Origin of the sequence: Prevotella sp. tc2-28, assembly GCF_900107705.1 — a bacterium.
GTDB lineage: Bacteria > Bacteroidota > Bacteroidia > Bacteroidales > Bacteroidaceae > Prevotella.
The window spans coordinates 115344-173014 of sequence record NZ_FNRE01000006.1; the positions used below are offsets into that span (position 1 = coordinate 115344).

Annotated in this window: 51 protein-coding genes and 1 pseudogene (2 of these 52 cut by a window edge); 16 read left to right on the forward strand and 36 right to left on the reverse strand. The window is 52.0% G+C overall.

Annotation, left to right across the window (positions count from 1 at the left end):
• The 14 genes from BLU47_RS07150 to BLU47_RS07215 all read right to left on the reverse strand — a co-directional run.
• On the reverse strand, positions 1-840 hold the beginning of the coding sequence (locus BLU47_RS07150) for a SusC/RagA family TonB-linked outer membrane protein (RefSeq protein WP_091960606.1). It extends 2289 nt beyond the left edge of the window; only the first 840 of its 3129 coding nucleotides appear in the window; the start codon lies at positions 838-840; its stop codon lies off the left edge, out of view.
• Between the two features lie 159 nt (positions 841-999).
• Positions 1000-2520: an AraC family transcriptional regulator gene (locus BLU47_RS07155; protein WP_091960427.1), complete on the reverse strand. Its 1521-nt coding sequence runs from the start codon at positions 2518-2520 to the stop codon at positions 1000-1002.
• Positions 2521-2618: 98 nt separating this feature from the next.
• Entirely contained in the window at positions 2619-4169 is a 1551-nt protein-coding gene (locus BLU47_RS07160; RefSeq protein WP_091960430.1) for a glycoside hydrolase family 32 protein, read from the reverse strand.
• Positions 4170-4172: 3 nt separating this feature from the next.
• Positions 4173-5681: a DUF4960 domain-containing protein gene (locus BLU47_RS07165; protein ID WP_091960433.1), complete on the reverse strand. Its 1509-nt coding sequence runs from the start codon at positions 5679-5681 to the stop codon at positions 4173-4175.
• A 13-nt stretch (positions 5682-5694) separates the two neighbouring features.
• On the reverse strand, positions 5695-7500 hold the full coding sequence (locus BLU47_RS07170) for a RagB/SusD family nutrient uptake outer membrane protein (protein ID WP_091960609.1): 1806 nt from the start codon (positions 7498-7500) through the stop codon (positions 5695-5697).
• Between the two features lie 60 nt (positions 7501-7560).
• On the reverse strand, positions 7561-10668 hold the full coding sequence (locus BLU47_RS07175) for a SusC/RagA family TonB-linked outer membrane protein (RefSeq protein WP_091960437.1): 3108 nt from the start codon (positions 10666-10668) through the stop codon (positions 7561-7563).
• A 145-nt stretch (positions 10669-10813) separates the two neighbouring features.
• Positions 10814-12991, reverse strand: coding sequence for a hybrid sensor histidine kinase/response regulator transcription factor (locus BLU47_RS07180; RefSeq protein WP_091960440.1), 2178 nt, complete (start codon positions 12989-12991; stop codon positions 10814-10816).
• Between the two features lie 79 nt (positions 12992-13070).
• Positions 13071-13550, reverse strand: a complete 480-nt coding sequence (locus BLU47_RS07185; protein WP_091960443.1) for a DUF5675 family protein — start codon at positions 13548-13550, stop codon at positions 13071-13073.
• 79 nt (positions 13551-13629) lie between these two features.
• Positions 13630-15927, reverse strand: coding sequence for a DUF3987 domain-containing protein (locus BLU47_RS07190; RefSeq protein WP_143025496.1), 2298 nt, complete (start codon positions 15925-15927; stop codon positions 13630-13632).
• A 6-nt stretch (positions 15928-15933) separates the two neighbouring features.
• Positions 15934-16596 (reverse strand): Rha family transcriptional regulator, encoded by a 663-nt coding sequence (locus BLU47_RS07195; protein ID WP_091960446.1) that lies wholly within the window; start codon positions 16594-16596, stop codon positions 15934-15936.
• A 221-nt stretch (positions 16597-16817) separates the two neighbouring features.
• Entirely contained in the window at positions 16818-17225 is a 408-nt protein-coding gene (locus BLU47_RS07200; RefSeq protein WP_091960449.1) for a hypothetical protein, read from the reverse strand.
• Positions 17222-17482 (reverse strand): hypothetical protein, encoded by a 261-nt coding sequence (locus BLU47_RS07205; protein ID WP_091960452.1) that lies wholly within the window; start codon positions 17480-17482, stop codon positions 17222-17224. Before BLU47_RS07205 ends, BLU47_RS07200 begins: the two co-directional genes overlap by 4 nt.
• A 188-nt stretch (positions 17483-17670) precedes the next feature.
• On the reverse strand, positions 17671-18570 hold the full coding sequence (locus BLU47_RS07210; protein WP_091960455.1) for a helix-turn-helix transcriptional regulator: 900 nt from the start codon (positions 18568-18570) through the stop codon (positions 17671-17673).
• A 77-nt stretch (positions 18571-18647) separates the two neighbouring features.
• Entirely contained in the window at positions 18648-19439 is a 792-nt protein-coding gene (locus BLU47_RS07215; protein ID WP_143025497.1) for a four helix bundle suffix domain-containing protein, read from the reverse strand.
• Positions 19440-19608: 169 nt separating this feature from the next.
• On the opposite strand from BLU47_RS07215, the gene BLU47_RS07220 reads away from it, so the two are divergent.
• Positions 19609-20634, forward strand: coding sequence for a substrate-binding domain-containing protein (locus tag BLU47_RS07220; protein ID WP_176780488.1), 1026 nt, complete (start codon positions 19609-19611; stop codon positions 20632-20634).
• Positions 20635-20722: 88 nt separating this feature from the next.
• Here the strand turns inward: BLU47_RS07220 and BLU47_RS07225 are convergent, their stop codons facing one another.
• Entirely contained in the window at positions 20723-21883 is a 1161-nt protein-coding gene (locus tag BLU47_RS07225) for an ATP-binding protein (RefSeq protein WP_091960462.1), read from the reverse strand.
• 302 nt (positions 21884-22185) lie between these two features.
• Between BLU47_RS07225 and BLU47_RS07230 the strand changes: the two genes are divergently transcribed.
• The 5 genes from BLU47_RS07230 (at position 22186) to BLU47_RS14750 (ending at position 27459) form a co-directional block, all read left to right on the forward strand.
• A complete protein-coding gene (locus BLU47_RS07230) occupies positions 22186-22842 on the forward strand; it encodes an outer membrane beta-barrel protein (RefSeq protein WP_176780489.1) in 657 nt (218 codons plus the stop codon).
• Between the two features lie 91 nt (positions 22843-22933).
• Entirely contained in the window at positions 22934-24487 is a 1554-nt protein-coding gene (locus tag BLU47_RS07235) for a S41 family peptidase (protein ID WP_176780490.1), read from the forward strand.
• A gap of 40 nt (positions 24488-24527) precedes the next feature.
• Entirely contained in the window at positions 24528-26273 is a 1746-nt protein-coding gene (locus tag BLU47_RS07240) for a S28 family serine protease (protein WP_176780491.1), read from the forward strand.
• 414 nt (positions 26274-26687) lie between these two features.
• Positions 26688-27233 carry an HU family DNA-binding protein gene (locus BLU47_RS07245; RefSeq protein WP_091960474.1) on the forward strand — a complete coding sequence of 182 codons (546 nt, stop codon included), beginning with the start codon at positions 26688-26690 and terminating at the stop codon, positions 27231-27233.
• A 109-nt stretch (positions 27234-27342) separates the two neighbouring features.
• Positions 27343-27459, forward strand: coding sequence for a smalltalk protein (locus BLU47_RS14750; protein WP_176780492.1), 117 nt, complete (start codon positions 27343-27345; stop codon positions 27457-27459).
• A gap of 196 nt (positions 27460-27655) precedes the next feature.
• On the opposite strand, the gene BLU47_RS07250 is transcribed toward BLU47_RS14750, so the two are convergent.
• The 9 genes from BLU47_RS07250 to BLU47_RS07290 form a co-directional block, all read right to left on the reverse strand.
• Positions 27656-27952 carry a hypothetical protein gene (locus BLU47_RS07250; protein WP_091960476.1) on the reverse strand — a complete coding sequence of 99 codons (297 nt, stop codon included), beginning with the start codon at positions 27950-27952 and terminating at the stop codon, positions 27656-27658.
• On the reverse strand, positions 27942-28211 hold the full coding sequence (locus BLU47_RS07255) for a hypothetical protein (protein ID WP_091960478.1): 270 nt from the start codon (positions 28209-28211) through the stop codon (positions 27942-27944). The genes BLU47_RS07250 and BLU47_RS07255 overlap by 11 nt, the downstream gene beginning before the upstream one ends.
• Before the next feature lie 272 nt (positions 28212-28483).
• A complete protein-coding gene (locus BLU47_RS07260; RefSeq protein WP_176780493.1) occupies positions 28484-28816 on the reverse strand; it encodes a HigA family addiction module antitoxin in 333 nt (110 codons plus the stop codon).
• Between the two features lie 605 nt (positions 28817-29421).
• Positions 29422-30966, reverse strand: a complete 1545-nt coding sequence (locus BLU47_RS07265; protein ID WP_091960481.1) for an AraC family transcriptional regulator — start codon at positions 30964-30966, stop codon at positions 29422-29424.
• A gap of 36 nt (positions 30967-31002) precedes the next feature.
• On the reverse strand, positions 31003-32571 hold the full coding sequence (locus tag BLU47_RS07270) for a S41 family peptidase (protein WP_255402114.1): 1569 nt from the start codon (positions 32569-32571) through the stop codon (positions 31003-31005).
• Positions 32572-32600: 29 nt separating this feature from the next.
• Positions 32601-32969, reverse strand: coding sequence for an endonuclease domain-containing protein (locus tag BLU47_RS07275; protein ID WP_091960487.1), 369 nt, complete (start codon positions 32967-32969; stop codon positions 32601-32603).
• Between the two features lie 51 nt (positions 32970-33020).
• The gene (locus tag BLU47_RS07280; protein ID WP_255402115.1) at positions 33021-34988 is read right to left on the reverse strand and encodes a DNA topoisomerase IV subunit B; all 1968 of its coding nucleotides are present in this window, start codon (positions 34986-34988) and stop codon (positions 33021-33023) included.
• 40 nt (positions 34989-35028) lie between these two features.
• Complete coding sequence (locus tag BLU47_RS07285) at positions 35029-36186, reverse strand: N-acetyltransferase (protein ID WP_091960490.1); 1158 nt, start codon at positions 36184-36186, stop codon at positions 35029-35031.
• A 58-nt stretch (positions 36187-36244) separates the two neighbouring features.
• On the reverse strand, positions 36245-37429 hold the full coding sequence (locus tag BLU47_RS07290) for a class I SAM-dependent methyltransferase (protein WP_091960494.1): 1185 nt from the start codon (positions 37427-37429) through the stop codon (positions 36245-36247).
• A 98-nt stretch (positions 37430-37527) separates the two neighbouring features.
• Between BLU47_RS07290 and dapB the strand changes: the two genes are divergently transcribed.
• The 5 genes from dapB to BLU47_RS07315 are packed head-to-tail and all read left to right on the forward strand — an operon-like array spanning position 37528 to position 41418.
• Entirely contained in the window at positions 37528-38244 is a 717-nt protein-coding gene (gene dapB, locus BLU47_RS07295) for a 4-hydroxy-tetrahydrodipicolinate reductase (protein WP_091960497.1), read from the forward strand.
• A 48-nt stretch (positions 38245-38292) separates the two neighbouring features.
• Positions 38293-39720, forward strand: a complete 1428-nt coding sequence (locus tag BLU47_RS07300) for a S26 family signal peptidase (protein ID WP_091960499.1) — start codon at positions 38293-38295, stop codon at positions 39718-39720.
• Between the two features lie 6 nt (positions 39721-39726).
• Entirely contained in the window at positions 39727-40227 is a 501-nt protein-coding gene (gene lepB, locus BLU47_RS07305; RefSeq protein WP_091960501.1) for a signal peptidase I, read from the forward strand.
• Positions 40224-40832, forward strand: a complete 609-nt coding sequence (locus BLU47_RS07310) for a WbqC family protein (RefSeq protein WP_091960504.1) — start codon at positions 40224-40226, stop codon at positions 40830-40832. The genes lepB and BLU47_RS07310 overlap by 4 nt, the downstream gene beginning before the upstream one ends.
• Before the next feature lie 28 nt (positions 40833-40860).
• Positions 40861-41418 carry a DUF3332 domain-containing protein gene (locus tag BLU47_RS07315; RefSeq protein WP_091960507.1) on the forward strand — a complete coding sequence of 186 codons (558 nt, stop codon included), beginning with the start codon at positions 40861-40863 and terminating at the stop codon, positions 41416-41418.
• A gap of 71 nt (positions 41419-41489) precedes the next feature.
• On the opposite strand, the gene BLU47_RS07320 is transcribed toward BLU47_RS07315, so the two are convergent.
• Complete coding sequence (locus BLU47_RS07320) at positions 41490-42347, reverse strand: Cbp1 family collagen-binding glycoprotein adhesin (RefSeq protein WP_091960508.1); 858 nt, start codon at positions 42345-42347, stop codon at positions 41490-41492.
• Between the two features lie 111 nt (positions 42348-42458).
• Between BLU47_RS07320 and BLU47_RS07325 the strand changes: the two genes are divergently transcribed.
• Positions 42459-42977 (forward strand): DUF3237 domain-containing protein, encoded by a 519-nt coding sequence (locus tag BLU47_RS07325; protein ID WP_255402116.1) that lies wholly within the window; start codon positions 42459-42461, stop codon positions 42975-42977.
• Here the strand turns inward: BLU47_RS07325 and BLU47_RS07330 are convergent, their stop codons facing one another.
• The 5 genes from BLU47_RS07330 to BLU47_RS07350 form a co-directional block, all read right to left on the reverse strand.
• Positions 42978-44906 (reverse strand): HAMP domain-containing sensor histidine kinase, encoded by a 1929-nt coding sequence (locus BLU47_RS07330; RefSeq protein ID WP_091960513.1) that lies wholly within the window; start codon positions 44904-44906, stop codon positions 42978-42980.
• Entirely contained in the window at positions 44896-46386 is a 1491-nt protein-coding gene (locus tag BLU47_RS07335; protein ID WP_176780494.1) for a PDC sensor domain-containing protein, read from the reverse strand. The genes BLU47_RS07330 and BLU47_RS07335 overlap by 11 nt, the downstream gene beginning before the upstream one ends.
• Before the next feature lie 116 nt (positions 46387-46502).
• Complete coding sequence (locus BLU47_RS07340) at positions 46503-46898, reverse strand: DUF2147 domain-containing protein (protein WP_091960518.1); 396 nt, start codon at positions 46896-46898, stop codon at positions 46503-46505.
• A 7-nt stretch (positions 46899-46905) separates the two neighbouring features.
• Positions 46906-49233 (reverse strand): glycoside hydrolase family 31 protein, encoded by a 2328-nt coding sequence (locus tag BLU47_RS07345; RefSeq protein ID WP_091960616.1) that lies wholly within the window; start codon positions 49231-49233, stop codon positions 46906-46908.
• 32 nt (positions 49234-49265) lie between these two features.
• Positions 49266-49991: a DUF2461 domain-containing protein gene (locus BLU47_RS07350; protein ID WP_091960619.1), complete on the reverse strand. Its 726-nt coding sequence runs from the start codon at positions 49989-49991 to the stop codon at positions 49266-49268.
• Between the two features lie 157 nt (positions 49992-50148).
• Between BLU47_RS07350 and BLU47_RS07355 the strand changes: the two genes are divergently transcribed.
• Complete coding sequence (locus BLU47_RS07355) at positions 50149-50934, forward strand: Cof-type HAD-IIB family hydrolase (RefSeq protein ID WP_091960521.1); 786 nt, start codon at positions 50149-50151, stop codon at positions 50932-50934.
• Positions 50935-50959: 25 nt separating this feature from the next.
• Here the strand turns inward: BLU47_RS07355 and bcp are convergent, their stop codons facing one another.
• A complete protein-coding gene (gene bcp / locus BLU47_RS07360) occupies positions 50960-51412 on the reverse strand; it encodes a thioredoxin-dependent thiol peroxidase (RefSeq protein ID WP_091960523.1) in 453 nt (150 codons plus the stop codon).
• A 23-nt stretch (positions 51413-51435) separates the two neighbouring features.
• The gene (locus BLU47_RS07365) at positions 51436-51894 is read right to left on the reverse strand and encodes a hypothetical protein (RefSeq protein WP_091960526.1); all 459 of its coding nucleotides are present in this window, start codon (positions 51892-51894) and stop codon (positions 51436-51438) included.
• A 126-nt stretch (positions 51895-52020) separates the two neighbouring features.
• On the opposite strand from BLU47_RS07365, the pseudogene msrA reads away from it, so the two are divergent.
• Positions 52021-52467, forward strand: a pseudogene (gene msrA, locus BLU47_RS15145) (peptide-methionine (S)-S-oxide reductase MsrA); the annotation flags it as partial.
• A gap of 78 nt (positions 52468-52545) precedes the next feature.
• The gene (locus BLU47_RS07370; RefSeq protein ID WP_255402118.1) at positions 52546-53691 is read left to right on the forward strand and encodes an esterase; all 1146 of its coding nucleotides are present in this window, start codon (positions 52546-52548) and stop codon (positions 53689-53691) included.
• Between the two features lie 67 nt (positions 53692-53758).
• Here BLU47_RS07370 and BLU47_RS07375 read toward each other — a convergent pair whose 3' ends face one another.
• Together BLU47_RS07375 and BLU47_RS07380 are read right to left on the reverse strand one after the other, a co-directional pair.
• Entirely contained in the window at positions 53759-54097 is a 339-nt protein-coding gene (locus BLU47_RS07375; protein ID WP_091960531.1) for an MGMT family protein, read from the reverse strand.
• 419 nt (positions 54098-54516) lie between these two features.
• Complete coding sequence (locus BLU47_RS07380) at positions 54517-55095, reverse strand: leucine-rich repeat domain-containing protein (protein WP_143025498.1); 579 nt, start codon at positions 55093-55095, stop codon at positions 54517-54519.
• 468 nt (positions 55096-55563) lie between these two features.
• Here BLU47_RS07380 and BLU47_RS07390 point away from each other — a divergent pair, with 468 nt between their 5' ends.
• The gene (locus tag BLU47_RS07390; RefSeq protein WP_091960537.1) at positions 55564-56577 is read left to right on the forward strand and encodes a transposase; all 1014 of its coding nucleotides are present in this window, start codon (positions 55564-55566) and stop codon (positions 56575-56577) included.
• A 111-nt stretch (positions 56578-56688) separates the two neighbouring features.
• On the opposite strand, the gene BLU47_RS07395 is transcribed toward BLU47_RS07390, so the two are convergent.
• Positions 56689-57447 (reverse strand): succinate dehydrogenase/fumarate reductase iron-sulfur subunit, encoded by a 759-nt coding sequence (locus BLU47_RS07395; RefSeq protein WP_091960540.1) that lies wholly within the window; start codon positions 57445-57447, stop codon positions 56689-56691.
• 5 nt (positions 57448-57452) lie between these two features.
• Positions 57453-57671, reverse strand: the end of a protein-coding gene (locus tag BLU47_RS07400) for a fumarate reductase/succinate dehydrogenase flavoprotein subunit (protein WP_091960542.1). Its footprint extends 1761 nt past the window's final position; only the last 219 of its 1980 coding nucleotides appear in the window; its start codon lies beyond the right edge, outside the window; the stop codon is at positions 57453-57455.

The following is a 57671-nucleotide window of genomic DNA, read 5'->3' on the forward strand; positions in this document are numbered from 1 at the left end:
GTCGAAATGGTAACCCAGCGAATTGTTGTTGGGGTTCACACCGTCGTTGACATTGGCCTGCCAGAATGCGCGTCCCCACTCCTCGGCGTTCAGCACCTTCATGCGGTGGGCATACGTCGAGATGGCCAGACTGGCATCCAGATTCACCTTCACCTGTCCGCTCTTGCCACGCTTGGTGGTGATGATGATCACACCGTTGGCAGCGCGCGAACCGTAGATAGAGGCTGAGGCGGCATCCTTCAGTACCTGGATGCTCTCAATGTCGTTACCGTTCAACTCGTGCATACCTGATGTGGTAGGCACACCGTCGATGATGTACAGGGGGTCTACACCGGAGTTCAGCGTACCGACACCACGGATGCGGACGGTAGCAGCACCTGATGGTGAACCGTCTGCCGAGATGTTCATACCCGGTACACGACCTTGCAGGGCTTTCATCGGGTTGTTCTCGTTCTGCTTGGCCATCTCGTCTACGCTGACCGTTGAAATGGCACCGGTCAGGTCAGCCTTGCGCTGGGTGGTATAACCTGTCACCACCACTTCCTGCAACTGCTTGCTGTCCTCCTGCAGGGCTACCTGCATGCCGTTTTGTGCAGGCTGTTCTTGAGTCAGGTAACCCACATAGCTGAACACCAGGGTTGCGCCCTGCTTGACTTTCAGCTTGAAGTTACCGTCGAAATCGGTCACCGTACCATTGGAGGTACCTTTCTCCATCACAGTAGCACCGATGACTGGGCCGAAAGCGTCAGTCACCGTACCTGTCACTTCCTGTTGCGCGTACATTATAGTACACAGCAGCAATGACAGGAAACTGAGTAAGAATCTCTTTGCTTGTTTCATTTGCATGTTTGATTGGTTAGTAAAATATGAAATTTGTGCTGCAAAGATAACCAACCCTCGCGCATATAAGTATCAATTATCGTTCAGAGAGCACGAAAAATGATACATGAAACAAATGTTGATTAAAAAGGTGTATTCGTTGTATCCCGATGAAACGGCTCATTCCGACCGCAAGTCCATCGGCAACTTGCCATATTCTTCCTTGAAACACTTCGAGAAATATCCGGGGGTGTTAAATCCTACCTCATAGGCTATCTCCGCCACCGTCTTCGTCGTGGTGCCCAACAGTACGTAGGCCTCCTGCAAGCGCATCTTACGCAACAGTTCCACGGGTGTCACTCCGGTGATCGCCTTCACCTTGCGATACAGCTGCACGCGACCGAGTCCCATCTCCTCGCCCAACTCCTCCATTTTCAGGTTGGGGTTCGACATGTTTCTCCTGATGGCGTCGTTCAGCTGCTCGGCAAACAGGGTGTCTTGCTTCTTCGGGGTGGGCAGCTTCTCCTGCGGCGTGCTGAAGATCTCGGCAACCTTGCGGCGGTTGGCGTCGGTGTAGAAGAGGGTCTGCTCCTCGTTCAGCGACTGGCGCTGGCGGATGGTCTTCTTCGTCTGCCACCAGGCACGCCATGCGATGACGACCGAGATGACGAGCAGCAGGATGGTCACCAGACTGGCCACCAGCAGCTTCCGTTGTGTGTTATACAGTCCGAAGTAATCTTCCAGCTTGTCGTTGATGGTTATCATGTGGGCACTCTGCTCCATCAGCTCGCGCTCGTTCATGTCTACCAGGTCCACGTTCTCGGGGGTTACCATCATGCCGCGCAGGATGTTCTCGCGCTCGTAGGGCTTACCCGTCAGGATGTCCAGGGCCAGTCCGACTATCTTCTCGCCGTGGGTGGGATAGATGTAGGAACCTACCTGATGGCCCAGCTGCACATACTCAATGCCTTCACCGGGCAAGCCGTCGATGCCGATAATCTTCACCTTCCCTTCCAGACCTTGCTCGACAACGGCCTTGTAGACGCCGGTGGCCATGCCGTCGTTATGACAGAACACGATGTCGGGCACCTTCCCTGTCTTCACGCGTTCTTCCATGATACTGCATGCCTTGTCCGACGACCACTCGGCATCCTGCCAGACATAGTCCACCTCGGGGTGGGTCTCCATCACACCGGAAAAGCCCTCGTGGCGCTCCTGGGCGGGCGACGTGCGCATGCTGCCGGTAATCTCCAGCACCTGCTGTCCACCCAGTTCACTGACGTAGCTGCCCACGATGCGACCTGCCTCCACATTGCTGCCGCCGATGAAGGCGGTATAGTGGTCGTCGGTGGCCTTGCGGTCGAAGTAGATGACGGGGATGTCTTTCTCCTTGACCTTGGCAATGGCGTCGGCGATGGGTGCCGACTCGTTGGGAGCCACCACCAGCAGGTCGATGCCGCTGTCCACCAGCGAGTCTATCTGGGCTATCTGCCGCTGGGTGTCGTCATGGGCACAGGCTATGCTGACCTCCACGGACTGGTCGTACAGGTGCTGGGCGGCGAGCATCTCACTGTTCACCTTCTCGCGCCACTGTCCTGCGCCGCATTGCGACACACCAATCCGGTAGGTTTTCTCGTCGTTACAGGCGGTCAGCAGCAGCACGGCCAGCACTATATATAATAATAAGGTGGACTTTTTCATCGCTTGTTTTATTATTTTTTTCCACAGGCAAAGATAGAAAAAAACTGGAACACTACCAAATAATGTCCCAGTTTTTTGACGAAGAAATGAACAATTCACTATTTCCAGATGCGTTTCAGTGGACGTACCGAAGCGTCGCTGTCGGCACCATCGATGTCCAGGTGGTTATATATGGCACTGGGGAAAACGAGGTTGGTCATTGACAGCGTACCGTCGTCGGTGAATATCTCCACTGATGACTGGTCGACGAACACGTCGAGTGTCACCTTGTTATCCTCGGTAAAGAGCGGTGCGCGCATGGAGGGGATGGAGAAGGTACCGTTGAAGGCGGTCTTGCCGGATGCTGCCGTACGATGTGCTATCAAGGCGCGCTCCGTGGCACTTATCTCGAAGGAGAACTGTTCACCGGCTGCGTTCGACAGTGTGACCACCGAGCGTTTGTCAAGGCTGATGGTCAGGCGCAGTTGGTAGGCGTCCTTGACGTCAAGACCCGGACCGGCAGGCTGCCACTCGCCGGCAATGTCTTCAATCTCCTTCACGACGGTCTGCGTGAGCACGGGTTTGCCGTTGATGTTAACCAGCTGCAGTTCGCGGGGCAGCGTCATGGCTGAGCGCCATGGTGAGCAAGGCACGTCGCCGCTGTATGACCAGTTGTTCATCCATCCTATCATCAGCTTACGGTTGCCCGTGTTCGACCAAGTCACCCCGGCGTAGTTGTCCATGCCGTAGTCAAGCCACAAGGGATAGTCGAGGGCATCGGGGGTAAAGGTGGTGCCATCAAACTGACCCACGAAATACATCATGCCTGAACCAACCAGCGGTCCCTGTGGGTTAACACTGAGCAACAGCACCCACTTGTCGCCCATCTGCAAGAGGTCGGGACACTCCCACTGGAAACCAGGACGGTTGGGGAAGTCGTAGACGAACGTGCTGGCGTGCTCCCAGTTCTTCAGGTCGGCAGAGGTATAGAACTCACAGCCGCGCGCCCATCCCTTGGCGAGCACCATTACCCATTTGCTGGTAGCCTCGTGCCAGAACACCTTCGGGTCGCGCAGGTTGTCGTCGTTGTTGGCGATGACAGGATTGTTGGCATAGCGTGTGAACGTTTTGCCGCCGTCAGTGCTGTAGGCTACCGACTGCTGTTGCTTGCCTGCGACGTCGCCCGTCTCGCCTGCCGAGGTGTAAAGAGCCACCATGGCATTGGCACCGAAGCCCGCGGTGTTGTTCTTGTCGATGACACAAGAGCCGCTGAAGACGGCGCCCAGGGCGTCACGTGTCAGTGCGACGGGCTGTTCCTCCCAGTGTATCAAATCGGTAGAGGTGGCGTGTCCCCATGACATGTTACCCCATCCGTTTCCTTCGGGATTATACTGATAGAACATGTGGTAGGTGCCGTCGAGGAATACCAGACCGTTGGGGTCGTTGATCCAGTTCTTGGCGGGAGTATAGTGTATCTGCGGGCGATACAGCTCGTCGTAGTTGCTGGGACCCTGAGGTTCATCGGGCCCGGAGGGATCGGAGGGTTCCTCCTTCTGGGGGTCGTCAATGAGTGAATTGTACTGAAGGTCGGTATTTCCTTCGCTGCACCCTATGATGGTGGCCGTCATACAGGCGGCAACCATCGTTCGGATGATGTTCCTTGTCTTCATAACTTATCGGGTTTTAAGGTATTCCAGTGAATTTTTGGCCAAACGCAGCACGTTGTCCTGATAGATGTTGTTCTTGGGATAGGCACTCTTGTCGGGTGATCCGTCGCGGTTCTTCATGGAGAACTCGCAACCGCCGTTGCCGATGCAGAGCACCGTGCCCTTGAAGTCGGTCTCACCCTGCTGGGCCTCCCATACGTTGAACTGGCTTACCCAGTCAATCTGGCTGTCCCAAGTGCCGAGAGGATAGACACCGAAGCGCTGGGTGAGCTGCGTGTAGCAGGCCTCGTCCTGATTGCCCAGTCCGGTCCACAGTGAGGGCAGGTTGAAGAACAGACAGTTATGGTCTTCTGTAAAGCCCGGTCCCTTGAAAGCGATGAGCTTGGTGCGTCCGTCCCAGCTGTCGGTCACCTCAAGACCTTTGTAGATGGGGTGCGACGAGTGGTCTTTCTTGAATCGTGAGCCAGGATTCAGCTGTACCGCCATGCGCCAGGTGTCTTCGTTGATTCCACCCTTGCCCGTATTGATATTGCGGTCGTTAGACTTCAGCTCGTCGAGGCTGACGCGTCCCAGGTGTCCGATATAAACCGTAGCGTGGCTCCACAAGAGGATGTTGCCGCCAGCCTTGTACCATGCCTGGATGAATGGTGTGGCCGCCTGTACGTCGTCAGGCATGTTCCATACCTCACCTTCACCGACACCTTCGAGGTCGCGCAACCAGAACAGCACGCGGTAAGGTTCGATATCGGCTACCGACTTGATGGTGCTGAACGGCACGAACTTAGCCGATGCGTAGTTGTCGTGCAGCCAGAGCCATGCTGAAGCCTCGTCGTCGTCGCCATTGGCAATCAGTTCTTCGGGAGAAGCATAGACACTGAGGAATCCGATGGCCGTCTTACCGATGCGCAGCTGACTGGCAGTAGGCAGTGCGTCGCCGTCGCCATTAGTGGCTCGTACGGTGACATCCCAGGTGTCGCCGCTCTGTACGTCCTTGATTAAGAACATGGTAACCGTAGCGGGCACCTTTTCTGAAATGGTGCGCTGGCCGTTGGTAGCCGTCACGATGACCTCCGTAGCGTCCTCGGGGGTATTCCACTCCACCAGGGCATCGTAGCCGCCTTGTTTCTCCACTTGCGACATCTGAACGCCCGTGATGCGACTGGCACCCTTGCGGGTGTACTTCTTGACGACACCGTCGGAGAAGTTCTTGCCGTCGGTCCATTTGAACACATACTCGTAGTTCACATTGGTAGGCACGTCCTTGTGGACATAGCTGCTGCCGCTGACCGTGCTTTCTCCGGCAAATGTGCCGTTGCTGTAGAGGATGACGCGCATCTGCAGTCCACTGTTCGGTGCAGTCCACGTCCATGTATAGTCATCACCATTCTGTGCACCCTGTATCTGTGCTGCGTCAGGGGCAGCAAGCACCTTGGCTGCCTGGTCGATGTCGTTGTTCTGACAAGCGGTTATCATCAACGCCATCACAGACATCAATAGGATTGAAATCTTCTTCATAGTCGGTTTTTATTTAATAGTTCTTATTCTGTGTATAAAGACCCGGCACGTAGTAGAGCTGGTTGTAGGGGATGGGGAAATACTCGTTCTTGCCACTGGTGTAGTGGGCATCCTTATAGTACTTGCCATACTCCTGTGTTTCCTTCTTACCCTCATCGTTGGTACCGGTGAAGACTCCGTTCTGGGCGGTCTCGAAGAACTTGTTAAGTGTCTGCGAGGCAATACCCCAACGGCGCAGGTCGAAGTAGCGTGTGTGCTCCATAGCCATCTCCAGGCGGCGCTCCCACTGCAGTCTCAGACGAGCCTGCTCCTTGGTGGCGAAGTCGCTGGCGGGATAGAGTTCTATCTGGCATTGGTTCTTGGCATACTCGATGTGCTTGTCAATAGAGTTCTTGGCACGCTGGCGGATGTCATTGATAATCTGACGGGCTTCACCCAGTTGGTTCAGTTCTATCAAGGCCTCGGCACGCATCAGCATCACGTCAGTATAGCGGAATACGTAGTCGTTCATGGCAAAATGCTGCCAGGGGTTGTGGAAGGTCTCTCCCTTGGAGCGCTGTGGCACTTCCTTCAGCGAGGTGTAGTAGCCGTAGACAGCCGGTGTACGCGAGTTGTTCATGGTCATGGGCAACTTGACACTTTGTCCACCCACCGTCTTGTCGAGCAACTCGTATTTATACGGGAACGAGGGTATGCCGACGGTATGGAAGAGGCGCGGATCCCACTTCTGGGCGGTGGGGGCACCGTTCACGGGATAGTCTATCTTGTCGTTGTAGTTATCGAACATGGGCAGTCCGTCTTTTGTCTTGAAGGCGTTAACCAGATTCTGGGTGGGTTTGTGGAAGTCGTGTCCCATTGACCACACACCGGCACATCCGTTGAGCATGTTCGACCAGTTATTACGTCCATAGAGCGTATTGTCGTCGGTATAGTCAGAGTGCTGTACGGCGAAGACACTCTCCTTCGAGTTCTTGTACTCAGGGAGGAAGATGTCGCCGAAGTCTTCCAGATAGTCATAGCGTGAGGCTTTTACCACGTCGGTATATTCTACCACCTTTCTCATATAATCCTGGTTGATGTGGCTCACGCCGGTGTTGGCTTCGTAGCCGTCACCCCATGCCATGTAGAGGTAGCACTGAGCCAGATAGGCTGCTGCTGCAATCTTGTCGGCACGTCCGCCATCGGCCTGCTGTTCGGGCAGGTTGTCATAGGCAAACTTCAGGTCAGCAACGATTTTCTCCATCAGTTCCTCATGGGTGAAGACATCGTTGCGGGTCTGTTCCTCACTGTGGCTGCTGTATACTTCCTCGTCAATCCAGGGCACGCGATACCACAGCTGCACCAGCTTGAAGTAGAAATGGGCACGGAGGAAACGGGCCTCGGCTTCGCGGACAACACGCTGGGCGCCTAACTTGTCACCATTCTGTGCAATAGAGACGATGGCACGGTTACAACGGCTTACCGAGCAGTACAGCTGATACCACAGCTCGTCCAGGTGTCCGCCAGGGTTCAGGGCTGACAGGGTGGTCCATATTTCCAGATGGTGATACTCCGTGTCGCCGGTACCAGAACCGCCTTTCATGGCGTCGTCACTGGCTACGTCACCGTATGGCCACAGGTTAAACGGATAGGTGTACCAGTCGTCACCCAGTTTGGCGTATGCTGCCGTGAGCATCTTGTCGGGCTCGCTCATTGCCTCTCCGCCGCTGATGACACCACGAGGCTCCTCTTCAATGAATTTGTCGCAGCTGGTAAGCGTGACGGCAAAGCTGCAGCTTACGATACCTGCGCAGAATATTTTAAATATCTTGGTGTTCATAAACATGTAATTTACAATTTGACTATTTTCTTTTTTTCTGGTTGGTTTTGCCGTGTTACATTAGAATCCCACCTGTACACCAAACGATACGGAGGTGTTATGAGGATAGGCAAAGCCGGGGTTCTCCGGGTCTGAGCATGTCAGCGAACTGCTCTTGATGGTCAGCAGGTTCTGTCCTGACACATAGAGACGGGCAGAGCTCATGTGGAGCTTCGAGATGTATTTCTCGGGGATGCTGTAGCCCAACTGCAACTTGCGCAACTTACCATAGGAGCCGTTCTCCACGAAATAGGTGCTGGGGCGTCCTTCATTGGTTGAATAAGTGGTCAGCGCGGGGATGCTGGAACCGGTGTTGGCCGTTGTCCATGCGTCGAGCATGCGGTTACCCTTGTTGGAACCTGTGTCGGTGAGACTGAAGAAGTCCGTCTGGAACTTCTGGTCGTTATAGACGTCGACGCCGGCAACACCCTGCCAGAACATCGAGAAGTCGAAGTTCTTCCAAGCCAGTTCGATATTCAGACCCCATGAGAAATCGGGTATCGGATTGTAAATCCATGTCTGGTCGTCGTCGTTGATGATACCGTTGCCGTCGAGGTCGGCATACTTCAGACCACCCACGCGGGCGTTCTCCTGACCACTGGCCAGCACTTCCTCACGCGACTGGAAGAGTCCGTCGACGACATAGCCTACACGGGCGGTATATGGTTTGCCTGCCTGCACCAGATTCTCCTTGGTGGTGTGTGGATAGGAACCGGTAGCATATTCCGGCAACCAAGTCACCTTGCTGCGGAAGAAGTCCAGGTTACCGTTGATGTTGTAGCGCAGTCCGTAATGGGTGGTGTGGCGATAGCCGAGGGCGAACTCCATACCCCAGTTTTTCAGCGACGGACCATTGCTCCATGAAGCACCGCCCTCACCCATTGAACCGAGGTATGCGGGGTTGATCAGCATGTCCTTGATTTTCTTGATATAGGTATCGAACGTACCGTAGAGCGAGTTGCCGAAGAGCGTGAAGTCCAGACCGGCATTCCACTGCTCGGTGGTCTCCCACTTCAAGTCGTTGTTGGCTGCCTGGGTGGCACGGTATCCTGAGGGGAAGGTGCCCGACTTCTGCAGGCGCAGGTCATAGGCTGTCGACTCGTTGGTGCCGCCGCCATAGGTAGCTGCATAGAGCTCATAGCGTGCGTAGTTGGAGATGGCCTGGTTACCGGTCTGTCCCCAAGAGGCACGAATCTTCAGGTCGTCAATCCAGGGCTGCTTCAGGTGCTGTGACACACGGTAACCCAGGGTGACAGCGGGGAACGTACCGTAGCGGTTGTTCTCACCGAATCGGCTCGAACCGTCACGACGGATGGTGAATGAGGCCAGCACGAGGTCTCTGAAGTTATAGTCAATCTTACCGAACAGCGAGACGAGCTTGTAGCCTTCCTCGATACCTGAAGCGCGCTGGGTGCCCGTGGCTGCGTTGGGCCACATATAATTATAGGTCTCGAGGTCGAACATCTCGGCACTGGCACTGAAGTCTACGCGGTTCTGGCTGTAGAGTTCCAGACCAGCCAGCAGGTTGAAGGTGTGTTCTCCGTTCAGCACGAAGTTGTAGTTGGCGGTGTTCGTCCAAGTCCACTTGGTATCGTTGGCCTGTGACACGCTGGTGGCAGGGGTGTTGTTGCTCACCTTGTCCGAACGGAACGAATAGGTCACGTGGTGGATGTTGGCAGCGTCGAAGTCCAGACCGAAGCTGGAACGTACCGTCAGTCCCTTGATGGGGGTCAGGTCGACATAGGCATTACCGAAGATGCGCCATACTTTCAGGGCGTTGTCGCGGTTGTGGTATAACTCGCGCAACGGGTTCTGGCGGTCGCTCATACCACCCACAGGACCTGAGAAGGTGACGCCGTCCTCTTCGTATACGGGCAGTGTCGGTGCCATCTTCAATGCTCCTTCCATGGGGGCTACGTCCACCTGGTCGGTATAGGTCAGTGTCAGGTTCTCGCCGACGCTGACAATCTTGTTAATCTTATAAGTGGTATTGACACGGGCTGAGAAGTTCTCGAACTTGGTGTACTTCAGGATGCCCTGGTTCTTCTTGTAGCCTACGGAAGCCATCACGCTGGAACGCTCGGAGGCATTCGATACGGAGAGGTCGTAGCTCTGCAGGAAACCGGTTCGTGAGATGGCGTCCAGCCACTCGGTGTCGCTGTACCGCATGGTCTTCGATACGTTCATGTATCCGTTGTAGCGGCCGTTCACGGTGAAGTTCTCCATCTGACCAGTGGCAGGATTGTAGGCCGAAATGGGCGTACCCTGCGTGGCATGCAGCGTCAGTCCGTAGTTGTTGGCATAGACCTCGGGATCCAGTCCGTCGTTCATGGCGGCCTGTGCCATGGCGGTGGCATACTCGGCGGAGTTGGACAGCTTCATCATCGACTGCTTGTTATAGAACTGTGCCGTCAGGTTGGCAGAGAATTCCACCTTCACCTTGTCGCCTTTCTTTCCCTTGCGGGTGGTGATGATGATGACACCGTTGGCAGCGCGCGAACCGTAGATAGACGCCGAGGCAGCGTCCTTCAGTACCTGCATCGACTCGATATCGTTCATGTTCAGCGAGTTCAGCGTACTGGTGGTAGGCATTCCGTCGATGATGAACAGGGGGTCTTGCGACGAGTTGATAGAACCAATACCACGAATGCGGACGGTACCGGTGGAGATAGGCGAACCGTCTGAGGTAATCGTCATACCGGGTACCTTACCTTGCAGGGCTGACATGGGGTCAGTGCTGGCTGCTGTCTTCAGGTCTTTGGTTTGTACTACAGCCACAGAACCGGTGAGGTCGGCCTTACGCTGGGTCTGGTAACCCACGACGACCACTTCCGACAGTTCCTTGGCGTTCTCTTCCATCGTCACCTGCATGCCGTCCTTGGCGGGCAACTCTTGGTTCTTGTAACCGATGTAGGAGAAGACCAGTGTCTTGCCGGCCTGTACCTTGAGTTTGAAGTTACCATCGAAGTCGGTTACCGTACCATTCGAGGTACCCTTCTCCATCACGGTAGCACCGATGACCGGGCCCATGGCGTCAGTCACCGTACCTGTCACTTCCTGTTGCGCGTACATTATAGTACACGTCAGAAGCGTCAGGAAACTGAGTAAGAATCTCTTTGCTTGTTTCATTTGCTTTTACGTTTTTAGTTAATACTTTGCCTCATAAAACTGCTGCAAAAGTATGTATTAACCGCGCAAAAGCTTAGAAATTATCGTTCACGGATTAATAAAAATGTTTCATGTAACATTTCAAAGAGCATCTTTACGATTTGTATTAGACAGCACGGAAATCCATGGGGAGCTTGCCGTATTGCTTCTTGAAACAGGAGGTGAAATAGCTGGGGGTACCGAAGCCCACCTCATAGGCTATCTCTGCCACCGTCTTCGTCGTGGTGTTCAGCAGCACCTTGCCACGCTCCAGGCGCATCTGGCGCAACAGTTCGACGGGCGACAGGCCTGTCAGCACCTTCACCTTGCGGTACAGCTGCACGCGGCTGATGCCCAGCAGCTCGCCCAGCTCGTCCATTTTCAGGTTGGGGTTCGACATGCGTTCCCTGACGACTTCGCGCAATTGGTCTATGAAGAGCTTGTCCTGAGTGGTCATCTGCACCGATTGCTCGTCCTGCGGCTTACCGTTGAAGATGGTCTGCAACTGCTGGCGACTGCGCAACAGGTTGTCGATACGGCTCATCAGCAGGTCGGCGCGGAAGGGCTTGGTCAGATAGGCGTCGGCACCGTGCTCGTAGCCTTCCATCTGCTGCGCCTCGGTACTGCGGGCTGTCAGCAGGATGACGGGGATGTGGCTGGTGATGAAGTCTTCCTTCAGACTCTTGCAGAACGCCAGACCGTCCATCACGGGCATCATGACGTCGGAGATAATCAGGTCGGGCACTTTCTCGCGGGCCAGCTGCAGACCGCTCTGTCCGTCGGGGGCTTCCAGCACATAGTAGCGGGCGGCCAGCAGGGTGCGCAGGTATCGCCGCATGTCGGCATTGTCGTCGACAATCAGGATGTCGGGCAGTTCCTCGGTATCTTCCTGTGTCAGCATGTTCAGGTGCTCCTCCTTCACGATGTTGGCTGCCGACTCCTGCAGCTGTTCGACGGTGTCGTCGGCCACGGTGGTGATGGTGGTGTCCTTGCGGAAGTTCAGCACACCGGTGAGCACACCTTCCATCTGGGTGATGTTACGCTCGGTCATCTCCAGCAGTTCCAGGTTCTCGCCTGTCAGCACGCGGCGCTGCAGCAACTGGCGTACAGGGCCTGCTATGAGCGTCAACGGGGTCTTCAGCTGGTGACTGGCATTGGTGTAGAACAAGGTCTGTTCCTTGTTCCATCGCTTCATGCGGCGGTGCGCGCGACGCAGTTGCCGAACGGCCGTCCACGTCAGCACAACGGCTATGATGAGCAGCACGATAGCCAGTGCACCTGCCCAGATAATCTTCGTCTGCAGGTGGTTCAGTCCGAAATATTCTTCCAGCTTGTCCTGAATGGTCACCAGCTGACTGCCCTGCTCCACCAGTTCCTGACTGTACAGCGCCACCATCTCCACATTCTCGGGGGTGATCATCATGCCGCGCAGGTCGTTTTCGCGCTCGTAGGGCTTACCCGTCAGGATGTCCAGGGCCAGTCTGACTATTTTCTCGCCGTGGGTGGGATAGACACACGTACCGGCAAACCAGCCTTTCTGTACGGCCTCGATTCCTTCGTTGGGACCGGGCAGACCGTCAACACCGATAATCTTCACCTTGTCTTCCAGCTGCGCCTCGGCAACGGCTCGGTGGGCGCCCATCGCCATGAAGTCGCTATGGCAGAACACCACATCGGGCACACGGCCTTCCTTGATTTCCTTCAGCAGCGTGGCGCAGGTGTGGTTGTCGTCCCAGTCGCCGATAATGTAGCGGTAGTCCACCTCGGGGTGGTTACGCATCACTTGCTCAAAGCCGCGATGACGGTCGCGGGCGGGCGAGGTGCTCTGCAGGGCGGCTATCTCCAGTATCGAGCGGCGCTCGGTCTGCATGGCCAGCAGCAGCGCATAGTTGGCCGACTGCTCGCCCACTGCCACGTTGTTGCCTCCGATGAATGCGGTATAGTCGTCGGTCTCCGCCTTGCGGTCAAACAGGATGACGGGTATGCCCTTCTGCTTGGTGCGCTTCAGGGCGGGGGCTACCTCGGAATACTCGTTGGGGGCAACGACCAGCAGGTCGATACCGCTGTCGGCCAGCGAGTCTATCTGCCGGCACTGCACTTCTGAGATGTCATAGCAGTTGATGATTTCCACCTTCACGTCTTGCTGAAACATGTGCTGGGCGGCGAGCATCTCGTCGTTCACCTTGAATCGCCAGTTGCCTATCGAGCATTGCGACACGGCGATGTGGTAGGTTTTCTCGTCGTTACAGGCGGTCAGCAGCAGCACGGCCAGCACTACATATAATAATAAGGTGGACTTTTTCATCGCTAGTTTATTTTTTTCAGAGGCAAAGATAGGAAAAAACTGGAACATAACCAAATAATGTCCCAGTTTTTTGACAATTCTACCTGACGGTAAGCCAGACGCCCTCGCCGCGGTCTTTGGCTTCCACGATCTTCTGCTTCAGCTCGTAGAGCCACTTGCGCGACTCCAGCAGCTGGCCTACCAGTTGGTTGCGCCCGACGAGGATGCAGCCTTGGGTGTCGCTCACGGTGTTGCCCATGTGGATGCGGATGCCGTTGAAATGAGGCACTCCGAGCAACAGGGGCAGCCACATCTTGAACTTGGGTGAATGGGTGATGACCACGGCGTAGCGGCCTTCGGGGATGGCAAAGGGCTTCAGCGACTGCACCTTCGCCGGCGACCGCATCACGGCGGCTTTCGCCACGGTGGTCTTCATTTCCACCACGGGGGGTTCCAGGGTGTCGCAGAAATAGGTCTTCTGCGTGCCTGCCAGGTATTCATCGTCTATCCTTTCTGCCACGGAAAGCCTACCTATCGTGTAGGCCTCCCGTTTTGCTATTCGTTCTAATATCAGTTCCATTTTCTCTAAACTCTCAACTCTCAACTGTAAACTGTAAACTGTAAACTGTAAACTGTAAACTCTAAACTGTAAACTCTCCTTATTGTGACAAAGTGGCACTGTGGCACTTCGTCCAGTGTTTCGCGTCGGTTTTCTCTATCCAACCGTCGCGGTACCATCGGCTGATGATGTTTCTCAGCGCCGACTCGCCGCAGAAGCCTTGCTTCATGGCACGCAGGTCTTCCATGGTGAACGTGGGGGGCAGCTGGTCGAACACGGAGTGGTTGACGGTATACCGCTGTCCTTCGTCCTGTGCCTTGACATACTCATTGCGCAGTGCCTCGCCGAAGGTCTTGATTTGCTGGTACAGACAGTAGTCCGCCATCATCACGGCAAAGTCCAGACAGGGCTTCGTCTCGCGATCCTTGCCCGTCAGCAGGTGGAAGATGACGCCACAGCGGAAACCAATCACCGCCGCACGCTTGCGGTAGACGTCCTTCACGTGGTCTATGTCCTTGGCGGCTTCCACGCGCTTGTCCTCTACCCACGCTGCGATGACGTTACGCAGACGGGGCACATCGATGAGTCCACTGCATGCGCGCAGTCGCGTGACGGCCTCCTGGATGCTGGCCTCGTCGTCGGCAGAACGCTTGCGGAACTTGGGCATCTTGGCGAAGCTGGCGTCGGGCATCTCGGCAACGAGGATACGGCTGGAGAGTCCGTTCTCGATGTTGTCCTGACGGAAGCACTTGCGCATGGCACCATTGGTGCCCAGCATCGTCCAGTTGTAGGCTACCCTCACCACGCCCGACTCGGCGGCGTCTGAGTTGTAGTCTTGTCCCCACTCGCCTCGGTCGAAGCTCAGTCGGTAGATGTCGTACTTCGAGCTCCACGAGCCGGCTCCGTTGGTCTTGCGCAGCGTGTCCAGCTCTTCGCCAAACGAATAGATGGTGTGCCCCTGCGCGTTCTTGAATCGCTTCAACAGGGTGGAACAGGACACCGTCACGGGTACCACGCGAATCAGCACCTTGGGGTCTTCGGGGGCTTTCTCGTTGGCCTTGCGACCTTTCTTGCGCTCCTTCCACGCTTCCTCGCGCTGGCGCGCCAGCATGTCCTCGTCGTCGAACTGGCGTTTCCACACGTCAACGGCATTCTTCACCACACTCTTGTTCGAGGCCTGCTCACCGCGGATAATCGACATCAGTCCCAGGTGGTGCACGTTGCCGTCGCAATAGGTGGTCTCCACCTGGTCAGCATAGGCAGCAGCTATCGGCAGCACACCACACAGCACCGGCATGTGCATCGACTCCGGCACACCCACCAGACTCTCCCGAAGACCTATAGGCAGGTTCTTCGGCTGAAAGTGGAAAGCAGACAGCGAAGCATCACCATCACCCCCGTCAAGGCTAAGGTTAACGTTATCGTTAACGTTAAGGTTAGCGTTAAGGTTAAGGTTAGCGTTAACGTTCCCGTTCCCGTTAAAAAGATTCAGCGTATTTCGCAGTCTGACGGGGAATCCGTTGAATTCCGACGCCAGTGCATTTCGGATTTTCTCGCGCTTCTGCTCCAGCGGGAATCCGTCGTAGCAGGGGATCACCTGGTCGAGCCATTCGAAGTTACGGCCGCAGATGTGCCGCAGGTCGCACGCCAGCTGGTAGGTCAGCGTGTCGCGGTCGCCTTCGGTAGGTTCATAGCCGTTGTTGTTAACCTGCCAGTATTTCGCGATGATCTCCGCGAAGGGGATGCCGTGGTATTCCGCGGGGTATTGGCGGGTGCCGCCGCCGGATTCTCCGGATTTTCCGGATTTTCCGGAGATTCCGGAGATTCCGGAGATTCCGGGGTTTCCGGAGATTCCGGATATTCCGGTGCCGCCGCCCCCCTCAACCCTAAAAACCTCATCATCCAGGAAAAGCAGCTGCGCCTCCGTCGTGGTGAAGAACACCCGCGTGATGTCCTTCGCACCCGTGTCATACTCCACGCCCAGCAGGTCGCTCGCCCACTTCAGGTTTTGCTCCTGGCTCAGCGCCGCCTGTCGGCGGAACACCAGGTGGTAGCCTTTGCCGCGGGCACTCTCCTCCAGCATCAGCAGGCCTAGCTCGTCCTGCTTGCTGAGTATGCGCTGCTTCACGCTGGCCATCTCGTCGGGGGCGATGTGGTCGATGTCCATGCCCACCGTCGTACTCATGCGCTTCGAGCCTTTCAGCGTGCCGTCGTCGTTGGGCAGACAGGAGTAGTTCATCTGCACCAGACTGGTCTTCACCGCCTCGTCGCCCTGTCGGATTCTCGCCACGTTGTCTTGCTGGAAACCGCCGTTGCGCAAACTGATGTATTCGGCTCTCGTCAGAACGGGGCGCATCATCTTCACCCCGTTCTGCTTGTAAACGATATGTACACTCATGATAGATTAAAGATTAGGGTAACCCAGTTTTGCATTCAGGAATCGCAGGCCGTTCATGGTCCACGTCATATACGTGCGTACCTTCTTCTCACCCTTCAGCGAGTAGCTGACGTGCGTACGCTGGCGCACCAGGTCGCGGCCTACGAGGTCGTCGGAGATGTTCCAGCGTCCGTAGCGGCGGTACTGGATGCCCATGTCGCGCAGCACGCAGTTGAAGTCGTAGACCGTCATGTTGAACGTCTTGGCCACCTGCGTAGCCGTCAGCGTGTCCTCGGCACCGGCGTTCAGCAGGCGCAGTCCATCGCCGATGATCTCGTCGGCCAGTGCCAGAATCTTCTTCGGTTCCGGCAGACATCTCACATTAGCCATCTTCCTGCTTACCTCAGCCATCTCCAGTTCCTGCCAGCGCAGCACCAGCTTGGCACGTGCCTCGTCGTTGAACTTCGTGGCGATGTAGAGGCACTCGGTCTTGGTGAGTTGGTAGCAAGGGCGAAGTTGCCCGTTTGCATCCTTGTAAGCGCCCAATCGAAAATTCGATGCGGCTATCTTCTTCCATGCTGGCTCCATCTTGCGGATGGCTTCCATGACATGAAAATGTTGTTTACCTGTCAGCTCGGCAATTTCGAGCGACGTCATGGTTTGTTGTGTGTTTAATTCGATTGTTTTCATTGTTGTGTGTGTTTTAAATGATGAATAAATAATGTTATGTATGTATGTGTGTGTGTTTCATGTATCTCGCCGGGCCTACCCCGTGCGGATTGTTGTATCAATATGTCAAAGAGCACCGTCAATCAATTGTTGACGATGCAAAGGTACGGCGAATAAAACACAAAAAAACCCTACGCAGAGGGTACGCGTAGGGGGTACGGAATAATGTAAGTTGCTGATTATCAGCCTAAAATGTTTTTCAGCCTTTCTTGGAATTCCAACGACTTCATCTGGTTAAGGGCGGTGTTGTAGTCACCGCGCATGTTGTTGCGCAGCCACAGCGCCTCAAAGAACTTCCATTTGTTGGCAATATGCAACTTGGCGGCCAGCACGTTGGCCAGCAGGGCAGCCTCGGTGCGCGTACCCGTGGGCTGATTGTCGGCACCAATCAGTCCGGCTTCCTGCGCACGCTGCCATGGCGCACTCGTCGTCAGCGCCTCATACTGCTCCGGCAGTTCCTGCGGCGGTCGTTTGTGGGGTGCTGTCATGACGGGCTGCTGCGTCACCGTAGCCCCTGGCATGGCAAACACACACCCGGTGATGTCGCCGTTAAACACCTGGCAGTTCGAGCCTGCCTCATAATGATTCACAACGCTTTTTTCATGATTTTCTTCCATTTCAATTGCTCCTTTTTCTTTTTGTAATTTTTCTGTTTCCTGGTGAACTTACCCATCACCCTGTCGTTAAACACCTGCGAAGTGCTGCCCGCCTCGAAGTGGTTGTGTATCTCCATCGGTATCGACTCGGCTGCCAACTGCCGTTCACACAGATACTGCAACTGTCCGCGCAGTTCGGCAATCTCAGCATCCTTCTGGTAGCACCATTCTTCAATCATTCTGATATCCATTGCCTGCTCCCATTAGAATGTCACTTACCAGACTGCCAACACTCGCTGCTACCACGAAAAAAAAGAATAATCCTTCCATAATACTTATAGATTTTTAAGTTTAACTTTCGTTTTCGGTGGCAAATATACAAAAGGGGGTGTACGAGAATCCAGGTACATCCCTATTACATTTAACGTTATTTAAGAATTTAAGGCTTTCGGTATCTTTCCAGGCTATCTGCTATCATCTGCTTCATCTGCTGTCTAACCGTCTTAGGTTCAAGCACTTCGATTCGAGCACCGTGCGAAAGCAGCTGTCCCAGGAAGTCGGTGGTGGGTCGCAAGTCGTAGGCAAAGTCGGCATGGTCGGCGGTAGTGGCTATCTCGCGCTGCGAGTGATGCAGGGGCAATGTGCGCAGGTAGTTAGGGGTCGTGTCGTAGGCGCGGATGACGACGTGCGCCATCGGAATGGGCATGGTCAGCACCCCGAAGTATTCGGCAAAGTAGGCCTTCGGCGAGAAATCACGGGGCATGGTGAACGACTCGTTGGTCTGCTCCGCCTTCGTCATGCGGTCCAGGGCGTAGATGCGCATCTGGTCGTCGGCAGTGCGCGCCAGCAGGTACCAGCGCTGGTGAAAGAGCTTCAGCGCATACGGGCACACCACTTTCTCGTAGCCTTCCACGCCGAATTTCTGGTAGCCAATGAGTAGGCGGTGGTTGCTCTTGATGGCGCTCACGAGCAGCGACAGATACTCCATGCCGGCGGGCACATCCTCCAGTACCACGCGGTCTTTCACGGCGACGCTGTCAGCCAGCACGCCATGTACGGTCATGGTCGAGAACAGCCACGGTGTCAGTTCGTCGTCGGCCAGCACGCTGGGGTTGCTGATGTAATAGCGGTAGGTATTTCTTTCGCAGTCGATAACCACCCCGAAGAGGTCCTGGATGGCCTCGCGGTGGTGGTTGAACGTGCTACGCGCCAGCGGATTGCCGTCGGTCACGCAGTCGTCTATCCATTTCTGGTTCAGCTGGCTCAGCGTCATCTTGTCGTTGAGCCGTAGCGTGTTGATTATCCAAATGTACTGTCGGAATAATTTTACTTGTTTCATTGGGGTGGTGGGGTTTTCCCGGTTTTTCCGGATTCTCCGGATTTTCCGGATATTCCGGAGATTCCGGAGATTCCGCATTATCCGCGCTCCGCCAGCAGCGCGCGCAGCCGGGCGATCTCCTTGCGGAGGGCGGCTATTTCGGCGGCTTGGCGCTCGATGGTCTGGCGCTGGGTCTCGCGCTGGTTGAGCCTTGCTGCGGTCATGCGCTCGCGGATACCACCTTCGGTGGTGAACTCGCGGTCTTTGCGCTCGATGTATTTGGTCATGGCCTTGTCCACCTGGTGACAAAGGCATATCGCCATGTTGGCGAGTTCTTCGTCGTTCATGCGTTCCGTCAGCGGACGGTAGTCGTCCCAGCGGGTATGCTCCTGGCAGAACCGGTGCAGACGGTCGAAGCGGTCGTTCTTACCGAACCATTCAGTCATGCCTTTGCGCTTCAGGTAGTCCTGATAGTCCTCCAGCAGCTCCTGGTTGCTGCCGCGCGCAATGCCCAGCAGTTTCAGTTCCGTCTCGGTAGATGTCTGGCCGTCGGTGCTGCCCTCGGCAATGTTCTGCTTGGTGCTGCGCGCAGCCTGTACCATCTGGTCGACGGTGCGGTCGCCATAGCGGGGCAGATAGCGCTGACAGAAGACCTGCGTCAACTGATAGAGGACATCGCTGCGTTTATAGAAGCGCAGCTCGGTATAGACCACCACCTTGCGCATCACGCTGGCTGTGCCATCGGCATAATGCTGTATGTGCGGATGTTTCTCGTCGGGGGTAGGCGTCATTTTTTTTTGAGGTTTTATTGGTTTTCCGGATTTTCCGGATTTTCCGGAGTTTCCGGATTGTCCGGAGTTTCCGGAGTTTCCGGAGTTTCCGGATTCCATGCTGCAAAGATAATACAATCTTTGCGATTTTTTCCCATGATTCGTAGGAAAAAAAAATAAAAAATGCAGAAAGTGCGCTGCCGTCATGCAATTTTTTTTTTCCAAAAAGTTGTTAGAACCTGTTTTTTGCGTATATTTGCAGACACTAACACCACTTTATTTTATCATTATGAAAAACAATATCTTTGGAATGCTTGCCACCATCATGATGGGTGGAGCAGTAATGACAGGACTGACAGCATGCAGCAACACAGACAACAACGACGGTAATGATCAGCAAAAGCGAGTGGCACTGCTGCTGCCCGACAATTCGCGTATCGACCGTTGGGGCACTGACCTGAAAAACTTGGAGGACGCCATGGCTACATACGGCATCAAGACCACTTCCTACGTGGCTCCCGAGACCGCCGAGGGTGCCGCCGAGCAGGTAGAACAGCTGAAAAAGGCCATCAACGACGGCGTGAAATACATCGTGCTGACGACTGTCGACTACAAGAAAATCAACGAGTCCGGCCTGCTGGAGCAGCACCCCGATGTCAAGCTGGTATGCCACGACCGCTTTGTCTTTGACAACCCCCGCATCGCCTTTTTCTCTTCTACCAACACGAAGGACGTAGGCCACATGCTGGCGCAGTTCCTGATTGACAAATTCCAGGCTTCTGGAAAGGCTTCCATGACCCTCGAAATGCTGCAGGGACCATCCACCGACGGCAATTCCAAGGACTATTATGACGGAGCCATGGAACTGCTGCAGAAATTCATCGACGAAGGGAAACTGGTCGTCAAGAGTGGCAAGACGGCATTCGACGATGTGAAGGGTGACAGCTGGGATGTAGCAGACCAGAAGAAAGCCATGGCAGACCGTCTGAAGAGCTACGCCACGGGTGAGTGCCCCGACATGGTGCTGGCAGCCACCGACAATGCCGCACAGGGTGCCGTAGCAGCACTGGAGGAAGCTGGCATCACCAACATGCCCATCATCACCGGTCAGGACAACTCGCCCGCTTCGCAGGCTCTGATCAAGAGCGGCAAGCAGACCATGACCATCGACAAGAACCTGAAGGACATGGCTAACAACACCGCCATGATTGTCTACAACCTGATGATGAACCTGCCGATTACCGGCACCCAGACCGTTGCCGGCATCCCGACCGTATACTCTAAGATTACCGTCATCACGAAAGACGACCTTTAAGCGCACACGGTGACAAAGAAAAGAAAAACGGGAGCCACGCAGGCTTCCGTTTTTTCTATCGCACACGGGGGACAGACCCTGAAGTGTCTTAGATTATTTTCTTTGACCAAAGCCGAGAAAGGAATTGTTCTACCGGCCACACCTCAATTCCATTCAACATTCTTGGCCTTTCTTCCATCGACAACATAATAAGTTTTGCATCAGGGTGCTCCTCGCTAAAGGCTTTAAGCCCCTTTGTATCACTCGACACCACATGGTCGGCCGATTTCACCTCAATAGCCAATTCCACATGATTAGTCAAGGCATCGCATATCAAGACATCCACCTCATATTTGTTATCGAGCGTACGCCAATAGCTCATCGTTTTATCCTCACCATGGTTATATGATATAAATGCCCTCAACTCTTGGACAATAAAATGCTCAAGTGCATGCCCATATATGTCAGTACCTGGCTGGAGTGTCCTGCGATGCAGCAGATGATTAGGGATAGCTACATCAAAATAGTAGAACTTCGGTGATTGAATAAGCTTACGCTTCACTATTTTTGTATATGCAGGCAGATGGAAACCAAGCATGGTTTCTTCAAGGATGGCAAAATACTCTTTCACCGTTTTAGCAGACACACCGCAATCCTGAGCAATGTTGGTATAGTTAACAATCTCTGTATTGCTTAATGCCGCCACTTGCAAAAAACGGGTAAATGCATCCAACTGACGAACAATAGCCTCCTCAACTATCTCCTGTTGCAGATAGTCGCCAATGTACGATTGAATACGCTTCGACGGATCTGCCACCAGATAATGACGAGGCAACATGCCATTGTTTAATGCACGATACAGGTCAAAAACTGGTATCTCAGCACTTACAAGAGGGAATAGCGTAAACCTCAAAGCCCTACCCCCCAGGAGGTTTGCACCACTACGGCGAAGCTTACGGGCACTTGAACCACTCAGTATAAATCGTAGTCCGCGATTCTCTATCAGCCAATGTACCTCATCAAGTAATGCAGGAACCTTCTGCACCTCGTCAATGATAACTAATTCACCCTCATCCAACAACTCACATTCTTCACGTAGTAATGCAGGCCGAAGTTGAAATGCCATGCGAACATCCGTTTTAAGCAAATCATAAAGACGGACTTTAGGGAAAAGCGCCTTTAACAACGTACTTTTCCCTGTCTGACGACTACCCCACAGAAACAGGCTGTCATCTTCTATTTCTCGTAATTTCAGTATTCTTTCTAACATCACATTTTTATTTTGGGGGCAAATATAATAAAAATATGTCAACTACGCAAGAAAATAAGCAGAAAATCTGAAGTAACACTTCGGATATTCGTCGAAAATCCGAAGTAAGAGTATCGTTATTAAGCCTTTATGCTTATTTAATCTCACACGGGGACCCTCTGTGCACTGGAAATACTTTCGACACTCCGTAAACGTTTGCGCTTAAAAGATGTTAAGGAGTAATCGAAAGTTTGTGTTAAAATCTGGGGCTGGTGAAGAAAAAAAGTAGTACCTTTGCAGCCGGTTATTGAACAATAATGGAAATGAAGAAAACATTCACAATGCTTGCGCTCATGCTGCCGATGCTGGCTTTTGCCCAATGGCGCGTGGGTGTCAACGGTGGTGCAGACCTGAACCACTTTATCATTGACAAACAGTACCAGAACGACTATCGTTTCAACGACCGCTGGGGCGTCACCATGGGTATCATGGGCCAATACGACGTGACCGACTGGGCCGGTGTGCGCGTCGAACTGGACTGGACGCAGAAGAACTACCGCCAGGACCGTAGGAATTTGAAAATCTGTGACTACCAGTATGTCAACAACTACCTGCAGTTGCCCGTGATGGGTACGTTCAGCTTTGGCGGTCAGCAGGTTCGCGGCTTCGTCAACCTCGGTGTCTACGGCGGCTACTGGCTGAACAGCCGCCGCAAGGGTTTTGACTCGAGCAACCTGAACGGCAGGACGTATGAATTCACCGAGAAGGTAGACTTCTATGACAATCGCGACCAGCGCTGGGACTTCGGTTTCGTAGGCGGTGGCGGTGTGGAGTATCGCTTTGCCCGCCATTGGGCTGCGCAGGTGGAGCTGCGCTACTACTACAGCACGGTGAGCACCGTCAAGGTGCTTGACGTGGTGAAGGACTATCGCTATCATTCCACACTGGCTTTGCAAGCCGGAGTTTGGTATTGCTTTTAAGGATTGAAGAATTGAAGAATTGAAGAATTGAAGAATTGAAGTATTGAAGGATTGAAGAATTGAAGGATTGAAGAATTGAAGAATTGAAATGGTGAAACATAAGATCATGATATTAGGGGCGCTGATGCTGATGATGAGTGTCACATCGTGCCACAAAGAGAGCGACGGTATGCTGAGCTATGTCTACAACGACGACATGGCCTTCGCTGGCGCCAAGAAGAGTTATGCCGAGGAGTTCAAGGTGTTCTGGAATGCCATGAACAGCACCTACTCGCTGTGGGACTATGAGGAGGCGTGCGGCCTGGACTGGGACGAGCACTACCGTGTGATGCTGCCTAAGTTCGAGGCACTCGACACCACAACGAGCAAGGTGAGCGACGAACAACTGAAGAAACTGATGGAAGAGATGGTTGCGCCATTGCACGACGGCCACATGAAGGTATCCTTCATGAACCATGCCACGGGGAATTACGTGAAAACCGGGCCGGGCATCATCCGCAACGAGGAACGTCCGGACTTCATGCTAACCTATTTCGTACCTGACCTGCAACCCTACTACGATCGACAGGAACTGGTGGAACTGAAAGAGGTCAACACCGATGCGGAAGAGCAGTACAAACGCATCATGAATGCCGACGGTATCGGACTGAGCTGGGCACAAGACAAACAGAAAGAACTGATTAACAAGGAGCTGCCTACGGGGGCTGAAGCCACCACGCTATACCATCTGGACCGCCTGATCGCCAAGCTGGAGGAGCTGCAGAAGAAGTACTCCAAGGTGACCCAGAAAACCATTGAGGAATACAACGCGGTGGTTTCGCAGTACGCCTTCCTGAACGTGCCGTACCTGGAGCCTATCAACACGATATTCTGCGAAAACGGCATCGAGGTGAAGTACGCCCTGTTCAAGGACAACATCGCCTATTTCTACCTGAGCTCATTCAGCCTGACGCCCTACATGTCGGCAGAGTCGATCAATAAGAATTTCGGCACTGACAAGCAAACCATGGAACTTGCCAAACAGGTCAATCAGACCTATTCCGCATGGTTCCAAGCCGTACAGAGGCTGCACAAGGAGAAGAAGCTGAAGGGCGTCATCATCGACCTGCGCTCGAACCCGGGCGGCTTGGTCAGCGACTCCTATTACCTGCTGGGCAGCATGCTGCCCAAAGGTGGTTTCCAGATTGGCTATACGCGCTACAAGCGCGGTCCAGGCCGTTATGACTATTCGCCATTCATGCCTTCCACCATCTACACGATGGATACCGAACACGAGATAGTAGACGACGTGCCCATCACCCTCCTCGTCAACTGCTGGTCGGTCAGCATGTCGGAGGCGACGTCGCTGACTGCCAAGCAGATGCCCAACGCACGCCTGGTAGGCTCGCGCACATGGGGCGGCATCTGCGCACTGTCTGACGCGACCGACTTCAGCGCCAACTATGCCGGACACATCGGTGTGGAAAACACGACGCCGGTATACGTCTACTTGCCCATGGTTGCCGCCTTTGACATGAACAAGCAATCGCTGGAAGGCGTCGGCATCGAGCCCGACATCCCCGTTGAACTGGATGAAGATCAGCACAACAACGGTCACGACACGCAGCTGGAGCGGGCGCTTCAGTATATTAGAGGTGAGAGGTAAGAGGTAAGAGGTAAGAGGTATGTTTAAAAAAATGCGCATAATGAATCAAATCAGATATTACTTGTTGGCCGCAGTGGCCACGATGATGATCATCGGCTGTACGGATGACAGCATGAACCAGGTAGGGTTCGACAACAACAGTGAGGAACAGTCCGCAAGCACCGACGAGGTGAAGGCCATCCTGGAAGCTATTCCCGGCGTCATCAATGTCCAATTATTACCGGATAACAGTGCGGACGATGACAGTTATGACGACGCTGGCGGCAACGAGACCGGCGCCAAGCGGGCAGGTGACACCGCAGACGGCGACAGCAAGATAGTGCAAACGCGGTACTACTCGTTCTTCTTCATACAACCTGTCGACCACAAAAACCCCCAGAAGGGCACCTATTCGCAACAGTGCTGGCTCAAGTACCATGGCATGGACAAAAATGTCGTCCTCGTGTCACACGGCTATACGCTGAACAAGTATTCCCACGACCTGTCCACCCAGTTGGATGCCAATGAGCTGCACATCGAGCACCGCTACTTCGGAGAGTCACTGCCCGAGCCCTTCGACAACCTCAAAATGACCTACCTCCATGCCGACCAGCAGGCGAGCGACATCCACAACGTGGTCAGCGCACTGAAGCAACACCTCTTCAAGACCGGCAAGTGGGCCTGCACAGGCACCAGCAAAGACGGCATCACCACCGCGCTGCAGGCTTACTACAGCGAACAGAACGGATGGAAGGACTTCGACGTCTACGTGCCCTTCTGCGCACCGTTCATGGTGGGTACCACCTACAACGACGGCAGCTACAGCTGCAGCGACATCACCGCGGTAACCTACCTGAGAGACGTGTGCGGTTCGGGCTATCCTGTGGGTTCGAAAGAGGCTGTCGCAGGCGAGCGCCTGCGCAAGATCCCCTTGCTGATATGTACCAACGAGTATATCCGCCGTGCGGCCATCAAGGCATTCTACGAAGCCATACCCGAAGACTATACCAGGGTGATGGAACAGTATAATAGCAAAAGCGCGATGAGCACGGGCAACCAGACGAAAGACCTGGCGGCTTTTGCCATCAACAGCTACTACAACGCCCTGTTCGGGAAATACTCCTATATCCCCTTCAGGGTGTGGGCGCAGTACGTTCCCGACCTGACACGCCTGGAGAACAATACCGCGACGCAAGAAGAGTGGGATTTCTTCAAGAGCTTCATCACCTGGGACGACAAGAAACTGTTTGAATTCCTGAGAAATCGCCCCGCCGTCAAAAAGGAAGAAGGCACTACGCGCGCCGACAACGACGACAACGACGACAACATCGATCTCACCGAGGAGCAGTGGAATTTCCTCCTGTTCCGCCGCGCCGAACCTTCCGCACCCTACAAGATACAGGCCTTCATGGAGTTGGGACACTCGGAGAACGACTATGGCATCGTCAACGGCACGGGATACCTGACGGAGGAGGAATGTGAGCGCGTCAACGACATGTTCACCATCCAGTATGCCTACTCACAGGCAGGGGCTGCAGGCATCTACAAGCAAGACGGCGGAAAGCTCATGACCGACTTCCGCAACTGGGTGGAGACGGAGCGCACACAGCCCATCATCTTCGTCTATGCCTACAACGACCCCTGGACGGGTTCAGGCATCAGCGACGCCGCCGCCCAGGTCAACCCGATGATCGTAAAGGTGGTTGACGCCATTGCCACACACGATGACAGCTTCTTGCATCGCGACTTCTACACAACCGAGTCGAAGGACCTCATCGTCAACGCACTCAACAAATTCCTGAAATAAGGCTTAGTCCCTTTGTCTCTTTGCCACTTTGCCACAATAAGGTGGTGGCAAAGGGAGAAAGGTATTATTATAAATATATAATAATTATAATTATTATATATTCTTATATAACGTAGGTGTTCTTCGGTGGATGCTTACTGTGACAATGTGGCAATGTCACAAAATGGCGTTAACAAATTTTTGCACTCTGCGACCTTCCGGATTTGGAGGCACCATGAAAAATGCTTACCTTTGCAAAGTCAATCAATGAGGACGGCGAGCGAGCCGTTAACGAAAAAAATTGCGAAGATTAAATCTGGAAATTGCGCGCATTAACCATAGCAGATTTTTTCACTAAGCACGCGGCAGCGCCCTCAGCGAGCGACACAGAGAGTACTAACCAAAATTTATTACAACTAACTAATTATCAACAGTATGGCTATTAAGATTATTGCACAGCGCCGCGAGGTAAAGCTCGGTAAGAACCCCGGCAAGAAGTTCGTGATGCGTCCCGACCTCTACGTCCCCATCCAGGAGAAGAAGGTGTTCAGCGAGGCCAGCACCCACAGCGGCATCTCTGCTGGTGTCATCAAGGCGGCTTGGGACGCTGCCGGTGAGGTCATCCGCACCTGGGCTACCGAAGGTCACTCCATCCCCCTGCCCGGACTCGGCACCATGCGCTTCGGCGTCCGCTCCAAGGCCGTTGCCGACCTCGAGGACGTGAAGACCAGCCTCATCAGTGTGCGCCGCATCATCTTCACCCCCAACGTGGACCTGAAGGACGAGCTGAAGAACACCTCCATCCAAATCACCTGCCTCGACGAGGACGGCAACGTGCTCAAGCGCGTGACCTCCAGCGACAGCGGAGACGTGGAGGATGATTCTGACGCTAACCCTAACGGGAACGGGAACGATAACGGGAACGGGAACGACGACAGCGGCGACAACGGTAGCATCGTAGACGGCGTCGACGAAGGGTAATTTTTAGGCACGGATGGACACGGATGGACACTGTTTTTTAGCCCTTAATTTTAATTAAAAAAATTCCGTGGCCATCCGTGCCAAAAAAAAAGAATTTAATTTTTAATCTATGAAGAAAGAAACTTGGAAAACGATTCTGCAGTTCATTGTCAGCATTCTGACGGCTGCACTGACGGCATTCGGCACGACCTCGTGCATGGGCCACGGACCACTGGCACTGCTTTAGGCGCAAGGGTGGTGACAACAAAGAAATCCTCCCCGGGGCTTCACAGCTTGGGGGAGGATGTTGATATAGGAAAAGATCTATTACCAGTCCCCTTGATTGATGTTCCGTGTCCATCCGTGCCAAAAACCCGTGCCGACAAAGGAAGCGCCGAGGCATTTGGTGGATGTCTCGGCGGATATTATTTGGGGTGGGGGATTCAGTCGTGCATGTTCTGTGCATGGCAGGCATCGACTACTGTAATGGTGTCGCCCTCGATGGTGTAGGCGTAGTACCATTTGTCGGTGTTTGCCATGTAGAAGTCCGCCCATCGGCTGATGGTGGGACGACGGCGAGGTAGAGTGTGCTCTATGGCGTAGATGGCGAAGAAGGCATCGCGCACGTTGCGCTCCATGTCCTCGTAGGAGTAGGTGTGCTGGTACTTCTTGGCCACGTTGCTATAGAAACTTCTTATCTTGGCTGCCGTACGCTTGGTGTAGAAATACTTATACTGCATAATCCTTGTCGTAGATGGCCTTGATGTCCTTCATCGTCAGTTCGTAGGCCTCTTCGGGCGTATACAGTTCCTTGTCCATGTCGGGAAAGTCCTCCTCGAGTGGCATGTCAGGCAGCGTCCTAGTCTGTATGGGCTTTACACTATCAATGAGTATCGACACCAATTCCAGTTTCTGGCTGTCGTTCATGTCCTTCACCATGTCTATGTAGTAGCTCATAGGGTGCACCGTGCGCTGTTTCTTTGCTGTCGTTGCTTCCATATTCTCGTTGTTTTTTTACATTTATGAGGCAAAAGTAAGCAATTTCCGGGAGAATTCCAAGTTTTTCCCCCAAAAAAGATGAGAACGTTAAACAATAAAACTGCGCGACCTTATTATTAGGCACAGCATCTTGCATGGGCCACGGACCACTGGCACTGCTTTAGGCGCAAGGGTGGTGACGAACACAAAAAGAAACGGAAGTCAGCGCGACTTCCGTTTCTCTATTCTTATCTTTGGGGAACAGATCAATGACCTGTCACCGTGATCTCATTTCAAAATATGGCAGCGATTCTTGGAATCTCTTTCAATCTCTCCAAGAATGACTTGTCACGCTTGGCCGATAGCAGATTGTACTTCATTTGCAGCGCAAGCAATGGGGCTGCCTCTATATTTAGTGCCTGACCGATAAGCAGCGCTAGCTCTGCACTCAGAGGACGTTTAGTATTCAAGACCTCATTCAACTGACTCGCAGGCACGCCAATCAGCTTAGCCAGGCGTCGCTGACTGATGCCACGAAACTCCAGCTCATCCTTAATCACCTCTCCCGGATGTGTCAGATAGTGCGGTTCCAAGTTGTTAGCAACCATTCTGTCGTCTTTTCCCATAGAGCTCCCTGAGATAGTCTTCTTCGAATGTTACAATCATTTCTCATTCTCTATTTTGGGTGCAAAGATAATAGCAATATTCCATATTCACAAATTTGTGAACACTTTTTTGATGATTTTGCATTCTAGATACGAAGAAACGGAAGCCAACGCTGACTTCCGTTTCTCTATTCTAACGGATCAGAGTAATCGACGAAGTCGCTTGCCAAAGCAAGAAGGTTTAGCTCGACGACCCGCAGGGGGAAGTCAACCGTCCCCTGACCCAAGCTCTAGGCACTTTGCCACATCGCCACGTTGCCACTTTGTCACAATAAGGTGGTACGGAAGAAAAGGAAAATGGGACTGTCCTCTTGTCGGATGGTCCCATTTTCTTGCAGAAAAGACTTAATACCTAACAAAGCCTAACTAACTAAATCTTAATCCACTACTAACAACTACTAACACTAACTAAAACTTACTACTAACTAAACTTATTAATCTATTATGCTTATTTCTGGGTGCAAAGGTACACGGAAAAAGATAAAAGGAATGTAACTTATCGTTCAGAAATTAAGAAAAATCGTTCAATGCAACAAAATTTCAAGCATTGAACGATATTTCTTACATTATTTCCGGACGTCGCCAGGCAGCATACCGTAGGCCTCCTTGAAACATTTGGTGAAGTAGGAAGGGGCGGTGAAGCCTACCTGATAGGCTATCTCGCTGACACTATGGTCGGTGGTCATCAGCATCTGATAGGCACGGTTCAGGCGCGCGGTGCGGAGCAGTTCTACGGGGGTAGAGCCCGTGATGGACTTCACCTTGCGGTAGAGCTGCACGCGGCTCAGGTTCATATCGGCAGCCAGGTCTTCTACGCTCAGCTCGCTGTCGTCGAGTCGTGTTTCGACAACTTCCTTGAAATGGGTAAAGAACTGCGAGGTGGAGACGGTATCGGCCTGTTCGTCACTGTCCGGCACGGCAGCAGCATCGTCAGCGGGTGCGGTAGATGTCGATGAAATGGGCCCTTCTTCGGGTTTCATGTTCCACAGCGTACTGGCTACACGCTCCTTCTGCATGCTGATCTTGTTGACGTGATAGATGTAAAAGAGCACAAAACTGACTATCAGCAGGGCGATGACGATGATGGCGAGCATGGTGATGGTGCGCTGGCTGTCGAGCTGGTGCAGATAGTTGTCTGCGCGGTTGTGCAGGCGGTCGAGGTAGTCAGTCTGACGCAGAATCTCCTCGCTCTGCATCAGCAGCGAACTGGCATTCTCGCGCGTCACAAGGGCTGCCTGCAGGTGAGACTCCTTGGCGTAAGGCTTGCCTTCCAGGATGTCGACGGCCAGCTGCAGCACCTTATCGCCGTGGGTGGGATAGATATAGGAGGCGTCGAGGATGGAGTCGCGCACCTGACGGATGCCACCCTCCTCGCCAGGGAGTCCGTCGATACCACAGAACAGCGGCAGCCGACGGCCAGCCTCCAGGAAGGCTTTGCGCGCACCGATGGCGGTACGGTCGTTCATGCCGAACACCAGGTCGACAGGCGTGTCACGATGAGCGGTCAGCCACTGCTTCACGGTGGAATACGCACGGGGTTCTGTCCAGTCGCCCTGCAGACTGGCTACCACCTTGACGTCAGGCGCGTTTTTCAATGCGGTAATAAAGCCGTTATGGCGCTCGATGGCGGGTGAGGAGCCTGCCAGTCCCTTGATTTCAAGGACGCTACCGTGTCCTTTCAGGCGCGAGATGATGTATTGTCCCATCACACTGCCCATCTCATAGTTGTCGGCACTCATAAAGGCGGTGAACTTCTGTGAGTTTGTCTTTCGCTCGAAGACGATGACGGGGATGCCCTGGTCGAAGGCACGGTCGATGGCGGGTGAGATGGTGGCTATCTGGTTAGGAGCCACGATGAGCAGGTCGACGCCACTGGCCACGAGCGAGTCGATCTGTTCTATCTGCCGTTCGTCGCTGTCGTAGGCCGCCGCGAAGCGCAGTTCCACGTCGCCTTGCAGATAGGCACCCATGCGCAGTTCAGCATTCTGCTTCTCACGCCAGATGTCGGCGGAGCATTGCGACACACCTATTACATAATGGGGCTTCTTCTGGGTACAGCCCGTCATCAACATCAGTATGGACAAAGCCATACAGACCATTAGTTTCCGCATAGTAGTATCTTGTTAGTAGTTTTCAGTCGTTCCTTGCTACATCAGTTCCAGCGCCCGCTGCACGGTGTCGCTGAGCGTGTTGATGATGGCATAGTATTCGTCCATGTTCCACAAATCGCGCGCTATGAGTGCCTTGAGCTGGGTGCGCAGGTAGGGCAGCGTGGTCTGCAGCTCGGCATCATCCTTGGGCTTGATGTGCTGTTTCTCGCCCTCGGCAATGATGTGGTCTACAAGTGTCTGCGGAACCTCGAAGCGCAGGCGGAAGTCGTCGAAGTGCTGGTATTGCTTCTTCAACTGCTGGCGATGTTCGTCAACATAGCGGAGGTTCTGCGTGATGACAATCGACTTGGCTGCCAGCTGGCGATGATAGCGGGTATAGCGCAGCGTATCGAGGGGTACGAACTCGTCGGGCATGATGCCGCCACCACCATAGACCACGCGGTGTTTCTTCAGCGTGTAGTATTTCAGCGAGTCGGCAAAATGGACGCTGTCGGCAGACATCAGCTCACCGCTCTTCAGACGGTGCAGCATGTCCTCGGCATAGTCCTTCTGGTTGCCCTTCACATAAGGCTTCTGGATGCAACGTCCGGAGGGTGTGTAGTAATGGGCTACGGTCAGCCTGATCATGGAACCGTCGGGCATGTCGATGGGACGCTGGACGAGCCCCTTGCCGAAGGTGCGACGACCCACCACGATGCCACGGTCGTGGTCTTGGATGGCACCGGACACAATCTCGGCTGCCGACGCGGTATAGCTGTCGACGAGCACGATGACCTTACCCTTGGTAAACAGTCCGCCACCGTCGGCGGTATATTCTGAGCGCTGGGTGCGCCGTCCTTCCGTGTAGACAATGAGGTCGTTCTTCTGGAGGAACTCATCGGCTATCTTGACAGCGGCATGCAGGTAGCCGCCGCCGTTCTCCTGCAAGTCGAGGATGAGCGACTTCATGCCCTGCTGCTGCAGGCGTTTCATGCTCTCGCAGAACTCGTCGTGCGTGGTGGCACCGAAGCTGCCTATGCGGATGTAACCCACCTCGGGACGTATCATGTAGGTGGCGTCGATGGTCTTCAAGGGAATCTTGTCGCGGGTGACTACGAAACGTAGCGTGTCGGCAATGCCGCGGCGCACGATGCCGAGGTTGACCTTGGTACCCTTGGGACCGCGCAGACGGCGCATAATCTCTTTCTGAGCCATCTTCACACCGGCAATGGCGGTGTCGTTGACGCTGATGATGCGGTCGCCGGCAAGGATGCCCACACGTTCGGAGGGACCGTCGCTGACGGGCTGGATGACGAGCAGGGTGTCTTCCACCATGTTAAACTGCACGCCAATGCCTTCGAAGTTGCCCTGCAGGGGCTCGTTGGCTTCCTTGACCTCCTTGGCGGTGAGGTAGCTGCTGTGGGGGTCCAGTTTCTCTATCATGCCACGAATGCCGTCCTCGACGAGTTTCTGTTCGTTGACGGTGTCCACATACAGGTTGTTAATAGCCATTTCGGCTATCTGCAGCTTACGCAAGGGGGAATCGCCACCCAGGTTGATGCGCATCTGGGCAGAGAGAGAGAGACCCTCCCCATCCCTCCCTATAAAGGAGGGGGCTATTAGCATAAGTGCTACAAAAAATAGATATTTATTTTTCATTCAAAGAACCTTTCAATAGTCATTAATACATGGTCAATATTATTCAGGACCTCATCGTTAGAGAATCTCATAACCGTATAGCCTTGCTGTTCTAACCACTCGTCTCGTTCAGCATCGGAAACCATTTGTTGTGGCTCGGAGTGATAACCACCATCTACCTCTAAGATAAGTCCATCGTCTCTACATAAGAAATCAACAATAAAATCGCCTATGATATGTTGTCGTAAGAACTTGTGGCCATTCAAGCGACCCTTACGTAGCGCATCCCATAAGACAGACTCGGCAAGCGTCATCTGCTTACGATTCTCGCGTGCAAAGCCCCTTAGCATCTCATATCTATCTGGATAAGCCGTCTTGTATTCCATTCTTAGAGTAATTGCTCCTCGCCCTATAGGGAGAGGTTGGGAGAGGGTCTGTCATACTTCCTCTTCCTCTGGTCTGTCTTCCTCGATGACGAGGTTGTCGATGATGAAGTTCTGGCGCTCCATCGTGTTCTTACCCATGTAGTATTCCAGCAATTTCTGCACTTGGTCGTTCTTGTGGAGGGTGACCTGTTCCAGTCGGATGTCAGGACCGATGAAACCGGCAAATTCCTCGGGAGAGATCTCGCCAAGACCTTTGAATCGGGTGATCTCGGGGTCAGGGCCGAGGTCTTGGATAGCCTTCAAACGCTCCTCGTCGCTATAGCAATAGCGGGTAACGAAATCTCCCTTCTTGCCGTCCTCGCGCATCTCTTTGTTCTTGATCTTCGTGCGTTTGTTGCGCACACGGAACAAAGGTGTCTGCAGCACGTAGACATGTCCTTTCTTGATGAGCTCGGGGAAGAACTGCAGGAAGAAGGTGATGATGAGCAGTCGGATGTGCATGCCGTCGACATCGGCATCGGTAGCCACTATTACCTTATTATAACGCAGGGTGTCGAGGCCTTCCTCGATGTCGAGGGCTGCCTGCAACAGGTTGAACTCCTCGTTCTCGTAGACCACCTTCTTGGTGAGTCCGAAGCTGTTCAGGGGTTTGCCGCGCAGCGAGAAGACGGCCTGCGTGTTGACATCACGGCTCTTGGTGATGCTGCCGCTGGCGGAGTCGCCCTCGGTGATGAAGATGCACGATTCCTCCTTGCGCTCGTTCTTGACGTCGGAGTAATGGATGCGGCAGTCGCGCAACTTGCGGTTGTGCAGATTGGCTTTCTTGGCGCGCTCGCGGGCCAGTTTGGTGACACCCGCCATGGCCTTGCGCTCGCGCTCGCTCTCCTTGATCTTACCCTCGATGACCTCGGCGACGTCCTGATGGATGTGCAGGTAGTTGTCCACCTGCTGCTTGATGAAGTCACCCACGTACTTGTTGATGCTGTCGCCATCGGGAGCCATCTGGGTGGAGCCCAGCTTGATCTTTGTCTGACTCTCGAAGACGGGTTCTTCCACGTTGATGGCAATGGCGGCTACGATACCCGTGCGGATATCGCCATACTCGTACTTGCCGAAGAACTCCTTGATGGTACGGGCAATGTGCTCCTTGAAGGCGCTCTGGTGCGTACCGCCCTGCGTGGTGTGCTGACCGTTGACAAACGAGTAATACTCCTCGCCATACTGGTTGGCATGGGTGAAGGCTATCTCGATGTCGTCGCCCTGCAGGTGGATGATGGGATAGAGGGCATCGTTGGTCATGCGGTCTTTCAACAAGTCCTGCAGACCGTGGCGCGAGAGGATGCGCCTGCCGTTATACATGATGGTCAGTCCGATGTTCAGATAGGTATAGTTGCGAAGCATGTTCTCCACGATTTCATCATGGAAACGGTAGTTCTTGAACAAAGCCTCATCGGGTTCGAAGTAGATGTAGGTGCCGTTCTCGTCCTGCGACGGTTCGGTGACGTCGCTGACCAGCTTGCCGCACTCGAAGACGGCCTTGCGCACCTTGCCCTCGCGGTAACTGGCTACCTCGAAGTGCTTGCTCAGGGCATTGACGGCCTTCACACCCACGCCGTTCAGTCCGATAGACTTCTTGAAGGCCTTCGAATCGAACTTACCACTGGTGTTGAGGATGCTCACCGACTCGATGAGCTTGCCCTGCGGGATGCCGCGTCCGTAGTCGCGGACGGAGATGCGCAGGTTGTCGTCCACATTGACCTCAATGCGGTCGCCTGCCTTCATCTTGAATTCGTCGATACTGTTGTCGAACACTTCTTTCAGCAACACATAGATACCATCTTCCGACGACGAGCCGTCGCCCAGTCGGCCAATGTACATACCTGGACGCAGGCGGATGTGCTCCAGACCGGTCAGGGTGCGGATGTTGTCGTCATTATACGTGACGGTTTCTTCAAAGCCCCCTAAGTTAGGGGGTTGGGGGTCTGAGTCCACTCTCTTCTTGATATCTTTATCTTCCATAGTTCTTTGTATCAGGGCCTGTTCAGACCCCTGTGGCCCCCTAACTTAGGGGGCGAATGTAACATCTTCTTCTCTTGTGCTGGATATGCTCCAGATACTGCCACTGCGACTGTACTTTCTCGTTGGTCTCCATCTCCACGTTCGTCTCGCCCCACTTGAAGCCGTACTTCTGGTAGCGGGGGATGAGGTCGTAGAACAACAGGGCGTTGGCACCTTTCTGCTGGTATTCAGGCAGGAAGCCTACCAACATCAGGTCAAGGCACTCGGCCTTGTGGAACTTCAGGGCGCGCAGACAGTGCCACCAGCCGAAGGGCCACAGGCGGCCGTTCTTGCATTTCTGCAGGGCACGCGTCATATTGGTAATCGAGATGCCCACGCCGATGACCTTGTGGTCGGGGGTGTTCCAGTCCTCGATGATGCAGAGCATCTCCATGTCGAGCATGGGGAAATACATCCTCAGATACTCGTCAATCTGGCGCTCCGTCATCTGCGAATAGCCGTACAGATGGCCAAACGACTTGTTGACCACGTCGAGCACCTTGCGACCGTACTGCTCCTTGCCGAACACCTGACTGCGCTTGGGGTGGATGGCGTGCAGGTTATAGCGCTTCTGCACGAGCTCGGCCACCTTCTTGTATTTCTCAGGCATGTCACCGTCAGGCACAATCAGCTTATACTCCACGTAGTCATTGTCTTTCGTCCAGCCTCCCAGCTGCTCCATGTGCTGCGGATAGTACGGATAGTTGTAGATGGTGGCCATCGTGCCCAACTGGTCGAAGCCTTCAATGAGCATACCTTCCGGGTCCATATCGGTAAAGCCCAGCGGACCCACCATCTCGGTCATGCCCTTCTGGCGCCCCCACTCTTCTACGGCATCGAACAAAGCACGGCTCACTTCGATATCGTCGATAAAGTCAACCCATCCGAAGCGCACACTCTTGCGCTCCCACCGCTCATTAGCCCGATGGTTGATAATAGCGGCAATGCGCCCCACAACCTCCCCATCGCGGTAGGCCAGAAAATAGTCGGCCTCGCAGAATTCAAAGGCGGCATTCTTGTCTTTGCGCAGCGTGTGTAGTTCATCGCTGTACAAGTTAGGAGCATCGTACTCGTTGCCCCGATACAAGTCATAATGAAATTGGATGAAGGCATCAAGTTCCTTCCTGTTGGTGACTTTCCGAATCTCTATTGCTGACATCTTACATATCTTATTTATCCTTGCAAAGATACGGAAAAAGTGCGAAACACCCAAAAATTTAACCAATTTTACGGCAAATAAATAGCTGATGACCGCCATCAGCAGCCGTAGAAGCGAAGATATAGGTGTCGCCGCCATCCTTCAACTTCAGTTTCTGACGCAGTTGCTGAACGCTCAGGGGGAAGTTACGCACCGTGATATTGGCGCTGCTGATTGCTGCCAATGTGGCCTTCAGTTCACGCTTGTTCATCGATGAAATGGCTGAAATATGGAAGCCACGCCCAGGGAAATCACGGATTTCCACATCGCTGATGAACAGGTGGGAATTGGGAGCCAGCTGACGGACTGGGTAGCGTTGCATCAAGACATCGAAGCATCCGGCTTTCATGATGGAGGCATTGGGCTCGTAGAGGAATGTGGGATTGGCGGGTACGGCGGAAACGGACGCGGTAGGAGCCGTCGGCAGGGGGCCGTCGATTGCAAACACTTGCTGGTTGTTGACACAACAGAGGCGGAGATGGTCGGGAAACTGCTTGTCGAGTACCAGCACCAACTCCTTGCACTCGTTGTCAACACTCACGATGTGCACCTGGCTGACCTGTTTCAGGTCATCTACCGCCTTGCGCCAGTCGAGCATGGGCGATAGTTTCAGCACCACATGGTCCGTCTTCTCCCAAAGCTGCGGCAACAGTTCCAGCACGTTGGGCGAGCAGTCTGCAATGCCATAGGTGCGCCCTCCATGCTCATCACGGCGTGCAGGGTCCAGATAGACCACATCGGCAGACTCCATCTCCGCAAGGTATGCTGTCGTGTCACAGCAACGAACGGTACTACGAAGCCCCAACACTTCGAAGTTATGCTCAGCAAGGGCACAGAGGTCAGGGTTCTGTTCCACATAAACGCGCTCTTTGAAGACTTGCGACATCCAATAGAAATCCACTCCAAAGCCGCCTGTCAGGTCGACATAGCGCCCTTGAACGGATAGGCCGTTAACGATTTGAGCCTTGTAACGAGCCGTCTGCTCCGATGAGCACTGCTCCATGTTCAGGTGGGGCGGATAGACTACCCTATCCTCGCCTGCCCACGACGGCAACTTGCGGCGTGCCGTTTGCCGGCCTGCTATCTGCTGTAAGGCTTGTGCCAGGTCTACTTCCGCGTCCCTGACTCCCTGCAAGGCCAATCGCCGCACGTCATCCTGCTCGTGCTGACGGATAAAATCTCGTGTCTGCTCATTGATTAACATGTCTGCAAAGGTACGAATAATCTTTAAATAATAAGTGATGAATGATGGATTATAAATAAATTATTGTACCTTTGCACCGTATTAATACGTGTACACTTATGAAAATAGCTTTAATCGGCTACGGCAAGATGGGCAAGATGATAGAACAGATAGCCCTCAGCCGTGGACATGAAATTGTGAGTATTATCGACATTGACAATCAGGAAGACTTCGACAGCGAGGCCTTCAAGAGTGCTGATGTGGCGATAGAGTTTACGGCCCCTCAGGCAGCATACGGCAATTACCTGCGCGCATTCAAGCACCATGTGAAAGTGGTGAGTGGCAGCACGGGATGGATGAAGGAGCACGGCGACGACGTGAAACGTATGTGCTCAGAGGAAGGACAGACATTGTTCTGGGCCTCTAACTTCTCGATAGGCGTTGCCATCTTCTCGGCTGTCAACAAATACTTAGCCAAGATCATGAACCAGTTCCCGCAGTACGATGTGGAAATGGAGGAGACACACCATGTGCACAAACTGGATCACCCCTCAGGAACAGCCATCACACTGGCTGAGGGCATCTTGGAGAACATCGACCGCAAAGAGGCTTGGGCAGAGGATACCACCGACCCCAAACTGCTACGCATTGACCACATACGGCGCGGCGAGGTGGCTGGCATCCACACGGTGCGCTACGACTCCGAGGCAGACATCATCACCATCACCCACGATGCACATTCGCGTCAGGGCTTTGCACTGGGGGCCGTGCTGGCAGCAGAGTACACCAAGGATCATCAGGGACTGCTGACCATCAGCGATATGTTTAAATTCTAGATTATCTAGACAAGTCTAGACCATCTAGAAATAATAGAAATTAAAAAAATGGAAAAAAAGAAAAAGCTGAATATGAAAGTGCAGTGGGCTAAGTTCGTGTGTGTGCTCGTACTGTACCTGCTGTTCCTCTACTGGGTTAAGTCGTGGTGGGGACTGATTGTCATCCCATTCATCTACGACGTCTATATCACCAAGAAAATCAAGTGGCAGTGGTGGAAGGAGGCCGAAGGACCTACCAGGTTTATCATGTCATGGGTAGACGCATTGGTGTTTGCACTCGTTGCCGTCTACTTCATCAACCTGTTCTTCTTCCAGAACTACGTCATCCCATCAAGCTCGCTGGAGAAGTCCCTACTGACAGGCGACTACCTCTTCGTATCGAAGGTGAGCTATGGACCGCGCATCCCGGAGACTCCGCTCACGATGCCCCTGACACAGCATACACTACCCGTTTTCGAATGCAAGTCATACATCGAATGGCCTCATTGGGACTATCGTCGCGTGAAGGGATTGGGTAAGATACAACTCAACGACATCGTGGTGTTCAACTATCCTGCAGGCGACACCATCTGCAGCGATATGCGCCACCAGGCGGAGGACTTTTACCGCAACTGCTACGGCTATGGTTACGGACTTTGGGAGGTTCGCCCCAACCCCGACTCGCTGAGTGCCGAACAGCGCATCGCCTACTTCCAACAACTCTATCATGCTGGTCGTCAGTACATCGAGAACAACCGCATGGAGTTCGGCGAGATTCAGACACGTCCTACAGACAGACGCGAAAACTATGTGAAACGCTGTGTAGGACTGCCTGGTCAGACGCTGCAAATCAAGAACCGCATCATCTACCTAGATGGCAAGGCCAACAAAGAACCTGACAATGTGCAGTACACCTATCGCATCAAGCTGAACCAAAGACTGGAGGATGATGTGATGAAAGAACTGGGCATCACGATGGAAGACCTGATGAGCCTCAACACCCTGGGATACCTGCCGCTCACCAACCATGCTGTCAAGGAACTGAAACGCAGAGGTATCGCGGACTCCATAGAACTGAATACGGAGGAAGAGGAATGGGACATCTACCCGCTGAACGGCAACATGCACTGGACACGCGACAACTACGGTCCCATCTGGATTCCCGCAAAAGGACAAAGCATCGACCTGACACTGAAGAACCTGCCCATCTACGAGCGGCCTATCCGCACCTATGAGGGCAACAAGCTGGAAGTGAAGGACGGCAAGATATACATCAACGACCAGGTAGCCACGAAGTACACCTTCAAGATGGACTACTACTGGATGCAGGGTGATAACCGCCACAACTCGCTGGACTCACGCTATTGGGGCTTCGTTCCTGAGGACCATATCGTGGGCAAGCCTATCTTCATCTGGTGGAGCTCTGACCCTGACCGCCACGGATTCTCAGGCATCCGCTGGAGCCGTCTGTTCCGTTTCGTTGACAACATCAAATAAGCAGCTATGATGAAAGGACTAAAGTACGTGATTCCATTGGTGGCAGCATTCGCACTGATGCTGGCTGCGCGCACCTTAGTCCTTTCCGTGCATAGCATCAACGGTGACGGACTGGAACCCCTCTATAAGAACGGTGACCAGTTGCTTATCAACCGGTGCAGTTACGGGCTTCGCATTGAAGGCAACGGACTGCTGCCTTACAGCCGACTGATGAGAAAGCCCGTGAGGAAGGGTGACATCGTGGCGTTTGTCGCCTCTGCCGACTCCATCGAAGGACTCATGATTGCACGCTGCAAAGCCATTCCCGGCGATACCATCAGCACACAAAACGGACCTATCCTGGTTCCTGGACTCATTACTTGCGCCAAGACAGACTATTACTGGTTGGAAGCCATCAACCAACGGAACCCTGTTGATTCGCGCCACCTGGGACTCATCCCCGAGCGCAACATCATCGGAAGAGTAGTCTCCGTGCTCTATAACCGGAAAAACATCAGATTGCAATGAGCACTGCCATCCTTCAGACCACCTACTTCGGACCGATACAGTGGTATCAGAAACTACACCGCTTTGACCATTGCATGATAGAGCAATATGACTCCTACCAGAAGCAGACCTACCGCAACCGTTGTCTGATAGCAACGGCGAATGGGGTGCAAGCACTCACCGTTCCCGTTGAGCATAACGATGATAAGATGCTGGTAAAAGATCTACGCATCAGTGATCACAACCAATGGCGCCGCATTCATTGGAATGCCCTGCAGTCAGCCTACAGCGAGAGTCCCTTCTTCGAATACTACGCTGATGATATCCGCCCCTTCTTCGAGAAGCGATACGAGTTCCTGGTTGACTTTAACGAGGCTATCCGCCAGGTCATCTGCAGGCTGATAGATATTCAGCCCGAAGTAGCATATACCTCTGCCTACAACCGACAATGGCCGGAGCCTACCGATTATCGTGAGGTGATACACGCCAAACATCCACAGACTGACAGCGACTTCGAGCCTCGCCAATACTGGCAGGTCTTCCAGCATAAGCTGGGCTTCCTGCCAAATCTGAGCATCCTCGATCTCCTGTTCTGCATGGGACCCGAATCTATTTTTTTTCTATAACATTATAAACCATTAATCAATTAAAAGAATGAAAAGAATCAATTTGAAAGTGGCAGTTTGCCTTCTCGCAGGAAGTTTCCTGTTCAGTTCATGTTTCGTTGGTAAGTACGGACTTTGGAACAAGTACATCAGCTGGCAGAACAATATGACTAATAATAAGTATGTCAACGCTATCGTTGGACTCATCCTCGTTCCCATCGTGGGTTCTATCTGTACACTGGTTGACATCCTGGTGCTGAACAGCATCGAGTTCTGGTCAGGTACCAATCCTATGGCTGCCAACAACATCGGCAAGACGCAACAGGTGATGGGTCAGGACGGCCGCTACTATGCTGTTACCACCCTGAAGAACGGTTATGAGGTAAAGGCTCCTACTGGTGAGATTACCTATTTCATCCACAACGATGAGAATGACTCATGGTCTATGGAACAGAACGGTGTACAGAAGGAAATCTTCCGCTTCGACGAAAAGGGTAACATCCAGGCTAACATCAATGGTGAGACAAAGGCTTTCACCCTCAACGAGACTGGTGTTTATCAGGCACGCATGATTGCCGGTGACGGAGTGTTCTTCGCTATGAACTAATCCCTAGCCAACCCACAAAAAAAAGCGCCCCGTCTGAAAAGACGAGGCGTTTTTTATGATACTTACCTAAATTAGTACTTAATAATCAGGTATTTCGAAACGCTCCAGAAACGGTCAGGATTGGTAATGGTAAGCACGGAAGCATCATTACCAGTCTTGGTAATCTTGTAAGAGTCTGCAGGCATCTGCGAAAGCACCTCAGCCTTATCGTCAGGAATCTGGAAGGTGGTAATCTCACGGATATCAATCTTCTGGAACAACTTCTTGTCAATATTGGAAGCATCCAGCTTCAGCTTCTTGAACAGCGAACCACCCTGAGCCAGACCGGCTGCCTTCAATGCGCTCTTGTCGCCAATGAAGACGTAAGCCTCATTCATCTGGTTGGTCTTCTCGTTAATCTCCTGCTCTTTGGCTTTGGTATCCTCCTCCAACCCAGCAACCTGCGTGTTGAGCTGGTTCACATTCTCCTTCAGCTCGCCAATCTCGAAGTTTCTCATCTCCAGTTCCTCAGACAACTTGGCAATAGCCTCATCCTTCTCCTCCAGCTGCTTCTTCAAAGCGGCAATAGTCTTCTGCATCTTTCCAGAATAGGCATTGCTGTCCTTCAGCTTCTTCTCGAGGATGTCCAAGCGCTCGCGCTGCTGTTTAAGAATGAGTTTATAAGCCTCCATATTTTGCTTAATCTGCTCCTTGCGAGACAACGAACTTTCACCGCTTGTACGAAGGACCGAACCTTCCATGTCAACCACACTGTCCATGCTGATGTTCACGGCATCCAAGAAGAGGTTCATCTCGTCCATCTCCTCCATTTGAGCTCTCAACTCTGTACGCAGAGAGTCTGCCTCAGGGTTGCTCTCTGTCTTACCACCACAGGCTGCCATCATGCATACCAATGCGAACAGCCCAGCAAATACTCCAAATTTTTTCATAATCGTTTACGTTAAAAATACATACTTACTGGGTGCAAAGATACAACTTTATTCTTATAATTGCAATAATTATTGTAACTTTGTCTCCAAATTATCCATTAACGACAGAATATGATGAAAAGATTAGCAGCTTACATGGTGGCTTTGCTGATGACCACACCTGTTTTCTCACAGACGTATCCGCCTAAGAATACGCCCACACTGGAGTTTGCCATGCAACTGAAAGTGACACTGGGCGAGACGTATAGCATCGAACAGACTCAGCACGGGCGACGCACGGTGATTCCCATCACTGGCGGCACCTTCGAGGGTCCTAACCTGAAAGGGACCATCCTCAACGGTGGAGCCGACTACCAACTGGTCAGCGAGGACGGTAGCCGTACCGAACTGGAGGCTATCTACAGCATCCGCACCGACGACGGCATATCCATTCATGTGCGTAACAATGGTATTGTATATAATGGTAAGGATGCTGAAGGCAAACCCTCATTCTATTTCAAGGCAGCTCCTCGGTTCGAGGCGCCTGCCAACAGTCGGTATGGATGGCTGAACAATGCCCTATTTGTCTGTGCGCCAGAATGGAGTCAGACATTCAAGGGTATCGTGCTGAACGTATGGATGGTAAAATAGTTACTTGCCGTCGGGCACCTCAAGGGTGAAACGACATCCGTCACGATAGTCACGGTCATAAATGAGGTCGCCTCCCAGACTGATCGCATGGCGCTTGGTAAGCGGAAGTCCTAGTCCTAACCCTTCACTGAGGTCGTTCACCTTGGTGAAGGGTTTATACATCAAGTCGTAATAGTCTTCCGATATTCCCGGTCCCTTATCCTCAACGATAAAGCGCACGAAGGAGTCGGTATGGGTAATGAGGAGTTTGATGTGCTGCCCGTCAGAATACTTCGCTGCATTATATAACAGTTCACGAAGACTGCGCATCAGATAGAGCTGACTGCTGGGTATACAGAAATCGTCTGCCAACTCTGTCTCGAAAAGAATGTTCAAGTTGGGAAAGTGCGACATCGTATACTCGATAGCCTCACGGCCTACCTCGTTACACGACACACTCTCATGTTTATGGCTATTCAGTTCCTCGGAGAGACCAATATCCGAACAGTCAAAGAGCATCATTACCAGACGGGTTAGCGTCGTTGCATTGTGTTTCATCGTCTCGGTGATGTTTGCCAACTCCTCGGCAGGCAATATGGATGTGCCGTCGTTTTGCTGGCTTAGACAGTCATACATCACCTGCGAGAAACCGGTGAGGATGTTCAACGGTGTGCGTATCTGATGCGTCACATTTTGGATAAAGAGGGTTTTCTGCTTGACTGCTTCCTCGGCCTTGAGGTTGGCCTGTACCAGCTCATCGTTCCGCTGCTGAGCGACCTCTGTGGTATAACGGATGCTGCCCAAGTGGAAATTGAGTGATTCCTGCATGGCAGCAAAGCTATTCTGCAGTCGTCCGATGACATCTTCCCGATGGGTGTGAGGAATCAGCAAATCATAATGACCGCTAGCTATGTGCTCCGACTGAAGAAGCAACTGACTGAGGGGATGAATAGTATGGGCTACTGCCCTTCGACAAAGCAATAATATAATCAATAATCCCGTAATAATCAGCAGGACTATCAGATAAGCCAATTGATGATAATTCCAAAGGATATCACTTTCCGGACATACCAATGCGAGGCTCCAGTTGGTACCTGTCAGTGGACAATAGCTGACAAGACATTTTCCCTCTGGCATCTTGACTCGCATACACCCCTTATTACCTGCAGTCATCTCATGTCCCAATACGATAAGCCCTGCATCTGACTGTGGGTCAGCATCAGTGAAAATGGACTTTTTGAAAAGGCGCGTCGTGTCAGGATGAATGATATAATCACCATTGCCTCCCAAGAGCATAAAGTAAGCATGTGGGTAAGGATGGCTGGCACTGTTGATGGCCGAGGCAAGATTACGTAATGACAAATCGGTGGAGATAATACCAACGAAGCGTCCGTCCTTGGTATGCAGAGGCTTACAATAGGAAGCTATAAGCTCGGTGGTGTAAAGCGTTCCCTCATTATAATCATCGTAGGGCTCCACCCAACAAGCACTACCGAGTTCACGTGCCGTCTTATACCATACCTTGTCGAAATACTCATACTCAGCTTCGCGGACGGTTTTCACCGAATCGCCTTTACGAACAGAGTAAGCTGAGAAATAGCGACCAAACTGGGGGAAAACACCTGGCTCTGCTGTGATAGAACAACCATTTACATGACGGTTCATCCATACGATACGACTGGATACGGAGAGGAGTTTCTCAGGAGAGAAATCTTCCTCAACAAGCCACAAATTGGAATTCGTCGCCGTCTCAATGGTATTCAAATATGTCCTGACACGCTGCATCGTGGACAGCAGCATGCTATTGGCCCGCGCCGTTGCTTCCTGACGGATGAAATAACGCGATTGCAGGAACATGACACCCAACGACAGGACAAAGATTGGGACAGCAAGCAGCAGAATACTAATGCTAAGCTTGGCTGGCAGGCTGCGGCGAATCTTACTTACCATAGCGCACCCCCTTTCCCTTTTCACTGTCTGAAGCATCCAGCAGATGGTTCAGCAGGTCAGTAATCACCTTACTCTCAGCATTGATGGTCTTTACCTCCTCTTCAGCCTGTTCCGTAACGTCAGTAGTGTCTTCTTTCTCCGATGCAGACTTGCTGGCCATGTGGCAGAGTGTCTCAACACTTTCACTGATGGCATTCGCGGGCTTTATCATCTGGTTGGTCATGTTGTGCAGGAAGGTGAGTTTCATACGGTCAGCTTCCTGTGTCCGCTTAATGACTTTCTGCAACACTTCACTACGCTCCTTTAGAACAGTAGTCAGCTGCTTCAGCTCGCCGACATGGGCAGCCAATGCCTGTTGCATCTGATGGAAATGACGTTGTAACTGACCTATCTCGTCCTCGCGGGTGGTAGTCGGAATCATTTCATTGTAGTTGCCTTCTGCAATATGCTGGGCAGACTTCGTCAACATGCGCAAGGGTAACAACTGACGGTGCGTAATGCTACGGCAAAGAACGTAGAAGAGCAACAGGCCGATGATGGCAATCGCCAATACATAATACAGCAGTTTGTTATAGTCGCCGAAGATATCATCCTCAGGATAAACGACACCTACACTCCAGCCAAGCTTCTCCATTGATCGTCCAGGTACCTCATATCGAGTAAAAGGCTTATAGAACACATAACAGTCTTTCCCGTCAAGCTGAAATCGTTTGTAGCCCGTCTTGCCTGCCATCATTGCTTCAGCTGCTTCCCGCACAGAAGCGCCAACCCCTTTCTCCAACTGGGTATACACGGTTTCATGCAGGAGTTTATTTGTATCGGGATGGACAAGATACGAACCATTACGACCCAACAGTGTTGTATATCCATTGGGAGAGGGTTTGGCAGCCATCACAATTTGCGATAGCAGACTGAGAGCCACATCTGCAGCCAATACACCCACACACTTACCTTCGCGACTGAAAATAGGTAAACTGAAAGTTGTCAGTGCTTCGCCTTCAACCTCTTCGTTCTTCATGGGGTCAGACCAGATGGCACGTTGTTTCTTGATAGGTTCTGCAAACCATGCCTGCTCCGTATAGGGTCGATGACCAAAAGTGCTGGTAGTTACCAAATCCGACTTGTCTGTGGTCATCATACTCTTCCCACGACGACGAACATAAGTCATAAACAAGTCATGGTCTGCATAGTAATGGGGAGTAAAGGCTATTGCACAACCCACTATGTAAGGATTACACTGCACTAACCGGCGACAATAGTCCTCCATCTTTTCCGGTTCGTTGACATGTGGCAATACGTCCCAGTAGATGTTTCCTGCCGACTGTTCAACGCTCAACAGGATATTGTCTATATGCTGCAAGGTACCCGCCAGTGTCTGCTCTGCGTTCTGCAGTGCCTCTCCTCTCACCGTCTGACGTGCAAACACGAACATCACCGCCAACGACGACGTCAGCAAGATGGCTATCGCAAAGACAACCATACAACTCAAACGGACAGACAAGGTCCTGGTGATTATTTTAGGTATTTTCAGCATAAACCGTTGCAAAGATAGTGTAATCCCTGCAAAATACAAAGCAAAGGCTGTATCTAATTTTTCTACTTACGCTTCCAGGTTTGTGTCTCGTACAGGAATCCTATGTAGCCACGCACCTTAAGTTTGTCACCATCCAACCAGATAGCACATTTGTAATCCTTACCATTCTTGGGGTTGTAGATACGTCCTCCCTCCCACTTGTCTTTCTTCTTGGTAAGTCCAGAGAGCAGATGAACACCCATCAGCTTACGACTGCGCAGTTTTTCGTCGGGATTGTGAACATCCCGGGTGTCAGGACCTTTTTCCAACCACACTATCTTACCGTTCAACTTACCGTTGGACTCGTAGATTTCTACCTGTGCATCACCTGCCTCGGTAATCCACTTACCTGTGATGTCCTGCGAATAACCTGCCAGACACATCAGCATGCATACCATGCTCAAAAAAATTCTTTTCATTGTCAATCTATTGAATTATTGTTTGGATTGTTTTGTCACCAGGTTTATAGAGCAAACCCTCACACTTCTTGGCGCTCGCCTTGTAGGCCTTAAACGATACTTGGTCCCAGTTAATCTTATCTGTTCGTTGTGCAAGAGGTGCATGAGGAATCAGAGAACCGTCTCGAACAAGGATGATAGCAGGTATTTTTCCTGCTTGAATATTCTGATAGCCACCCTCGTAAACCTTGCCATTCTGATAGTCAATCCATTTACCTTTTGGCAGATAGACCGTCCGCTCATTGCCTGACTCCATCAGAGGAGCTACAAGCATCTGCGAACCGAACATATACTCATCTTCAACAAGCCATGCACCAGCATCGTGAGGGAACTCCACTAACAGCGCGCGCACCATTGGCAGGCCACGTTCAGAGCAGTCTTTGGCCTGAGCATAGACATAAGGCATCAGTTTGTATTTCATCTCAGCGCAAGCACGGAAGGCGTCAGTAAACGACTCGGAGATAAGCCAAGGTTCAGTAGGAGGAGCGCCGTGTGCCCTTGTATGGCTGGAGAGGAATCCAAAAGGCAGCCAGCGACGATAGATATCTTCCGGTGAGGCGGTAACGAATCCACCCATGTCGTGACTCCAGAAAGAGAATCCGCTGAGTCCAAAGCTTAGGCCTCCGCGAAGGTCACCAAGCATACCGGTATTGGTTGTTGCGGCATCGCCTCCCCAATGCAAGGCATAACGCTGAGAACCAGCCCATGCAGAACGTGCCCAGATAATACCCTCGCCGGGATGCGAACGCTCAACCACTTCGAAAAGAGCCTTGTTATAACGCAACGGATATAGGTTGTGCTCATAAAGTCCACCCTTGCCACTATGATAAAAACCATGATAGGGAGCTGCCTCGCCAAAATCACACTTTATGGTGGAAACGCCCTGCTTCATAAGTCCCGCAATCTTCGATTGATACCAACTGACAGTTTCTGGATTGGAGAAATCAAGGATAGCATCCTCCACCGGCATTCCGCCAGTAGCATTCACCACGTGCAAGCCTCGGTCGACTATCTCAGGGAAGAAACGGTTCTTGGGTGTGAAATAAGGCAACTGCCAAAGACAGGTATGAAAACCTTGCTCGGAGAGTTGCTTCAGCATGCCGACAGGATCCTTAAAACGGTCTTTGGCAAACTCATAGTCACACTGCCAGTCAACACCGAACCATCCTGTGTCGAAGTGTATCACGTCAGAAGGAATCTTATGGGCACGCAACTGCCGTGCTATTTCCAGACCTTCCTCTTGGGAGAAATAGGTAATACGGCTCATCCAGGTACCAAAGCTCCAAAGAGGCAGCATAGGTGACTTGCCGGTGATATCGGTATATTCGTTCAGGATATCCTTCGGCTCTCCGAAAAATACGAAGATATCAATCTGTTCATCAGCCATAAATAGGCGATTTGCACCAATGTATGAAGCACCGAAATCACAAGTGACAGGCGCCGAGGTGTGCATGAAGATACCATAACCACGATTCGAGAAGAAGAAGGGTACAGGCTTATATTGACCATCGGTTTCCGGTCCCTGCGGATCGGTAACGGAGAGATGCACTTTCTGGCCCACCTTGTTCAAGGAGGTAAACGACTCACCACAGCCATAGATACGCTCACCGGGAGCCAACGTCAGCACAGGGTTCACACTGCGGGAATTGTCACTGCCTCGTTTGATAAACGAAAACGGCAGAAGCTTCACCTGACTCGAATCATTATCAATGATATGGCGTGTTTGCGTCAGTATCTTTCCTTTTGCGTCTTTGATGATAAGACGCCACGGATACTTTTGTATTTCTATGGTACCGTAGGAGGAACTATAGACAATGCTTTTCGCTGTCTGCTTGTTATTCCAAAGAGGACTCTTCTGTCGGTTCTTGAATTGTTCGCAGAACATGACATCATCCTGATCGTTTTCTTTGGGCATTATGGGCGTGGTGAGCATACGGATTCTCGCAGTTCGAGGCGTAATGAACTCCACATACAGTTTTAACGCCGGGTCGTTCTCATAGGCGGCATCAGGGAAGTCAAGCATCTGCATACGCACAGGCCAATAGCCATTGAGATTAAAAGCCTGACGAGGAGACATGCGATAGCGTTTCCACTGTACCAGTCCCTCTCCTCTCGAAGCATCGAAACTCATCAGCGAGTCTGCCAGGAAGTAAGTATTAGACAAGTCGTAGAAGTCTGTCGACATATCTTTTTGCATACACTGCAGGTATTGGATACCGGCATTGGTCTGAAGTTGTGCACTGCCAACTATTGAACAGCAAAAGGCACACAAAAGGGGGAAAAGTCGCTTTACCATCATTGTCTATTACTTCTCTAATGTCTTTGTTTTTATTCGTAATCGTCTATCACCGAGTTCATAAAGTCCATCATCGGCTTGGCCGCACGGAACATGTGCTCCATCTCGTCGAGCCAAGAGTCACCTTCGAAGAAACTGTTTGATACTGCATGCCAACAACAGTAGTCCTTCAGACGCAGATACTTCACATAAGGCCAGTCTTTGGGGAAACCTGAAGGACAGGTCTTCAACTTAGTCAGTCCGAATCCCTGAGGCTGATCCCAACTGTCGACATTCGTTGGTTCCTTAAAACTGCCAGAGTCGTCACTGCCGTAGTATTTCAGAAAATCTTCACTCTCCACACATCTGAGCCACTCTTCCGTATTTCCCATCATCTCATTGCGACACGAGGTCAGGATATTCGTTGGCAGCCAGTAGTTGCCTACTGCCAACAGACAATGGTCTGGTTCCAGATGGAGATAATATCCTCCCCTCAGTGCCTTTTTGCCCTTGGCATTGATATAGGCACCAAGATGATTCTTGTAAGGGGACTTGTCCAGTGAAAAACGCGTGTCGCGATAGAAGCGATAGGTACAGTCCTTCACCTGCACATGGGCAATCTCGGGATCAAACGTCACGATACGCTCCAATGCTTGCTGCACGCCCTGTTCGAACTCGGCTCTAACGGCTTCATATTCCTGTTTGTGTTCTTGAAACCATTCACGGTTGTTATTGGCCATGATCTGTCGCAGGAATTTCAGTATCTTTTTCTGGTTCATACGCTTCTGTTGATAAGCATCTATGGTTTCTGAATTCTGTTGCAAAAATACGAAATTGTTTTTATCTATCCAATATTTTCATTCCTTTTTTATGAGAATTATTTGGAGTCTTAAAAAAATACGTTACCTTTGCATGGCTATGACAAAAAGTTTCACAATGAAAAGATACGCCTTATTTTTCGACATCGACGGCACACTGGTCAGCTTCAAGACGCATGAGATACCACCTTCAACCATTCTGGCCTTGACACAGGCTAAGGCCAATGGTCATCGTGTCTACATTGCAACTGGTCGCCCACCCATCATCATTACGAACCTGGGAGCTATTGAGCATCTCATAGATGGATACATCACGACTAACGGTGCCTATTGCTTTGTCGGCAACGAGACGGTTGCATGTCAGCCCATCGCTAAAAATGACGTGCTGACAATTGTCAACGACGCTCAGGAAAAAGGCTATAGCCTCATCGTCGTGGGACGACGCGATGTTGCAGTGCTCGACCCTACAGGCGATGTGCAGCGTATCTTCCAACAGATGCTGGCAGTGAAGAACCTGGACAAGGCATCGCCCCTGGAAAAGGTGCTTGAGCAGGACATCATGCAGATGACACCGTTCTTTCCAGCCGATTACGAACGTCAACTGATGGCCCGATTGCCTCAATGCATCTCTGGTCGCTGGCATCCGGAGTTTACGGATATTACAGCCAACGGAGCTGATAAAGGCAAGGGTATTCTGGCTATTGCCCAACACGATGGACTTGACGCCAGCCATACCATTGCCTTTGGCGACGGAGGCAACGACACGTCCATGATTCTGCAAGCGGGTATTGGCATCGCTATGGGAAATGCCATCGACGAATTGAAACAACAAGCCGATTACGTTACCACATCAGTTGATGACGACGGCGTACTGAATGCCCTCCGCCATTTCGGCATCATCTGAGCAAACCTTATATAACAGAAAGAGACTACTTCTGCAGAATCTGTTCGGCATGCTCCTTGGTCTTCACCTGCTTGCCAGCAAATATCTGTTCGATGATACCCTCTTCATTAATAATAAAGGTAGTGCGGATGGTACCCTCAGTCTTCTTGCCATACATCACCTTCTCGCCCCAGGCACCCATTGCCTGCAACAACGTCTTATCGACATCAGCAATCAAAGGGAAAGGCAATGCGTGCTTCTCCTTGAACTTGACGTGCGAGGCCGCCGAGTCCCTGCTCACGCCTACCACCTCATAGCCTGCACCTTGCAGTTCGCCGTAGTGGTCGCGCAGACTGCAAGCCTCAGCCGTACAACCACTGGTATTGTCCTTCGGGTAGAAGTACAATACCAGTTTACGGCCTTTATAATCACTCAGACGGATATCCCGTCCCTGCTCGTCCTTGCCCAGAATCTCGGGCGCCTTATCTCCAATGTTCATTACTACAATTACTATTTATTTCTTCAGCATTTTTTTGCCATGGTGGATAACGATACCCTTGAAGTCGGCATTGACGCGCTGACCGGCCAGGTTGTAGTAACCATCGTCAGTCTTAGCGTCTGAAACCAGAATGGTATTGATACCTGTGGTAGTACCCTTGACGATGAGCGCATCGGGCAGGTTGGTGGCTCCATAGGTTGGTACGAAACAGCCACGGAACGACTGGTAGGCAGGGTTGGTGTTCTTCTCAAACTTCGTACCGTCGGCTTGATGGTTGTCGACTGCAAACCTTTGGGATTGAACTCCTTAAACGCCAGACCGTCGACCTTGTGCGGATTGGCAGCGATGGCGACCTGCTTGGTGGCCAGCACCTCCTTGCCCCTTTGGTCCTTAGTAACCCAGATATAGTAGGTTCCTTCCTTTTCAGGGGTGAATTTGGTCACCTCGACGTGGGTAGCATTTTTCAGGGCTGTGATACGCATTAGTATTTTTGTTCATATTGATTGTGCAAAAATAAAATAAATATTTTAAACTGCAATGAAAACGGAGTAAAATCGAGAAAAAAGCAGTACTTTTGCAGTCGGAAATAACATTAAGACTAACAGACAATGAGAGAAATCTATCTTGCAGGCGGATGCTTTTGGGGCACCGAGCACTATTTCAAACAGATTCAAGGAGTGTTGAACACAGAGGTAGGGTTTGCCAACGGCAATACGGAGAACCCAACGTATAAAGAAGTATACACCGACCAGACGGGCTATGCCGAGACAGTGCATGTGGTGTACGACGAAACGGTGGTAAGCCTAGAATTCCTTCTCAACATGTTCTTCAAGGCCATCGACCCCATAAGCCTCAACAAACAGGGGCACGACGAGGGAACGCGTTATCGCACAGGCGTCTATTACGTCACGGAAGATCAACTACCCATTATTAATAAGGTCTTCAATGAACAGCAGGCTCTACTTACGGAGCCTATCGCGGTAGAACGGCTTCCGCTGAAGAATTTCTATACCGCCGAGGAGTATCATCAGGACTATTTGGACAAGAATCCTGACGGCTATTGTCATCTGCCCACCGCCCTCTTCGAGTTTGCACGACAGGCAAAGGAGAAACTAACAGTCTGTTTCCTGCTCATGCTGATGACAGCGGGCTCATGGGCGCAACAAGCCATCTTCGACGTTAACAATCTGACATCACCTCAAGTGAATGCCGACGGCTCTGTAACTTTCCAACTCTATGCACCTAAGGCCATTACTGCAAGCGTGACAGGCGACTTCGGCGTGATAGACATGAAGGAGGGAAAGGGCGGCATCTGGAGTGGCACGACACCCGTGCTCGAGCCAGAGATGTATTCCTATAAATATAAGGTGGACGGCATGGACCAGCTGGACCCGTCGAATGTCTATCGCTGTCGCGACATTGCCTCGTTCACGAACATCTTCATCGTTACGAAGACACAAGGCGACAAGGGGTGGCTCTATAGCGTCAACAAGGTGCGTCACGGCAATGTCAGCAAGGTGTGGTATCCGTCGCCAACGCTGAAGACCACACGTCGCATGACCATCTACACACCAGCAGGATACGAGGATGGCAGACGCTATCCGGTGCTCTATCTGCTACATGGTGCAGGTGGTGATGAGGAGGCTTGGACTACTTTGGGGCGAGCAGCCCAGATACTGGACAATCTCATTGCCGAGGGTAAGGTGAAGCCCATGATAGTTGTCATGCCCAATGGTAATGCCAATAGCGATGCAGCACCTGGTGAATGGGAAAAGGGCATGTACAAGCCTTCGTTCATGGGGCACGCCACTTCCAAGCCTGTCGCATCCACAGAAGAAGCGTTCAAGGACATTGTAAGCTATGTGGACAAGCACTACCGAACACTCGCAAACAAGAAGAACCGTGCCATCTGCGGACTATCGATGGGTGGTGGTCACAGCTTCGCCATCTCACGCCTATATCCTGATTGGTTCAACTACGTCGGACTCTTCTCTGCCTACGTTCATCTAGATGTGAAGGACAGCGCCGACCTGCAGGCCAAAGGCTGTTGCTTTACACCCGATTCAGAGCGTATGCTGCAGACTCAGTTCAAGAAGAAACTCGCCCTCTACTGGATAGCCATCGGCAAGGACGACTTCCTCTATGACAACAACAAGATGTATCGCGAATACCTTGACCAGAAGGGCTATCCCTACGAATATGTTGAGACAGACGGAGGACACATCTGGCGCAACTGGCGCATCTACCTGACACGGTTCTCACAGCGATTGTTCAAATAATCACTAACAATCGCTGACAAGAGGACCATTGTCTGCTGGAGATAGATTACAGTCATATTGTAAACCATCATACCCCTTCCAGTTCCCAAAGGTGCCGCTGCATATCCACATGTCCATTAGGCTTAAAAGCCACACCTTCCGTTTCCAACAATATCCGCTGACGACTCCATCCTGGTGCCGTACGTCCCTCCTTGTTCACCACCCGATGACATGGCAGATGCTCTGCCCCAGGCGTATATCTCAATGTCCGTCCCACCATCCTCGCATGACTTGGCCATCCTGCCAATACTGCTATATGTCCGTAGGTCATTACCATGCCACGAGGAATCTGCGCGACAATGTCCAGCACATCTTTGCAAAACCTCCTCGCCTGCTCTGCCGTCATTCTGTCAGGATAGTCCTTCATACCTTTTGCTTATTTATTAGTCTTGCTTTACCCGGATGAGTTTGCATTGCAAAACTACAATATTTTTTTGATAAGAACAAATAATCTTGCTACTCGCTCGAAATAGTTCGCATGCCAAAGCAAGAACGGGATGTAAGAACAAGAAAATCATCATCACCATTTAGAGTCCCTGATCTAGCAAGGTTGTAAAAATTTTCTCATCCTTAAAACCTTTCCCTAGAATCGTGTTTTTGCAGCTATACTATTCAACTCTTTCCCGTTCACTAAGAAATTTTTGTTACGTAGTTATGCCGCAATTTTTGATGTATATTGTCATTTTTGTATCTATGATGCAAATGTACGGTTTTTTTGTGATATATGCAAATTGTCAACTTTCGTGGTTCACTTCATGTTTGATACACCCTCATTTTCAGTATTTACTATCTCACATATTCCTTATGCACAGTCCTATCCGACATCTGTACTATGTTAATGCCCTTTTGCGGTTCATTCAATTTTTGTCCTGAAATATTGTATCTGGCTATTTCGGTAACTCCCCCTTCAGACGTGACAGACATCTCCTTAACAGAAGTAGCAGACGTATCCTCATAACTATCATCATATATATAAACTCTTGGTTTTAACGCTGAACCCCCATTATAATTACCGCCTTCAAAAGCCCTCTGGGAGATATATTTCACCGTAGAAGGAATATAGATATAACTAGGATATTGATAAATAGATACACATCCGTCAAATGCTTCTGGACCAATGACTTCTGCACCTGATAATACTACAAACGTCTTGTTTTCTATATCACCATTTACCTGTATAAAAACCTTCCCATCCTTAGAATACAAACCCGTAGACTTATAGATTTTTCCATCAATCGTTGCAACAGCTGTTTTAACGGCAAATCCGTCAGGACTATAGATATAACCCTTATCGGTAATTACACTTTGTGAATGCATTGTCGTTACAAAACATATAAATAACGTTGTTAATAATGACTTTTTCATAAGCTTAATTAATTAAAAGGCGCGCACCATTCGATGCTTATCAAATCTCTGGCACCGCCAAGTAGCCATATACAACAACAAGCACAGAACAATCCACACCTTATGAGCGTGAACTTACTGCAACTTGTTCTTGTTGTATCGAAGTTTTGGCGGTTTCGAGATTTAAGAACAAGAGCTGAAAGCTCAAATCTTATGTATAAGTACGCGCTCGACCCTAAGGTCGCTTTGCGCAGCAAAGAACAGAAACGCTAATCTGTAAGTTAATAATTTGATTTTGATAATTAATCTCTGTGACCCTGCGAAGCTGAACCTCGGCAGAATGGGTCTGGTAAGCGTTAGTTCTATCGTTTATGTCATCGGCAATTAAGTTTTAAAGGGTTAAACATATATCTGAGGGCAAAATTACGAAAACTTTTTGAATTAAGGGACATTGTTGGGGAAAAATTGTAACTTTGCGGTAGAATTGATATGGACAGAAAGACCTTTGAGAGCCAAAAGCCGTTCGCTGGCGAGAAGAAACCCTCGATGCAACGACGCTGTGTAGACAATGACTACACGGCTCGACGGATATATATGGTGACAATGGTGACGGAAGGGCGCAAACCGCTGTTCGGCTGTGTGATGGGGCATAGTGAGGCCGTAGAGTCGTCACCAGAAGCACCTCGTGTTGCACTGTCGCCATTAGGAGAGGCTGTCAGAGAGATATGGCAGACGATAGAGAGCCATCATCCGGAAATCAAAGTGATAGCCCTGCAGATGATGCCCGACCATCTGCATGCTGTGCTTTTTGTCACCAAGAAGATGGAGAAGCCGTTGGGGAAAGTGCTGTTAGGCGTGAAGCAAGCTTGCAACCAGGCGTTCCGTAGGGTGATGCCGGTGGGGGTTGTTGCTGTGGCACAGCAACATGCTGGACGGAGGCGCGAGAACGGACTGCTGTTTGCCAGGGGCTTTAACGACGAGATACTGCTGAGGGAGGGACAGATGGAGCGATGGCTGGCCTATCTGAAGGACAACCCTCGCCGACTGCTGATGAAGCGCGAGAATCCTGAATTGTTTAGGGTGCAGCGAGGACTGGTGTATGCAGGAATGAGTTTCTCGGCAATTGGTAATCGATTTTTGTTGGAAAAGCCATTGAAACTGCAAGTACAATGTTCGAGAAGCATCAGCGAGGAGGAACTGAAAGCAAAGACAGATGACTGTCTGAGGGCAGCACGGCAAGGGGCTGTGTTGGTTTCGCCCGCTATCTCGAGAGGTGAGAAGGTCATTATGCGTGCCGCTTTCGAGGAGGGATTGCCTCTCATATATTTGCAAGAGAATGGTTTTACGGATTTGGCTAAGCCTGGAGGTAAGCGCATGGATGCCTGCGCCAGAGGGCAACTGCTGATATTGGCTCCTTGGGAGCACCATAATGAGAAGCTAACGATTAAGAGAGGACAATGCCTGGCGCTGAACGAGATGGCGAGAGCCATTTGCGAGGGGTAAGCGTTTGAGTGTGTTGCTGTGGCACAGCAACATGCTGGACGGTGGAAGCAGGAAAAAAGAGCACCGCAAGAGGGACTTGCGGTGCTCTTATAATAGATAAGGTGTCGATACTTAGTCGGCCAGCTTTGCCTTGATCATCTCGCGGTTCAGGCGGGCGATGTTGGCGATGGTCTCGTTCTTCGGGCATACAGCCTCACAGGCACGAGTGTTGGTGCAGTTACCGAAGCCGAGCTCGTCCATCTTGGCAATCATGTTCTTCACACGACGGGCAGCCTCTACGCGACCCTGGGGAAGCAGGGCGAGCTGAGAGACCTTAGACGATACGAAGAGCATGGCAGAGCCGTTCTTACAAGCTGCTACGCATGCGCCACAGCCGATGCAAGAAGCGCAATCCATAGCCTCGTCAGCGTCCTCCTTAGGAATCAGAATAGCGTTGGCATCCTGTGCCTGACCGGTACGGATAGTGGTATAGCCACCAGCCTGGATAATCTTATCGAAGGCGTTGCGGTCTACCATACAGTCCTTGATGACGGGGAAGGCTGCTGAGCGCCAAGGCTCAACAGTGATGACGTCGCCATCGTTGAAGCGACGCATGTAGAGCTGACAGGTGGTAGCACCACGCTCGGTCAAGCCGTGAGGCGTACCGTTGATGTAGAGTGAGCACATACCGCAGATACCCTCGCGGCAGTCGTGATCGAACACGAAAGGCTCCTTGCCTTCATTAATCAGTTCCTCGTTCAGGATATCGAGCATCTCCAGGAAGGAGGTGTCGTCGGGGATGTCGTGCATCTCGTGCGTATCGAAGTGACCCGCATCTTTCGGACCATTCTGACGCCAAAATTTAATGGTGAATGAAATATTCTTTGCCATAGTCTTTAATTCTTATAATTACGGGTTTGTACTTTGATAGCTTCATATTCAAGGGGTTCCTTAATCAGAGTTGGCTCGTTGCCCTTGCCCTGATACTCCCAGCAGCCTACGTAGAAGTAGTTCTCGTCGTCGCGCTTAGCCTCGCCTTCCTCTGTCTGGTACTCCTCGCGGAAGTGACCACCGCAAGACTCGTTACGAGAGAGGGCGTCGAAGGCTACGAGCTG

Bases quoted from the DNA above. Each gene is read 5' to 3' on its own strand.
- BLU47_RS07155 (WP_091960427.1), bottom strand. From the start codon at position 2,520: ATGAAAAAGTCCACCTTATTATTATATATAGTGCTGGCCGTGCTGCTG.
- BLU47_RS07160 (WP_091960430.1), bottom strand. From the start codon at position 4,169: ATGAAGACAAGGAACATCATCCGAACGATGGTTGCCGCCTGTATGACG.
- BLU47_RS07165 (WP_091960433.1), bottom strand. From the start codon at position 5,681: ATGAAGAAGATTTCAATCCTATTGATGTCTGTGATGGCGTTGATGATA.
- BLU47_RS07170 (WP_091960609.1), bottom strand. From the start codon at position 7,500: ATGAACACCAAGATATTTAAAATATTCTGCGCAGGTATCGTAAGCTGC.
- BLU47_RS07175 (WP_091960437.1), bottom strand. From the start codon at position 10,668: ATGAAACAAGCAAAGAGATTCTTACTCAGTTTCCTGACGCTTCTGACG.
- BLU47_RS07180 (WP_091960440.1), bottom strand. From the start codon at position 12,991: ATGAAAAAGTCCACCTTATTATTATATGTAGTGCTGGCCGTGCTGCTG.
- BLU47_RS07185 (WP_091960443.1), bottom strand. From the start codon at position 13,550: ATGGAACTGATATTAGAACGAATAGCAAAACGGGAGGCCTACACGATA.
- BLU47_RS07190 (WP_143025496.1), bottom strand. From the start codon at position 15,927: ATGAGTGTACATATCGTTTACAAGCAGAACGGGGTGAAGATGATGCGC.
- BLU47_RS07195 (WP_091960446.1), bottom strand. From the start codon at position 16,596: ATGAAAACAATCGAATTAAACACACAACAAACCATGACGTCGCTCGAA.
- BLU47_RS07205 (WP_091960452.1), bottom strand. From the start codon at position 17,482: ATGGATATCAGAATGATTGAAGAATGGTGCTACCAGAAGGATGCTGAG.
- BLU47_RS07210 (WP_091960455.1), bottom strand. From the start codon at position 18,570: ATGAAACAAGTAAAATTATTCCGACAGTACATTTGGATAATCAACACG.
- BLU47_RS07215 (WP_143025497.1), bottom strand. From the start codon at position 19,439: ATGGAATCCGGAAACTCCGGAAACTCCGGAAACTCCGGACAATCCGGA.
- BLU47_RS07220 (WP_176780488.1), top strand. From the start codon at position 19,609: ATGAAAAACAATATCTTTGGAATGCTTGCCACCATCATGATGGGTGGA.
- BLU47_RS07225 (WP_091960462.1), bottom strand. From the start codon at position 21,883: ATGTTAGAAAGAATACTGAAATTACGAGAAATAGAAGATGACAGCCTG.
- BLU47_RS07230 (WP_176780489.1), top strand. From the start codon at position 22,186: ATGAAGAAAACATTCACAATGCTTGCGCTCATGCTGCCGATGCTGGCT.
- BLU47_RS07240 (WP_176780491.1), top strand. From the start codon at position 24,528: ATGAATCAAATCAGATATTACTTGTTGGCCGCAGTGGCCACGATGATG.
- BLU47_RS07245 (WP_091960474.1), top strand. From the start codon at position 26,688: ATGGCTATTAAGATTATTGCACAGCGCCGCGAGGTAAAGCTCGGTAAG.
- BLU47_RS14750 (WP_176780492.1), top strand. From the start codon at position 27,343: ATGAAGAAAGAAACTTGGAAAACGATTCTGCAGTTCATTGTCAGCATT.
- BLU47_RS07250 (WP_091960476.1), bottom strand. From the start codon at position 27,952: ATGCAGTATAAGTATTTCTACACCAAGCGTACGGCAGCCAAGATAAGA.
- BLU47_RS07255 (WP_091960478.1), bottom strand. From the start codon at position 28,211: ATGGAAGCAACGACAGCAAAGAAACAGCGCACGGTGCACCCTATGAGC.
- BLU47_RS07260 (WP_176780493.1), bottom strand. From the start codon at position 28,816: ATGGGAAAAGACGACAGAATGGTTGCTAACAACTTGGAACCGCACTAT.
- BLU47_RS07265 (WP_091960481.1), bottom strand. From the start codon at position 30,966: ATGCGGAAACTAATGGTCTGTATGGCTTTGTCCATACTGATGTTGATG.
- BLU47_RS07270 (WP_255402114.1), bottom strand. From the start codon at position 32,571: ATGCTAATAGCCCCCTCCTTTATAGGGAGGGATGGGGAGGGTCTCTCT.
- BLU47_RS07275 (WP_091960487.1), bottom strand. From the start codon at position 32,969: ATGGAATACAAGACGGCTTATCCAGATAGATATGAGATGCTAAGGGGC.
- BLU47_RS07280 (WP_255402115.1), bottom strand. From the start codon at position 34,988: ATGGAAGATAAAGATATCAAGAAGAGAGTGGACTCAGACCCCCAACCC.
- BLU47_RS07285 (WP_091960490.1), bottom strand. From the start codon at position 36,186: ATGTCAGCAATAGAGATTCGGAAAGTCACCAACAGGAAGGAACTTGAT.
- BLU47_RS07290 (WP_091960494.1), bottom strand. From the start codon at position 37,429: ATGTTAATCAATGAGCAGACACGAGATTTTATCCGTCAGCACGAGCAG.
- dapB (WP_091960497.1), top strand. From the start codon at position 37,528: ATGAAAATAGCTTTAATCGGCTACGGCAAGATGGGCAAGATGATAGAA.
- BLU47_RS07300 (WP_091960499.1), top strand. From the start codon at position 38,293: ATGGAAAAAAAGAAAAAGCTGAATATGAAAGTGCAGTGGGCTAAGTTC.
- lepB (WP_091960501.1), top strand. From the start codon at position 39,727: ATGATGAAAGGACTAAAGTACGTGATTCCATTGGTGGCAGCATTCGCA.
- BLU47_RS07310 (WP_091960504.1), top strand. From the start codon at position 40,224: ATGAGCACTGCCATCCTTCAGACCACCTACTTCGGACCGATACAGTGG.
- BLU47_RS07315 (WP_091960507.1), top strand. From the start codon at position 40,861: ATGAAAAGAATCAATTTGAAAGTGGCAGTTTGCCTTCTCGCAGGAAGT.
- BLU47_RS07320 (WP_091960508.1), bottom strand. From the start codon at position 42,347: ATGAAAAAATTTGGAGTATTTGCTGGGCTGTTCGCATTGGTATGCATG.
- BLU47_RS07325 (WP_255402116.1), top strand. From the start codon at position 42,459: ATGATGAAAAGATTAGCAGCTTACATGGTGGCTTTGCTGATGACCACA.
- BLU47_RS07330 (WP_091960513.1), bottom strand. From the start codon at position 44,906: ATGGTAAGTAAGATTCGCCGCAGCCTGCCAGCCAAGCTTAGCATTAGT.
- BLU47_RS07335 (WP_176780494.1), bottom strand. From the start codon at position 46,386: ATGGTTGTCTTTGCGATAGCCATCTTGCTGACGTCGTCGTTGGCGGTG.
- BLU47_RS07340 (WP_091960518.1), bottom strand. From the start codon at position 46,898: ATGAAAAGAATTTTTTTGAGCATGGTATGCATGCTGATGTGTCTGGCA.
- BLU47_RS07345 (WP_091960616.1), bottom strand. From the start codon at position 49,233: ATGGTAAAGCGACTTTTCCCCCTTTTGTGTGCCTTTTGCTGTTCAATA.
- BLU47_RS07350 (WP_091960619.1), bottom strand. From the start codon at position 49,991: ATGAACCAGAAAAAGATACTGAAATTCCTGCGACAGATCATGGCCAAT.
- BLU47_RS07355 (WP_091960521.1), top strand. From the start codon at position 50,149: ATGAAAAGATACGCCTTATTTTTCGACATCGACGGCACACTGGTCAGC.
- bcp (WP_091960523.1), bottom strand. From the start codon at position 51,412: ATGAACATTGGAGATAAGGCGCCCGAGATTCTGGGCAAGGACGAGCAG.
- BLU47_RS07365 (WP_091960526.1), bottom strand. From the start codon at position 51,894: ATGCGTATCACAGCCCTGAAAAATGCTACCCACGTCGAGGTGACCAAA.
- BLU47_RS07370 (WP_255402118.1), top strand. From the start codon at position 52,546: ATGCTGATGACAGCGGGCTCATGGGCGCAACAAGCCATCTTCGACGTT.
- BLU47_RS07375 (WP_091960531.1), bottom strand. From the start codon at position 54,097: ATGAAGGACTATCCTGACAGAATGACGGCAGAGCAGGCGAGGAGGTTT.
- BLU47_RS07380 (WP_143025498.1), bottom strand. From the start codon at position 55,095: ATGAAAAAGTCATTATTAACAACGTTATTTATATGTTTTGTAACGACA.
- BLU47_RS07390 (WP_091960537.1), top strand. From the start codon at position 55,564: ATGGACAGAAAGACCTTTGAGAGCCAAAAGCCGTTCGCTGGCGAGAAG.
- BLU47_RS07395 (WP_091960540.1), bottom strand. From the start codon at position 57,447: ATGGCAAAGAATATTTCATTCACCATTAAATTTTGGCGTCAGAATGGT.